This is a genomic window from Pelagicoccus enzymogenes (assembly GCF_014803405.1).
Classification (GTDB): domain Bacteria; phylum Verrucomicrobiota; class Verrucomicrobiia; order Opitutales; family Opitutaceae; genus Pelagicoccus; species Pelagicoccus enzymogenes.
Genome location: NZ_JACYFG010000051.1, coordinates 634,388 through 690,931, shown reverse-complemented (window position 1 = coordinate 690,931; position 56,544 = coordinate 634,388). Strand labels below are relative to the sequence as shown.

General features: G+C 57.2%; 55 protein-coding genes (2 of these 55 only partly in view). 32 read left to right on the top strand and 23 right to left on the bottom strand.

Features of this window, described 5'->3' with window-relative positions; all coding sequences use genetic code 11:
- The 8 genes from IEN85_RS21740 to IEN85_RS21700 form a co-directional block, all read left to right on the top strand.
- On the top strand, positions 1–1,514 hold the 3' portion of the coding sequence (locus IEN85_RS21740; RefSeq protein WP_191619204.1) for an ABC transporter ATP-binding protein. 232 nt of this gene lie to the left of the window's left edge; only the last 1,514 of its 1,746 coding nucleotides appear in the window; its start codon lies off the left edge, out of view; its stop codon occupies positions 1,512–1,514.
- 225 nt (positions 1,515–1,739) lie between these two features.
- Positions 1,740–2,630, top strand: coding sequence for a hypothetical protein (locus IEN85_RS21735; protein ID WP_191619203.1), 891 nt, complete (start codon positions 1,740–1,742; stop codon positions 2,628–2,630).
- A gap of 642 nt (positions 2,631–3,272) precedes the next feature.
- The gene (locus IEN85_RS21725; RefSeq protein WP_191619201.1) at positions 3,273–4,148 is read left to right on the top strand and encodes a sugar phosphate isomerase/epimerase family protein; all 876 of its coding nucleotides are present in this window, start codon (positions 3,273–3,275) and stop codon (positions 4,146–4,148) included.
- Positions 4,133–5,152 (top strand): c-type cytochrome, encoded by a 1,020-nt coding sequence (locus tag IEN85_RS21720; RefSeq protein ID WP_191619200.1) that lies wholly within the window; start codon positions 4,133–4,135, stop codon positions 5,150–5,152. Before IEN85_RS21725 ends, IEN85_RS21720 begins: the two co-directional genes overlap by 16 nt.
- Positions 5,149–6,633, top strand: a complete 1,485-nt coding sequence (locus tag IEN85_RS21715) for a DUF7133 domain-containing protein (RefSeq protein WP_191619199.1) — start codon at positions 5,149–5,151, stop codon at positions 6,631–6,633. The genes IEN85_RS21720 and IEN85_RS21715 overlap by 4 nt, the downstream gene beginning before the upstream one ends.
- A gap of 471 nt (positions 6,634–7,104) precedes the next feature.
- The gene (locus IEN85_RS21710; protein WP_191619198.1) at positions 7,105–8,439 is read left to right on the top strand and encodes an ammonium transporter; all 1,335 of its coding nucleotides are present in this window, start codon (positions 7,105–7,107) and stop codon (positions 8,437–8,439) included.
- A gap of 209 nt (positions 8,440–8,648) precedes the next feature.
- Complete coding sequence (locus IEN85_RS21705; RefSeq protein WP_191619197.1) at positions 8,649–9,536, top strand: DMT family transporter; 888 nt, start codon at positions 8,649–8,651, stop codon at positions 9,534–9,536.
- Between the two features lie 113 nt (positions 9,537–9,649).
- Positions 9,650–11,167 carry a hypothetical protein gene (locus tag IEN85_RS21700; RefSeq protein WP_191619196.1) on the top strand — a complete coding sequence of 506 codons (1,518 nt, stop codon included), beginning with the start codon at positions 9,650–9,652 and terminating at the stop codon, positions 11,165–11,167.
- Positions 11,168–11,181: 14 nt separating this feature from the next.
- Here the strand turns inward: IEN85_RS21700 and IEN85_RS21695 are convergent, their stop codons facing one another.
- From IEN85_RS21695 to IEN85_RS21670, 6 genes are all read right to left on the bottom strand, one after another.
- Positions 11,182–12,273: a M48 family metallopeptidase gene (locus IEN85_RS21695; protein ID WP_191619195.1), complete on the bottom strand. Its 1,092-nt coding sequence runs from the start codon at positions 12,271–12,273 to the stop codon at positions 11,182–11,184.
- Positions 12,274–12,330: 57 nt separating this feature from the next.
- Positions 12,331–12,693, bottom strand: a complete 363-nt coding sequence (locus tag IEN85_RS21690) for an Hpt domain-containing protein (RefSeq protein ID WP_191619194.1) — start codon at positions 12,691–12,693, stop codon at positions 12,331–12,333.
- A 159-nt stretch (positions 12,694–12,852) separates the two neighbouring features.
- Entirely contained in the window at positions 12,853–13,986 is a 1,134-nt protein-coding gene (locus IEN85_RS21685; protein ID WP_191619193.1) for a hybrid sensor histidine kinase/response regulator, read from the bottom strand.
- 51 nt (positions 13,987–14,037) lie between these two features.
- The gene (locus tag IEN85_RS21680) at positions 14,038–15,180 is read right to left on the bottom strand and encodes an ATP-binding response regulator (protein WP_191619192.1); all 1,143 of its coding nucleotides are present in this window, start codon (positions 15,178–15,180) and stop codon (positions 14,038–14,040) included.
- Positions 15,181–15,499: 319 nt separating this feature from the next.
- Complete coding sequence (locus IEN85_RS21675) at positions 15,500–15,865, bottom strand: Hpt domain-containing protein (RefSeq protein WP_191619191.1); 366 nt, start codon at positions 15,863–15,865, stop codon at positions 15,500–15,502.
- 101 nt (positions 15,866–15,966) lie between these two features.
- Positions 15,967–16,257, bottom strand: a complete 291-nt coding sequence (locus IEN85_RS21670) for a hypothetical protein (RefSeq protein WP_191619190.1) — start codon at positions 16,255–16,257, stop codon at positions 15,967–15,969.
- 119 nt (positions 16,258–16,376) lie between these two features.
- Between IEN85_RS21670 and nadC the strand changes: the two genes are divergently transcribed.
- From nadC to IEN85_RS24835, 6 genes are all read left to right on the top strand, one after another.
- Positions 16,377–17,288, top strand: coding sequence for a carboxylating nicotinate-nucleotide diphosphorylase (gene nadC / locus IEN85_RS21665; protein ID WP_191619189.1), 912 nt, complete (start codon positions 16,377–16,379; stop codon positions 17,286–17,288).
- A gap of 29 nt (positions 17,289–17,317) precedes the next feature.
- Positions 17,318–18,301, top strand: a complete 984-nt coding sequence (locus IEN85_RS21660; RefSeq protein ID WP_191619188.1) for a biotin--[acetyl-CoA-carboxylase] ligase — start codon at positions 17,318–17,320, stop codon at positions 18,299–18,301.
- 90 nt (positions 18,302–18,391) lie between these two features.
- A complete protein-coding gene (locus IEN85_RS21655; RefSeq protein ID WP_191619187.1) occupies positions 18,392–18,937 on the top strand; it encodes a pyridoxamine 5'-phosphate oxidase family protein in 546 nt (181 codons plus the stop codon).
- Between the two features lie 84 nt (positions 18,938–19,021).
- Positions 19,022–19,462 carry a DUF2721 domain-containing protein gene (locus IEN85_RS21650; RefSeq protein WP_191619186.1) on the top strand — a complete coding sequence of 147 codons (441 nt, stop codon included), beginning with the start codon at positions 19,022–19,024 and terminating at the stop codon, positions 19,460–19,462.
- Positions 19,455–19,898: a DUF2721 domain-containing protein gene (locus IEN85_RS21645; protein WP_191619185.1), complete on the top strand. Its 444-nt coding sequence runs from the start codon at positions 19,455–19,457 to the stop codon at positions 19,896–19,898. The genes IEN85_RS21650 and IEN85_RS21645 overlap by 8 nt, the downstream gene beginning before the upstream one ends.
- A 23-nt stretch (positions 19,899–19,921) precedes the next feature.
- A complete protein-coding gene (locus IEN85_RS24835) occupies positions 19,922–20,389 on the top strand; it encodes a tetratricopeptide repeat protein (RefSeq protein ID WP_318186792.1) in 468 nt (155 codons plus the stop codon).
- Between the two features lie 30 nt (positions 20,390–20,419).
- On the opposite strand, the gene IEN85_RS21635 is transcribed toward IEN85_RS24835, so the two are convergent.
- Positions 20,420–22,057, bottom strand: coding sequence for a hybrid sensor histidine kinase/response regulator (locus IEN85_RS21635; protein WP_191619183.1), 1,638 nt, complete (start codon positions 22,055–22,057; stop codon positions 20,420–20,422).
- A gap of 231 nt (positions 22,058–22,288) precedes the next feature.
- Between IEN85_RS21635 and larE the strand changes: the two genes are divergently transcribed.
- Genes larE through IEN85_RS21615 form a run of 4 tightly spaced genes read left to right on the top strand, consistent with a single transcriptional unit; the run spans position 22,289 to position 25,210 of the window.
- Positions 22,289–23,125, top strand: coding sequence for an ATP-dependent sacrificial sulfur transferase LarE (larE, locus tag IEN85_RS21630; protein WP_224772772.1), 837 nt, complete (start codon positions 22,289–22,291; stop codon positions 23,123–23,125).
- Complete coding sequence (gene larB, locus IEN85_RS21625; protein WP_191619182.1) at positions 23,122–23,778, top strand: nickel pincer cofactor biosynthesis protein LarB; 657 nt, start codon at positions 23,122–23,124, stop codon at positions 23,776–23,778. Before larE ends, larB begins: the two co-directional genes overlap by 4 nt.
- Before the next feature lie 6 nt (positions 23,779–23,784).
- Complete coding sequence (larC, locus tag IEN85_RS21620) at positions 23,785–24,993, top strand: nickel pincer cofactor biosynthesis protein LarC (protein ID WP_191619181.1); 1,209 nt, start codon at positions 23,785–23,787, stop codon at positions 24,991–24,993.
- 25 nt (positions 24,994–25,018) lie between these two features.
- The gene (locus tag IEN85_RS21615) at positions 25,019–25,210 is read left to right on the top strand and encodes a hypothetical protein (protein WP_191619180.1); all 192 of its coding nucleotides are present in this window, start codon (positions 25,019–25,021) and stop codon (positions 25,208–25,210) included.
- 114 nt (positions 25,211–25,324) lie between these two features.
- Here the strand turns inward: IEN85_RS21615 and IEN85_RS21610 are convergent, their stop codons facing one another.
- Positions 25,325–28,114: a hybrid sensor histidine kinase/response regulator gene (locus tag IEN85_RS21610; RefSeq protein ID WP_191619179.1), complete on the bottom strand. Its 2,790-nt coding sequence runs from the start codon at positions 28,112–28,114 to the stop codon at positions 25,325–25,327.
- A gap of 181 nt (positions 28,115–28,295) precedes the next feature.
- Here IEN85_RS21610 and IEN85_RS21605 point away from each other — a divergent pair, with 181 nt between their 5' ends.
- A complete protein-coding gene (locus IEN85_RS21605; protein ID WP_191619178.1) occupies positions 28,296–28,814 on the top strand; it encodes a hypothetical protein in 519 nt (172 codons plus the stop codon).
- On the opposite strand, the gene IEN85_RS21600 is transcribed toward IEN85_RS21605, so the two are convergent.
- The 5 genes from IEN85_RS21600 to IEN85_RS21580 all read right to left on the bottom strand — a co-directional run bounded on the left by IEN85_RS21600 (position 28,811) and on the right by IEN85_RS21580 (position 34,008).
- Positions 28,811–29,872 (bottom strand): PA0069 family radical SAM protein, encoded by a 1,062-nt coding sequence (locus tag IEN85_RS21600; RefSeq protein WP_191619177.1) that lies wholly within the window; start codon positions 29,870–29,872, stop codon positions 28,811–28,813. The genes IEN85_RS21605 and IEN85_RS21600 overlap by 4 nt on opposite strands.
- A gap of 100 nt (positions 29,873–29,972) precedes the next feature.
- A complete protein-coding gene (locus IEN85_RS21595) occupies positions 29,973–31,454 on the bottom strand; it encodes a M56 family metallopeptidase (protein WP_191619176.1) in 1,482 nt (493 codons plus the stop codon).
- Position 31,455: 1 nt separating this feature from the next.
- Entirely contained in the window at positions 31,456–31,827 is a 372-nt protein-coding gene (locus IEN85_RS21590) for a BlaI/MecI/CopY family transcriptional regulator (protein ID WP_191619175.1), read from the bottom strand.
- Between the two features lie 76 nt (positions 31,828–31,903).
- Complete coding sequence (locus IEN85_RS21585) at positions 31,904–33,094, bottom strand: MFS transporter (RefSeq protein WP_191619174.1); 1,191 nt, start codon at positions 33,092–33,094, stop codon at positions 31,904–31,906.
- A 290-nt stretch (positions 33,095–33,384) separates the two neighbouring features.
- Complete coding sequence (locus IEN85_RS21580) at positions 33,385–34,008, bottom strand: LysE family translocator (protein ID WP_191619173.1); 624 nt, start codon at positions 34,006–34,008, stop codon at positions 33,385–33,387.
- Between the two features lie 163 nt (positions 34,009–34,171).
- On the opposite strand from IEN85_RS21580, the gene IEN85_RS21575 reads away from it, so the two are divergent.
- Entirely contained in the window at positions 34,172–34,504 is a 333-nt protein-coding gene (locus tag IEN85_RS21575; protein ID WP_191619172.1) for a hypothetical protein, read from the top strand.
- A 64-nt stretch (positions 34,505–34,568) separates the two neighbouring features.
- Here IEN85_RS21575 and IEN85_RS21570 read toward each other — a convergent pair whose 3' ends face one another.
- Complete coding sequence (locus IEN85_RS21570; RefSeq protein WP_191619171.1) at positions 34,569–34,874, bottom strand: hypothetical protein; 306 nt, start codon at positions 34,872–34,874, stop codon at positions 34,569–34,571.
- Positions 34,875–35,227: 353 nt separating this feature from the next.
- On the opposite strand from IEN85_RS21570, the gene IEN85_RS21565 reads away from it, so the two are divergent.
- The 6 genes from IEN85_RS21565 (at position 35,228) to IEN85_RS25045 (ending at position 37,677) form a co-directional block, all read left to right on the top strand.
- Complete coding sequence (locus IEN85_RS21565; protein ID WP_191619170.1) at positions 35,228–35,368, top strand: hypothetical protein; 141 nt, start codon at positions 35,228–35,230, stop codon at positions 35,366–35,368.
- A 74-nt stretch (positions 35,369–35,442) separates the two neighbouring features.
- The gene (locus IEN85_RS21560) at positions 35,443–35,661 is read left to right on the top strand and encodes a hypothetical protein (protein WP_191619169.1); all 219 of its coding nucleotides are present in this window, start codon (positions 35,443–35,445) and stop codon (positions 35,659–35,661) included.
- Positions 35,662–35,664: 3 nt separating this feature from the next.
- Entirely contained in the window at positions 35,665–36,330 is a 666-nt protein-coding gene (locus IEN85_RS21555) for a sensor histidine kinase (protein ID WP_191619168.1), read from the top strand.
- Positions 36,327–37,142, top strand: a complete 816-nt coding sequence (locus IEN85_RS21550) for a 3-keto-disaccharide hydrolase (protein WP_191619167.1) — start codon at positions 36,327–36,329, stop codon at positions 37,140–37,142. Before IEN85_RS21555 ends, IEN85_RS21550 begins: the two co-directional genes overlap by 4 nt.
- A 132-nt stretch (positions 37,143–37,274) precedes the next feature.
- Positions 37,275–37,574, top strand: coding sequence for a LytR/AlgR family response regulator transcription factor (locus IEN85_RS25050; RefSeq protein WP_345785980.1), 300 nt, complete (start codon positions 37,275–37,277; stop codon positions 37,572–37,574).
- Positions 37,543–37,677, top strand: a complete 135-nt coding sequence (locus tag IEN85_RS25045) for a LytTR family DNA-binding domain-containing protein (protein WP_425503180.1) — start codon at positions 37,543–37,545, stop codon at positions 37,675–37,677. Before IEN85_RS25050 ends, IEN85_RS25045 begins: the two co-directional genes overlap by 32 nt.
- A 27-nt stretch (positions 37,678–37,704) precedes the next feature.
- Here the strand turns inward: IEN85_RS25045 and IEN85_RS21540 are convergent, their stop codons facing one another.
- The 6 genes from IEN85_RS21540 to IEN85_RS21515 all read right to left on the bottom strand — a co-directional run bounded on the left by IEN85_RS21540 (position 37,705) and on the right by IEN85_RS21515 (position 43,749).
- A complete protein-coding gene (locus tag IEN85_RS21540; RefSeq protein WP_191619166.1) occupies positions 37,705–39,342 on the bottom strand; it encodes a methyl-accepting chemotaxis protein in 1,638 nt (545 codons plus the stop codon).
- A gap of 317 nt (positions 39,343–39,659) precedes the next feature.
- Positions 39,660–40,517 carry an RluA family pseudouridine synthase gene (locus IEN85_RS21535; RefSeq protein WP_191619165.1) on the bottom strand — a complete coding sequence of 286 codons (858 nt, stop codon included), beginning with the start codon at positions 40,515–40,517 and terminating at the stop codon, positions 39,660–39,662.
- 110 nt (positions 40,518–40,627) lie between these two features.
- On the bottom strand, positions 40,628–41,377 hold the full coding sequence (locus IEN85_RS21530) for a DUF4097 family beta strand repeat-containing protein (RefSeq protein ID WP_224772770.1): 750 nt from the start codon (positions 41,375–41,377) through the stop codon (positions 40,628–40,630).
- Positions 41,378–41,404: 27 nt separating this feature from the next.
- Complete coding sequence (locus IEN85_RS21525) at positions 41,405–42,172, bottom strand: HEAT repeat domain-containing protein (protein WP_191619163.1); 768 nt, start codon at positions 42,170–42,172, stop codon at positions 41,405–41,407.
- Positions 42,169–42,741: an RNA polymerase sigma factor gene (locus IEN85_RS21520; protein WP_191619162.1), complete on the bottom strand. Its 573-nt coding sequence runs from the start codon at positions 42,739–42,741 to the stop codon at positions 42,169–42,171. Before IEN85_RS21520 ends, IEN85_RS21525 begins: the two co-directional genes overlap by 4 nt.
- A gap of 75 nt (positions 42,742–42,816) precedes the next feature.
- Positions 42,817–43,749 carry a LysR family transcriptional regulator gene (locus IEN85_RS21515; RefSeq protein WP_224772768.1) on the bottom strand — a complete coding sequence of 311 codons (933 nt, stop codon included), beginning with the start codon at positions 43,747–43,749 and terminating at the stop codon, positions 42,817–42,819.
- A 71-nt stretch (positions 43,750–43,820) separates the two neighbouring features.
- Here IEN85_RS21515 and IEN85_RS21510 point away from each other — a divergent pair, with 71 nt between their 5' ends.
- The 3 genes from IEN85_RS21510 to IEN85_RS21500 all read left to right on the top strand — a co-directional run bounded on the left by IEN85_RS21510 (position 43,821) and on the right by IEN85_RS21500 (position 47,615).
- Positions 43,821–44,516 (top strand): pirin family protein, encoded by a 696-nt coding sequence (locus IEN85_RS21510; RefSeq protein WP_191619160.1) that lies wholly within the window; start codon positions 43,821–43,823, stop codon positions 44,514–44,516.
- Positions 44,517–44,633: 117 nt separating this feature from the next.
- Positions 44,634–45,089, top strand: a complete 456-nt coding sequence (locus tag IEN85_RS21505) for a DoxX family protein (protein ID WP_191619159.1) — start codon at positions 44,634–44,636, stop codon at positions 45,087–45,089.
- Between the two features lie 213 nt (positions 45,090–45,302).
- The gene (locus IEN85_RS21500) at positions 45,303–47,615 is read left to right on the top strand and encodes a PAS domain S-box protein (RefSeq protein ID WP_191619158.1); all 2,313 of its coding nucleotides are present in this window, start codon (positions 45,303–45,305) and stop codon (positions 47,613–47,615) included.
- Here IEN85_RS21500 and IEN85_RS21495 read toward each other — a convergent pair.
- Positions 47,612–51,106: a hydantoinase B/oxoprolinase family protein gene (locus IEN85_RS21495; protein WP_224772766.1), complete on the bottom strand. Its 3,495-nt coding sequence runs from the start codon at positions 51,104–51,106 to the stop codon at positions 47,612–47,614. The two genes, IEN85_RS21500 and IEN85_RS21495, sit on opposite strands and share 4 nt — an antisense overlap.
- Positions 51,107–51,251: 145 nt before the next feature.
- Here IEN85_RS21495 and IEN85_RS24540 point away from each other — a divergent pair, with 145 nt between their 5' ends.
- Entirely contained in the window at positions 51,252–51,437 is a 186-nt protein-coding gene (locus tag IEN85_RS24540; protein WP_224772765.1) for a hypothetical protein, read from the top strand.
- Here the strand turns inward: IEN85_RS24540 and IEN85_RS21490 are convergent.
- Complete coding sequence (locus tag IEN85_RS21490) at positions 51,434–52,690, bottom strand: CFI-box-CTERM domain-containing protein (RefSeq protein ID WP_191619156.1); 1,257 nt, start codon at positions 52,688–52,690, stop codon at positions 51,434–51,436. The two genes, IEN85_RS24540 and IEN85_RS21490, sit on opposite strands and share 4 nt — an antisense overlap.
- Before the next feature lie 44 nt (positions 52,691–52,734).
- Between IEN85_RS21490 and IEN85_RS21485 the strand changes: the two genes are divergently transcribed.
- Positions 52,735–53,796: a lactonase family protein gene (locus IEN85_RS21485; protein WP_191619155.1), complete on the top strand. Its 1,062-nt coding sequence runs from the start codon at positions 52,735–52,737 to the stop codon at positions 53,794–53,796.
- Positions 53,797–53,925: 129 nt separating this feature from the next.
- Here the strand turns inward: IEN85_RS21485 and IEN85_RS21480 are convergent, their stop codons facing one another.
- On the bottom strand, positions 53,926–55,662 hold the full coding sequence (locus tag IEN85_RS21480) for an ABC transporter ATP-binding protein (protein WP_191619154.1): 1,737 nt from the start codon (positions 55,660–55,662) through the stop codon (positions 53,926–53,928).
- Positions 55,663–55,783: 121 nt separating this feature from the next.
- On the opposite strand from IEN85_RS21480, the gene IEN85_RS21475 reads away from it, so the two are divergent.
- Positions 55,784–56,544: the 5' portion of a small ribosomal subunit Rsm22 family protein gene (locus IEN85_RS21475; RefSeq protein WP_191619153.1), read on the top strand. Its footprint extends 253 nt past the window's final position; the window shows 761 of its 1,014 coding nt (coding positions 1–761); its start codon is at positions 55,784–55,786; the stop codon falls past the right edge of the window.

Genomic DNA, 56,544 nt, shown 5'->3' with positions numbered 1-56,544 from the left:
TCTTCGCCAGCGCCTACCTGCTCAATTACGCGGGACTGGCCGCCATTCGCGACCTGCGGGCCCAAGTCTTCGACCGCATCCAGCGCCTCCCGCTGGCCTACTTCCAAAGCTCCAAGACAGGCGACCTCATCTCCCGCATCACTGCCGACACCGCCGTGTTGCAAGTCACCCTTACCTTCATCGCCCGCAACGTCATCACCCAACCGGCCACTATCGTCGGCGCCATCGGGTACCTCTACTGGGTCGCGGCCAACAACGAGGGCGTCTACAAGATCTACCTCTGTCTCATCGCCCTGCCCATCGTGATCTTTCCCATCCGCAAGTTCACTCACAAGATCGAGCGCAAGGCGCGGCAGCAACAGGCCGAACTCGGATCCCTCACCAACAACCTCGCCCAAAACCTCACCGCAGCCCGCGAAATTCGAGCCTTCAATCTGCAAGATCGCGAAAACAGCCGCTTCGTTTCCCGCCTGGCCGACCTGTTCGTCTCCCAGATGAAGGTCGTCAAATACCAGTTCGGCCTCGGCCCCGTAGTGGAAGTCTGCTCCTCCATCGGACTCTCCATCGCTTTCATCATCGGCTACTACAACGGAGTACCCGCCGGCGTCTTCACCTCCATCTTCCTCGCCCTCTACCTCACTTACACCGCCGTCAAAAAGCTGGGCACCTTCGCCTCCGAACTTTCCAAAGGCGTCGCCTCCTATCAGCGTATCGCCGAAATCCTCGAATCCCCCGTCGACATCGACGACCCCGCCGACCCCATCGAGCTCGATTCGATTGCTGGCGACATCGAATTCAACGACGTTTCCTTCTCCTACGGCGACGCCCCCGCCCTTAAAGCGGCCAACGCCCGTATCCAAAAAGGCGATATCTGTGCCCTGGTCGGCCCTTCCGGCGCCGGAAAGTCCACCTTCGCCAACCTCGTTCCCCGCTTCTACGACGTGAGCGCCGGGGGCATCTTCCTCGACGGACACGACCTGCGCCGCTTTCGCCTCTCCGACCTGCGCGAGCAAATAGCCATCGTCTCCCAAGAGCCCGTTCTCTTCGACGATACCATACTGGAAAACATCCGCCTCGGCCGCCAAGACGCCACCGACGAGGAAGTCAAGGAAGCCGCCCGCCAAGCCTTTGCCCATGACTTTATCAGCGATCCACAAAACTGCCCCGACGGCTACGACACCCTTGTGGGTGAACGCGGAGCGCGCCTCTCCGGCGGCCAAAAGCAGCGCATCGCCATCGCACGCGCCTTCCTCCGCAATGCCCCGATTCTCATATTGGACGAAGCGACATCCGCCCTCGATTCCGAATCCGAAGCTCAAGTCCAGATCGCCCTCGACAAGCTTGTATCCGGAAAGTCAGTACTGATCATCGCCCACCGCTTCAGCACAATTAAAAACGCCAACAAGATCCTCGTCTTCAACGAGGGCGAAATCACCGCCAGCGGCAGCCACGAGGAGCTCTACCAGAGCAGCCCCCTCTACAAGGCCCTCTACGACCAGCAGCAAAGCAGCTAAAAGTGTAGCAGCGACCTTGGTCGCGATAAAAACAGGTGGAACAGCCCCTCCGCGGGCTTTGAAACCATGCCTCCCGCAGAGCGGCAGGCCTACCTACCCCAATCGCTCGCAGAGAGAACGAGCACAGCAACTCCTGCTCAAATGGTCTGTAGACCGTAAAAAGTGGCACGCTCTCGAGTTTACAAGGTTGATCGGAGAAGTGCTCCAGAACATTCTGCGCAACATATGATCCCGCTCAGAAATGGAGCCCTCGCACTCCTCGTTTTGACAGGCACCACCCTCCACGCCCAGCTCGCGCTCCAACCCTACGCCAAAATAGAGCCGCCCGCCATCAACGAATCCTCAGGACTCGTCAAGAGCCGCCAGTTCGAAAACGTATACTGGACCCACAACGACTCGGGCGACTCCGCCCGCATCTTCGCCATCACTCGGGACGGAAAGCCGATCCAGACTGAATGGGCCAAGCAAAACAGCCAGCCCTACGAAGGCATCCCCATCGCCGATGCCGTCAATATCGACTGGGAGGACATCTCCACCGATAGCCACGGAAACCTCATCATCGCCGCCTGCGGAAACAACGACAACGGCCGCCGAGACCTCGCCCTTTACATTGTGCCGGAGCCGGATCCGCGCACGGCTTGGAAAACCCGCACCCGCCAACGCATCGACTTCCACTACCCCGATCAAAAAGAGTTCCCTCATCCCGACCGACGAGACTTCGATTGCGAGTCACTCTTCTCCGCCAACGGAACGCACTATCTCGTATCCAAAAATCGGAGCACGCCGGAAACGAAACTCTATCGCCTCGACTCTCGAGCTCCCTTCAAGAGCAATCCCCTCACCCTCGTCAGCTCGTTCAACCTACGCGGACAAGCCACTGCTGCCGACGCTTCTCCCGACGGCACGAAGCTGGCGGTGCTTACATATACCAGCCTTTGGGTTTTCGAGAAGCCCACCGAGAGCGACGACTATTTCTCCGGTAAAGCCTCCTACAAAACCTTCTTCGCCAAACAATGCGAAGCGGTTTGTTGGGACGACGCAGAAACCCTCATCATCACCAACGAACAAAGGGACCTGTTCGAAGTGAAGCTCTCGGAACTTGTGCCTGACAGATAAAATCCCATGGAGGGACCGGTTCCACCCGGTCCGCGCTGCAGGAGCCAATATCCATCTTACGAAATTCGATTCCACCGCTCCGACCGTAAAAAAAAAGCGGCCGCCGCCGTTTCAATCAAAACAGCAGAAGCCGCGAATCGTTGTATGCATCCCCTTGTCGTGCAGCGGCCGCTAGAATAGCTTTCGCTTGGCTCGCTCCCTGAGTCCCTGCTGCATTTTGTGCAGCCGCTCGGAGCGTTTCCGGGCCCGTTCGGGACGAATCGGAGCTAGCTCATCTGGGTATTTGTGAAGCAGTTGCTCAATCCAATCTTCGAGCGGGTACCGGAGCCGAACGGGTTCGTCGCAACGATGTCTATCGTAGTTACGGTTCGTATCCATTTTCCCTCCTTATAAAAAGTATTACGAACGAGAGACATAAGTGGTTGTCTTACGTTCCGAACTCGGCGTAATTGACCAAGATTTTAAAAACCACCTAGTCTTTACCCCTAGAAAAGGTGCCTGCCAACCCCGCTCACACTCCCCCAGAGGTCCGACAACGGTTAAACGATTGAAACTGGATTAGCCTTCCCGGCATCGCCTTGGAAGTCTCCAGACAGAGATCGTCAAACAGGCCCACTCACCCCACACCAACCCCGTTTCCTTATGCCAAAACCATTGAGTCGCCGTTCTTTTAACCGGGCGATGCTCCTCATCGGAGGATCCTTTGCCCTTTCCTCAAAGCTCGCGGGACGAGAGCTGCGAATCCCTCGCATCGGTATCCAGTCATCGCTGAGCAACGCCCCGCAGATCCATGCTGCCGGCGGCCAGTTCGTGGGCCTCAGCGTCGCCGGGTTCCTCGACCCCTTCGGCCCGGAAGCCGAGTTCGCCGCAAAATTGGACGAGGCCGCAAAATCCCCAATCCCGATCTACACCTGCAACAGCTTCATCCGGGCGAAGCACCTGCACTGCACCGGCCCCGAAGCCAACCATGACGAAGTGGTCGCCTACTGCGAAATTGCCTTCGACCGAGCGAAACGGGCGAAGGTGTCCAACATTACTTTCGGCAGCTCCGGCTCGCGCAACATCCCCGAAGGATTCGACTACGACACCGCCATCGAACAATTCGTATCCCTCCTCAAACGACTCGGCCCCCTCGCCGCCGCTCGCGGCGTCACTGTAAGCGTAGAGCAACTACAGTCTCGCGAGTGCAACTTCATCAACCGCATCTCCGAAGTCGAAAGAGTCGTCCGGGCAGCCAACCATCCCAACATTCGGGGCGTAGCCGACTTCTACCACATGGCCGCCGAAGGCGACACCCCGGAGCAACTGGCTTCCGCCGCCGACATCATCCATCACGTGGAAATCGCAGAACTAGAAGGCCGCCGCGTTCCCGGCACCAGCGGACAAGACTTCCGCCCCTTCCTAGGCGTTTTGAAAAAAGCCGATTACCGGGGCGCCATCGGCATCGAAGGCCGCTGGGAAATTTCCGAAATCGAAGCAGCGTTCGCAGAGATCAAAAAACAATGGATAGAAGCTTAAGCAAATTCCTCTTAACCTGCGCCTGCCTCAGCATAACCGCCTTGTCTCCAGCAAATGGAGACAAAGTCTACGCCACCTACTGCGCCTCCTGCCACGGAGCCGAGGGAGCCGGCCTGCTCGGCCCTAACTTGACAGATGCGGAAATTCTTCACGGCAGTACCTTGCCGGAAATCAAAGCCGTTATCGAAAACGGAGTTCCCAGCAAAGCCATGCCTGCGTGGTCGGGCATCCTCTCTCCAGAAGATATCCAAGCAGTCGCCCAACACGTGCAATCCCTCATGGGCAGAAACCTGATCGGTCCCAACCAGGAAGGTAAGTCCACCGTCACCCCCTTTCCCCAAGGATCGCTTGGCCAACCCATTTTGCTGCGCACCTTCATGCCCACCCTTTCCTTGGCGGACGACATCTTTCCGAACCACGACCAAGGAGAAGCGACGCCCAAATACAGTCCTAGGGATGGCACTTTTGACCCGGTAGAAACCGACCCTGCCGTGCCGGGCATTCCCGGAGCCATCGCCGTAAGTTTCGGCGACTCCCTTTCCTACTGCTTCGATTCGACCGAGTGCCGCTTGCTTTACACCTGGAGCGGTCCCTTCCTCGATATGACCAACTATTGGGGAGCGGGAGAAGGCGGACGCCGCAAACGCTTCGCCTACCAAGCGGAGGTCATCGGCACCCTGGCCTTCGCCGCCAACGGTCCCGCACCATTCGAGGGAAAGCCTCGATTCCATGGCTACCAGAAAGTTTACGGCGTACCACAATTTGAATACAGCGTCGGAGAGCTGAAGGTTTCCTTGATCATCGAACCGGGAGCCACCGCCGGCGAAGCGAAATGCACCTACCGGACAAACGCCAAAGGAGCGCTAACCGTTCCGCTGCCTACAGGATCGGATTTCACGATCAGCAGCAACCTCGGCAAAACCAGCAAGGGCTCGCTCCATCTAGACGCTGACCAAGCGAAAGCCTTCACCTTGACCATCACTCCAAGCTCCGACAACCGATGAAGCCCTTTACTATCGCCCTAAGCCTGTTCGCGATCACGGCGTCACCGCTGTTCGCCGGTAGCTACCAGATCGAAGCCATCGAAGTTCCGCACTACGTCATGCCCGAAGTCGGCGGCCTCGGCTTCACGCCGGACGGCGAACTCGTCGTCGCCCTGCGGCGCCATGGCATCCTGATGGCCCAACCATCCGCTGACCCGACCGCCTTTCCGTGGAGATCCTTCTCTACCGACAGCCTGCACAACCCTTGCGGGATTCAAGTCATCTCAAAAAGCGAAGTCATCGTTTCCCAGATGCCGGAGCTCACCCGCATCACCGATACCGACGGCGACGGCATTGCCGACAACTACGAAAACATAGCCTCCCCGTGGGGCGTGAGCGGCAACTACCACGAAACCAACGCCCTTGTCCCCGACGGCCAAGGCGGATGGTATGTCGCAGTCGGCACCGCATCACACAACGGCCCGACATTCACCCATACCCGCGGAACCTTCGCTCCGAACGGTCGCACCGGACGCAACTACGCGGCCGTGCCCTGGAAAGGTTGGATCTTGCACGTCGATTCCACAGGAAACTCCACTCCCGTCGCCGGCGGTTTTCGCGCCCCAAACGGCATTGTCATCGATCCCCAAGGACACCTTCTCGCCACAGACAACCAAGGCGACTGGCGAGGCACCTCCCCGCTCTACCATATCGAAAAAGGCAATTTCTACGGGCATCCCTCTAGCCTCGTCTGGGACAAGGAATTCACCAAAAACGTATCACAAGACCCACTACAATACTACATCGACGACTTCGAGCAGTATCAAAAGGACCGCACTCGAGCCGTCATCGAGTTCCCCCAAGGCTTCATGTGCAATTCTCCCAGCGAGCCCCTCTTCGATACCACCGACGGCGCCTTCGGCCCCTTCACCGGACAAGCCTTTGTGGGCGACATCGCCGGCGACCGCATCCTCCGCTGCATGATCGAGGAAGTGGACGGTGTTCTGCAGGGAGCGGTGGTCAAGTTCATCGACGGCGGCATAGGCGGCGGCACCAATCGTCTCGTTTTCAGTCCCGACGGCAAAACCCTCTATGTCGGCCAAACCTACCGCGGCTGGGGCAACCTCGCCGAGGGCCTCAAACGCGTCACCTACACCGACGAGCTCCCCTTCGAAGTCCAGAACATCGAGCTCGAGAAGGACGGTTTCCGTCTGACGTTTACCAAGCCTATCGACTCGAAAAAGGCGTATAAGTTAAGTAACTACAACGTAAAGAGCTATTGGTACAAATCCCACCACGCCTACGGCAGCCCGCAAATGGATTTGCAGGAACTGGGCGTTTCCAAAGTCGAGGTAGACGGGAAGACGCTGTTCATGCAGATCCCGAACCTGCAAGCGGACCGCATCGCAGAAATCAACCTGCCAAGCGCCCTCGCCGCCACCGACGGCACCCCACTGGGCCAAGGGCAGATTTGCTACACGATCCGCAAGCTGAAAAAATAGGGCTTTCTTACGAAAGCCCGCAGCTCTCCTACAAGTCTCACGCGGCTCGGCCTCCCGCATTTCGACAGGATAAGCGCCTCGGCTTAACCGCTGGAACCATAACTTCCGGATTGCTCGCAACCTGGTTTTGCACCATCAGCAAGTATCTAACTCGCTATGGCATTAACCGCGTTCCCGACGTTTCGAATCTTGGCTTTGCTACTGTGCCTGTTGAGCCTCGCGGGACGAGCGCAGGCAAGGAAGAGTTGGATTCACATCCAGATCAAGGTCGCCCAAGCGACTGCCGATTAGCTGGTGCAACGATCGGGGCGCTCCCGTCAAGCGCCCCCTCACTTCAATGGAATTCTTAGGGAGTCGGGATCCCTAAACGCGCTCCTTCAACTAATCGGAAACAGAAGACATTCTTATGAATTCTGTTCATTAAAAACCCCTTGCTTCATTCATCCGTTGCGGAATGATTCCGCCCCACAGATGAAGCGAATAAAAACCCTCCTCCCTCTACTCGCTCTACTGTCCCTCCCTCAAATCTGCCTTGGCCAGGACGCCGCGGCAGACGGAACAGTAGATACCGGAACGACCGCGTGGATGCTCATATCCACCGCTCTTGTCCTCTTCATGGTCCCAGGCCTGGCCATGTTTTACGGCGGCTTGGTGCGGACCAAGAACGTCATCAGCACCATGATGCACAGCTTCGTGGCCATGGCAGTTATCGGCGTGCTCTGGGTCGTCTGCGGCTACGCCCTGACCTTCGGCGACAGCGTGCTCGGCGGTTTCATAGGCTGGAATCCCGACTACTTCATGCTCAAGGGTATCGACAACAGTATCGTGGACGGCATTCCGGAGTACATCGTCGCCATGTTCCAAGGCAAGTTTGCCATTATCACACCGGCCCTGATCAGCGGCGCCCTAGCAGAGCGCGTATTCTTTCGTGGATACGTTTGCTTCATCGCCCTCTGGTTCCTTTTCGTCTACTGCCCGCTTTGCCACTGGATCTGGTCAGCCGACGGCTGGCTGCTCAACGTGGGAGCAGCAGGCGTTATCGACCTCGCTGGCGGGCTCGTCATTCACGTCTCCGCCGGCACCAGCGCCTTGGTAGTCGCCCTCTTCCTAGGTAAGCGACAGGGAAACCCGCGCGATCTCATCAATCCCAACAACCTTGTCATGACCATGATGGGCGCTGGATTCCTCTGGGTAGGCTGGTTCGGGTTCAACGCCGGCTCCACCGTGCAGTCCGGCCTCGACACGGCTCGAGCCCTCACCATGACCCAGATTTCCGGAGCCTCCGGAGCCCTCGCTTGGACGCTAATCGAAGCCATCAAATTCAAGAAGGTCACCTCACTCGGCTTCGTTTCCGGCATCCTTTCTGGCCTCGTGGTCATCACTCCTGCAGCCGCCGTGGTACAACCCATGGGGGCAATCCTGCTGGGAGCTGCCTCCTCTTGCGTCTGCTTCCTAGCCCTCAAAGCCAAGGATAAACTCGGCTACGACGACACCCTCGACTGCTTCGGTATCCACGGCGTGGGGAGCGGACTCGGCGTGGTGCTGCTTGCTTTTCTCCTTCGCCCCAGCTGGCTTGCGGACGCCGCCGCCGGAACCGAGTCGGGCGTTTGGACGGCAATGGACCAATTTGGTATCCAAATGCTGGGTATGGGCGCCACTATCGGCCTGTCCGCAGTTGCGACCTACATCATTTGCGTGCTTGTGGCCAAGACGGTCGGCTTCCGGGTCGATAAGCAAAGCGAGATTGTTGGCCTCGACCAATCGCTGCACGGCGAACACGGCTACGGCCTCGCTAAGGGCGAATAGTTTGCCCAAAGGACAGCCCTCGACTCAAACTCCTTTTGGGAGCCCCGCTTCGCTTTTGCGAGCGGGGCTCTTTTTGCCTCTTTCGCAATTACGATGAATTCTCGAACGCAAAAAGCGATTGCCGGCACCTGCTCTCCGAAACGTCTACCCCCACCTAGCGAATTCTCTTCGTGACAGCAACCGCGCATCATGGGAGATACTAGCCCTCCATGCTGCGCTTCCTTCTCCTTCTTTCCGGCGTTTTCTTCTGCTCGACCTCGGTCATCCTGATCCGGTCCAGCAGCCTTCCGCCTGCCTTGGTAGGAAGCTACCGGCTCCTGTTCGCTTCCCTGCTGCTGCTTCCCATTTTCCTGAAAAGCTGGCACACCCATCGAGAAAGGGTGCAGCTTCGCATGTTTCGCCGCTGCCTGATACCCGCCGCCCTGCTTTCCGTCCACCTCATCTCCTGGGCCCTGGGCGCCCGCATGACCTACATCGCCAACGCGACTTTGATCATCAACCTCACGCCCGCCGTCATGCCGTTCCTCGCCTTCTTCCTAATCAAGGAAAAGGTCACCCGTCGCGAAATACTGGGTACGCTGGTCGCTCTCGCAGGAGTGGCCGTGCTTTCGGCGAATGCCTTCAGCATAAATCCCGACTACTTGCTGGGCAACTTCGTCTGCTTCGGCTCCATGATAACCTTCGCGGCCTACCTCGCCTTCGGCAGAATCAACAAAGACTTCCCTTCGATCTGGCTCTACATGGTACCCATCTATGTTGTGGCGACGGCTCTGAGCTTTCTCTTCTCCTTGCTCACGCTTGATTCCATCAGCCTCGGATCCTGGGAAGAGGCCGGGTGGATGCTGGCCATGGCTATACTCCCCACCATCCTCGGACACGTCACCCTGAACAACAGCTTACGCTACTTCACCGCCCAAACCTTTGCGGTAGTGAACCTACACCAATTCGTTTCCGCCGGCATCCTCGGTTGGCTCATCTTTAGCGACACTCCCCCCTTGACCTTCTACTTCGCAGCCACCCTCTGCGTCAGCGGCGCCGTCATCGTTATCCACGAGGCCGCAAAAATCCGCCGCGCCGCCCGCAAGGCGAAAGCATAAGGCGTCGCCGTTCCCTCCACACTCAGCCGAGGTGGAACGGCCGCTCCGCGCGCGTTACCGCCCCCCTTCCACTCTATGGATCGAGTGGTCCATAATCTGCTGGAGAGCAAGGCATGTTTACTCGATTCCTTCTGCTCTCGCTAGCCCTCGGATTCCTCTGCCCGAACCTTGCAGCCAAATCCAAATGGTGGAAAACTGAAATAGAGGGGATGCGCGTCTACAGCGAATCGAGCGAAAACAGAACTCGCAAGCTGCTGGCAGAACTATCGGACGCTCGCGGCACATTGGACCTTCTCTTTCCAGGACTTGTGCAGGAGGGAGCAATGCCCCTGAACGTCTACATATTCAAAAGCCGAAAATCCTTTTCGCAAGTAGCCCCTCTCTACGATGGAAAACCGAACAACAGCATCGTCGGACTGTATCTAAAACATAACTACGAAGGCCCTAGTCTAATCATAGTAGGTGAAGGAGAAACCGAGCAAATCCGGTCGACAGCGTTCCATGAATACGTCCATCACTTGCTGCACCAACCCGGATTGAAACTACCGCCGTGGCTGGACGAAGGATTCGCGGAACTCTTCTCAACCGTTGTCCGAAAAAAGGACAACAAGGTTGTCGTAGGAAGCACCATTCCAAGCAGCATCTACGCGCTACAAAGGCATGAACCGATACCGCTCAAACGGTTCTTCCGCATCCAGCACAGTTCTCACGAATACGGTTCGGGCTCTCAGGAAACGAGCGTCTTCTACGCCCAATCCTGGGCCCTCACCCACTTTCTCATGTACGGCGAAAACAAGCTGCCTGAGAACGCATTCCGCAAACTCTTCAACCGGGCAAAAAACGGGACTCCCATCTACGAAGAGGACTTGATGGAACTCCTAGGAGTCAACTACGCCCAGCTCGAGCAGATGCTCGCCAACTATTGCAAAAACGGAAAGTTCACCCAGCTGGTGTACGGCCTTCCCGCAAATCCATCCGTCGAGGACGCCGCGCTCGTCCCTCTGAGCCAAGGGGAAATCCAGCTGCTCTACGGATCCCTCCTCCTCGTGACCCGCGACGCTCAAGAAGCGTATCCTTACCTCGCCCGAGCTTCCGAAGCTCTCGAGCAATCAACCCTGGCTGCCTCCTTTCTCGGTTACCAATCCATGGCTCAAGGCCGCTGGAGCGACGCAACCGCCGACCTCAAGCGAGCCATCGACCTAGGAGGAGAGTCCCCGTATCTCTATCTCAACTACGCGACGAGCTTGCTTAGGGAGCACATTCCGAACTACGCCTTTTACTCGGAATCCATAAACGAAGCAGAAACCGGAGAGCTGCTACATGCTCTGAACCGTTCCCGAGAATTGGGAGGAGACTTCTCTCAAGAGCTCTTCAAGCGGTTCGGCGAGGTGATCCTCTCCTCCGCAAGCGAACCCCCACCGGAGCAAGTCAGCGTCCTGGTACAAGGACATCAAATTTATCCCTACGACGAATGGATCGCCCTGTATATCGCTCAATACCTCGTCGCGAGATCCCGCTGGGAAGAGGCGAGGAATTTCGTCGAGTACACGTCTCGACTTCCCCTAGACAGCAGCGCGAGGGAGCTGCATCGCACGCTCCTCAAAAGCTTGCCTCCGAAGAGCGAAGGCTGAGAGGGCAAGGGTCCCTATTCGATTTCGCTGACGTCTCCCTGCAAGTACTCCTCCGGAAAAATCGCTTCCTCGGCCTCGATCTTCTCTCGAATAGACGCGACGACCTTGCTCGCTGTTTCAATGCGTTCGCTTTCTTTAGCAGTAAGCTCGCCATTTCGATCGCGGCTGCGCAAAGCGCGGTCCCAAAAATCTGGATACTCGGAAAACTCATACCCAGCCGAAGCGAGCAAGTACAGAGCAATCAAATCTGCCTCCACCTCGAAGGCGTGCGAATAGGCGTTGCCCCCCATTCCCCCAAAGAGACCTCCTGTATTGACCCCACTGGCTGCAGCCGCCACGTCGAGGATCTGACCCAACATCGCATTCTTGCCCTTCTGCTTGGAGTGCCGCATCACGTTTTTCGCGAGGGCGTAGGCGCACAAATAGCTCAGGTCTTTTTCGCTTTTTAGATTCTCCACTAAAGCGAGGCCAATCCAAATGACGTCCCCATCGACCTGCAGATCCACTGCGTTGGAGGCCACTACGACCACCCCATAGTATGCGCCTTCCACAGGTTGCACCTCCAACTCGAGCACTTCGTCGCCGCGCTGCACAAGCAATTGGTTCGGTCCTCCGGGCTCCAGCTGACGCTTCACCTGCCGCGCCGCATAAAGGGCGGAACGCGACCCTTCCGGTACCTTCGAGCCGTTGATGGAGAGCAGACGATCGCCTGCCCGCAAGCCAGCGCTCTCCGCAGGCGAGTCTGGAAAAACGGTGAGCACCGAAACCCAAGGTCCAAAACCTTCCGCTCGAGCTTCCACTAACAAGGCTTCGCTGTAGAAGGCCTCCGTGACAAACGCGGCCCCAATGTAGCCGTGCGTTTCTTCTGCCCGATAGTTCGCCGCTTTCTCGATCAAGGGGTGCAAAACCTGCCAAACCTTTGACTCCGCTTCGTGGATACGCCCTAGGAACGCCGCCCGCATCCGAGCTTGCTCGGCTTCCTTGCGGGCTTGCTCCGCCCTGCGTTCGGCCGATGACGTTGAGTCGCAACCACTGAAGGCGAGCAAGCTTAGACTGACACCGAGGGCAAAGAGAAATCGAGGACGGAACATAGGCTGGATGAGCATAAGCTATCCGCTAAGACGCTCTAATCAACTCCTTAAACCCCGGAGCTGGAGCAGCTCCTAGTTGTTGAGGTAGCGCCGCACCTCGCCGATCGTTTGCCCCACCAGTTCCTCCAGCCGGTCCACGCTTTGGCGGGCAAACTCGGTGTCTCCCGCTCTGAGCGAAGACTCTATTTGCTGTGTCAACTCGGATACAGCAACCAAGTCCGCGTTTTGAGAGGCCCCTTTCATCGCGTGGATGCGAACCGTCGCGGTTTCGACTTCGCCGGATTGGATAGCCAAAGCGAAGTCTCTAAAGTTTGCGTTGATATCCGGGACGCAGGCTTCAAGCACTTGCGCGACAAGCTCTTCATCCCCCATCAGGCGGGATTTGAGGCTCTCCAAGTCAAAAAGATTGGTGGGATTAAAAGCAGGTTCGGCCATTTTCGTTCAGGAGCTGGATAGGGAGAGGATGGTATCTAACAATTGAACGGCGAGGCAATAGAGTATTGAAGCAAAGCCCCCAAGTCAGAGCGAAAAACCCTGCCCTGATGAGCTGCTCTGCGCAGGAAAAACGCGAGAGCTACCTAGGCCGCCTAGGGGCTAGCCTAATTGGCAGTGCACTCCCAGCGAAGGGCGTACGCTCGCTTCCGCCATGGGAAGCGTAAACCGGAACACAGAACCGCGCCCCTGCTCCGATTCGACCCAAATCCTACCCCGGTGGGCCTCAACCACTCGCTGGCAGATAGCCAAGCCCAGCCCGACACCTTCCGGATGCGTCGGCCCCGACAAACGCTTGAAGGGCTCGAAAATCCTCGAGAAATACTTCGCATCGATCCCACGCCCATTGTCCTGAACTGCGATTTCGACCTCGCTTCCCCGCACCATGGCCGCGACCTTGACGAGCGGCGGCTCTTCGCCGCGATACTTGATCGCGTTCGAGATCAAGTTTTGCAGCACATGAACCAAAAGCCCCTCGTCCGCTTGGACTAGCGGCAATTCCCCCACTTCTACCGTGGCGGACTCCTCCTCGACCAATGCGCTGAGGTTAGACACCGCTTGGCCAGCGATCGCTGACACTTCCACCGTACCCAACTCAACAGATTTTTCTCCGAGGACACTGAAATTTAGCAGGCTATCGACCAGCTTCTCGGCTTGCTCGGTGAAGGACTCGATATATTCGATAAACTCGATTTCTTCCTCGTCCGCATCCCGCGAAGCCGCTTTCTGCTTCAGCAAGCTTGCATAGAGGCCAATTGACTTCACCGGAGACTTCAGGTCGTGAGCCGCGACATGGGCAAAGCTTTTGAGATTTCTCTGGGCCTCTTCCAGTTCGCGGCGCTGACGCCAGCGCTCGAGCCCATACCGTACCGTCCGCGACAATTGGTCCGCCCCAAATTCCCCTTTGGTAAGGAAGTCAATCGCCCCCAGCCGCAAGGATTCCTCGCCAATTCCTTCATCGGAATTCGCCGTCAGCACGATGACAGGATTCGCTGGACCCATCGCTCGGAAGAAAGTCTTCAGCGTATCCAGTCCCTGGCTCTCAGGCAGGCCAAGATCTAGCACGATCAAATCGTAATGGCCCGACGACAATTCAGCGAAACCCTCGGATAGTGACTCCACCACCGTCACTTCATGCGTGTGCTTGAAGCCCTTGCCCAAGGCAGCCGTGAAGAAAACCGCATGGTCGCGGCTGTCCTCCACGAGCAGAACTTGAATGGGTCTTGGGAATTCCATGATGATTCGAGCGACAAATACGATTTTAGGCAGGCCTGTTCAAGGGGTCTTCTAGATTCCCATGGGGAATTTCAGCGGGAGCTTGAAGGTGAAGCGTACTCCCTTCTTGGGATCGTTGCGAATCTCCAAGGAACAACCCATCGAATCCAACATGTGGCTCGCCACCTGGATCGAACAAATAGACTGACGCTCGATCGGGCTGCACGACTCGCTGTCGGTTCCCTTGGAGTCGAAAAGCGACGCGTAGGAGCGGGCTTCGATGCCGCTTCCCTCGCTGTTGATCCCAAGCGAAAGGTGCCCATCCACCACTACCGATTCGATGCAGACCGTCTTGTCGTTGTCAGAATACGACAGCGCTGCAGAGAGTAGATTTCGAAGGACAGTCGAGAGCATTCGCTCGTCGCAATAGGCCTTGAAGTCGAAGACTCCGCGCTGGGCGATGTAGATCCCCCGTTCGTCGGCCAAGGAGGTGAGTAGGCGAACCGCTCGATGAATGCACCCCGATACATCTACCATGGCGAGATTCGGGCGCATCGCCCCACGCACGCTGCGCCCCCAATCCAGAAGCTCCTTGGTCGCGATCAAGGCTTCGCAGGAAGTTTGGTAAGCTGTATCCAAAAGCTCGATCAGCATCTCCTTGGGCATATTCTCGGCCTCCTTGTAGGTAGTGGAAAGCATCTGGTTCAAAGCGAACAAGGGAGTCGCGAGATCCGTTTCCAAAAGCGACATCAGCCAATCCTTCGAGGCGTTCGCCATCTTCAAGGAGCTCTCCGATCGTTTTCTCTCAACCGCATACTGGGCCATTCGGTCGAAAATCATTCCACATTCCTTGTTCTTCTGAACGAAGTTCACCGCTCCAGCGCGTATCCCGCGCTTGTAGACGTCCGGGTCTTGGTTCCCCGTAACCATGATGTAGGAGGACGCCGGGTAGTTGGCAGAAAGCTTCTGAATCACTTCCGAGCCTTCCTCTAAGCCGAGATTATAGTCTACCGCGACAATCTCGTAAGCGCCTACTTCGAGCTTGGACTCCGCTTCCTCCGAATTTCGCGCCCAATCGAACTCGTATCTATTGTCTGAATTCGCCCCGATCATGACTGAAAGGGAGCGGTAGTCGTGTATGCTGTCGTCTACAATCAAGACGTTCAAAGGAGCAGAGGCTGACTTGTCTGAGGTATGTTCTTTAGTGGCGTTCATGGTGCAATCAGTGGTTAAGTAATTCAGGCCAATCACATTGGCCCGTTCGCTGCGGCAAAGCTCGGACCAAAGTGTACTGGCAAGTAGCTCCACCACCCTAGAGAACGGCGCGAGAATCTTCCTACGAAGCAGGTAAGCGCCACAAACTTCACCCTCTCGCCCCATTAACGCTCCTTTTAAAATCGCATGCGGCAATGCCGCTTCTTCCCGTAAAGTAAGCGTAAAGCGGGGCGATTCGCTTACCTCGTTTTTACAAAGCTAGGTAATGCAACTCCAGCGACCGAGTTCCCAAACCTAGCGCGGCGAAACGATCCTCTATCTAGATCCCGGTAAGGTACCTCTCCACTTCACGGATAGAATCCCTCACGACAGTGGACAAATCCTCTAGACGCCTTTCGACTCCGACCCTATCCCCCGCTTTCAAACCCTCCTCTATCTCTAGGGCAATCGCTGCCAGAGCCCGCAGGTCTGCGTTCTTGGCCGACCCCTTCAATGTATGGGCCACCTTGCCCGCAGTCGACTCGTCCCCCGCTTCGACACTCGATTTGAGCAATTCAAAATTTCGGCTGAGGTCTTGCAGGCAAGCCTGCAAAACCTTCCTCATCAACTCCTCATCGTCCATCAGTCGAGAAAGGAGCGATTCGGCCGCAAAGAGCTTCAATTCATGGCGAGAGGAATCTTTCATGAATCGAAGACGACAGGCAAGCTTGCGCAAAACCCGAGCGGAATCAAACAAGGCCCCCGATATCTCGGAAAGATCGCACCTAGGTGCCTAGTTGAAACGCCTCACACTTCCAGGAGAGCGGAAACGATTTTACGCCATTCCTCTTGCAACGCCCCGTGGAAAACAGGCTGACGGGCCCGGCTGTACCAGTAGCCCGCGTTACCTTCGTCCCCTTCCTTGCGGTGGAGGTAGGCATGCACCCAATCGCCCTCGCGACTGGCAGCATCCTGGGCGATTTCGTGGGCCCGGCTCCAGTCCCCCTTCGCGTCCCACCACAAAGCCAAGAGAGCCCCATCCACTTCTTGAGGGGGATTTTCCTGCTCCAGCGACCTCACAAAATCCTGCAAATCCATCCTCCGATGCAAGCAAGCCGCTCCTCGCCTCTCAAGCGCCAAACGCTTCGCCAGTCCCCGCACTTTTCACTTTTTCGCCCTTCACTCTTTCACAATCGCCGCCACTATTCGCCGCACCAATGAAAAAACCCGAACGTTGCTGCCAGCGCCTCACCTGGGCCGACCTCGACCTCGCTCCTCTCCAAACGCTTATCCAGCTCGCGAAATCTGAGGACCTAGCCGGCGGCGGGCTCAGCCGCGGCACCGACACTCCGGGCGACCATTCCTCCGCCTTGCTCGACGCTGACCAAACGGTGAAAACCACCCTCCGCGCCCGCAGCCCCATCACCCTTTGCGGCGTCGAGCTGGCTCCGCATGTCCTCGCCGCCTACGATCCCAAGCTCGCCTTCGCAGCGGCAGCGGCGGACGGCGACACTCTCGCTCGAGGCGATGCCATCGGAACAGTGAGCGGTCCAGCGCGAAGCTTGCTCAGCGCCGAGCGTCCCTTGCTTAATTTCCTGCAAAAGCTCTCCGGCGTCGCCACCCTCACGCAACGCTACGTGGACGCCCTCGGAAACAGCTCCACCCGGCTGCTCGACACCCGCAAAACCACCCCCGGCTACCGAACGCTCGAAAAATACGCCGTCGCTTGCGGTGGCGGCTGGAACCATCGCATCGGCCTCTTCGACCGAGTCATGCTGAAGGACAACCATCTGGCTGCTTTCGGAGAAAACCCTCGCCAATCCGCAATCGACGCCGTCGCGGAATCCCGCAGGCGCCATCCCCAGATTCTCGTGGAGATGGAAGTGGACACCCTAGAGCAGATCGAGCACGCCCTCGCCGCCCGCGTCGATATAATCCTTCTAGACAACTTCTCGGTCGATCAACTCAAACAGGCGGTAACGCTCATCGGCGACCGGGCTGTCACCGAAGCGAGCGGCGGCATCACCATAGAATCCCTGCCCGAATTGGCGAAACTCGGGCTCGACTTCATCTCCACCGGAGCCACCGTGCACCAGTCCACCTGGATCGACATAGGACTCGACTCCTAGACCACAGCCTCCCCTCACCTTCCCTTTCCATGTCAGACAGCAACGTCCTCATCATTCGCGAATTTCTCGCCGCCGACGGCGACTTCGTATCAGGCAGCGAGCTGGCCGAACTCATCGGAGTTTCCCGCGTATCCGTTTGGTCATACATGGAAAAGCTGAAAGCGCAGGGCTTCGACTTCGAAGCGGTCCGCAGCAAGGGGTATCGGCTCACCAAAGTTCCCGAAGAGCTCAACCAACCACTTATCCAAGCCCGCCTTCAACACGCCGCCGACAAATTCAAAGCAATCGTGCTCGACGAGGTCGATAGCACCAACTCCGAAGCGGAACGCCTTATCGCCAATGGCGAGAACACGCCATTCGTAGTCATCTCACGACTACAAACAATTGGACGCGGACGTCTGGGACGCGCCTGGCACAGTCCCCAAAACGGAAACCTCTACGCAAGCTTCGGATTCCGACCTCAAATCTCGCCCACCCAAATGTCGCTCTTCACCCTCTGGATGGGCATCAACATTTGCGAATGCATCAACTCCATCTGCCGCGTAAACTGTCAAGTCAAGTGGCCCAACGACCTGCACATCGAGGGAAAGAAAGTCGCCGGTATCCTGACTGAAGCTCGCATGGAAGCAGATCAGGTCCTCAGCGCCGTGCTCGGTCTCGGACTCAACGTAAACAGCGACGGCTCGGATTGGCCGGAGGAGCTCAAGCAAATCGCAACCTCCCTGAGGCAAAGCTCCGGGCAAAGCTTCGATATCAACAAACTTGTATCCGCAATTACCGGACGCATCGCTATCGCATACAAGCAACTCGCTGACGGCAGCCATCGAGCGGCGCTAAAAGAACGCTGGCCTCGCTACGACACCCTTGCCGGAAAAAGCATCCGCCTCATTCAAGGTGATAGCCGAATCTCCGGAGTCGCCAGCGGCATCGACAACAGCGGCGCCCTCATTATCGAAAAAGAGGATGGGTCCCGCTTCCTGGCTCGAGCAGGCGAGGTCACCATCGAAAAATAGCGAGGAGCGAGCCGCATCGCGCAGTCGCTCCGCTCCCAAAATCGTGCGAAGATTCACACCCAGTCCTCCCCTCCACAACTCTGCCACGCCATGAAAGTTCACCCCGAGATGTCAGCCAAGCACATGGCTTGGATCGAAAAGCAAAAGATGTTCTTCGTCGGAACCGCTCCTCTCGCCAGCGACGGCCATGTAAACCTGTCACCAAAAGGTGGAGACAGCTTCCGCGTTCTCGGACCTCTCGAAGTCGCCTACTTGGACTACACCGGGAGTGGCGCCGAGACCATCGCCCATCTCCGAGAGAACGGGCGTATGGTGATCATGTTCTGCGCCTTCGAAGGAGCTCCGCAAATTTTTCGCCTGCACGGAACCGGAACCGCCCACCTCAAAGGAAGCGACGAATACGAGCGTCTCGCCACCCACTTTCCCCAAAACACCGGAGCCCGGGCCATCATACACCTCGACGTTAAGCGCGTCGCGGATTCCTGCGGTTACTCGGTACCACTCTACGAATACCAAGGCGACCGCGAGGTCTTAGACAAGTGGGCTTCGAAAAAGGGAGAAGACGGAATCATCGCCTATCAGCAGGAGAAGAACCTGCAAAGCATCGACGGCTTGCCGAGCATCGATCCTCGCTAGCGAGTGAAAAGTCGACAAACGCGACAATTTTTGCGTTAATCGCCCCTAACTGCCGCGTGGGCTACACCCCGCTCCGTCACCACCATGCAACTACAGGACGCGATCAACTTTATCAACGCTTCTCTGGCCCCAGCCGTCTTGGTCACGGGAGTCGGACTGCTGCTGGCAGGGCTGCAATCCAAGTACAGCACTTTAGTTACCGTCATCCGCCAGCTGAATAGCGAACGTCGAGGCCTGGAACCGCTCGACGCCAGCCTCAACCGCGTGAACAAGCAAATCGATTCGCTTATGCAACGAGCGCGGCTGGTGCGGAACGCCATCTTCTGTTTCTACACGACGGTCGTATTTCTCGTCTTCTCCTCAATCGCTCTCGGGATCGGCGTCCTCAGTGCCCTCGCCTCCTCTGTCTTAGTCTTTGTCCTCTTCGGACTCTCGCTCAGCTTCCTCTTCATCGGGCTTGGCTATGCGACGCGAGAGGCCATCCTTTCCTACCGAATCGTTCAGCTCGAAATTTCAGATGAGTGACCTGACCCAGCTCACCCTCGAGAACTACCAGGCGATCCTCGCTCCCTTTCTCATGATGACCTCCGCAGCCACGCTCGCATGGGCGCTGCAAACCCGGTTCAGTCGCATCGTGCAAGGGATCCGTTCGCTCCTGTCCGACGGCAGCAGGGACAATATCGACTACGCGAGCTCGCTCGAAAAGCAGATCAGCAACCTCACCCGTCGCTCCCTTTTGCTCCGCAATGCAGTGGCTACGCTGTACGGGTCTATGTGTCTCTCCCTCCTTTCCGCCATCCTCCTCGCATTCGCTACCGTGGCTAACCTGCCACTGGCAAGCGCGGTGGTCGCCACCTTCCTGCTCAGCTTGATCGCCCTTTCCGCAGGTTTGCTCTTTGCCCTGAAAGAAACCACTCAACACTTCGTCACCCTTAAAGAGGAAATCGGCAAACGTCCCTGAGCATGATCCCCACTTCTACACGTGTGTCCTACGCGAACGGATACATCGAGCTAGGCATGTTAAAGGAAGCAAGCGAGGAGCTCGACGCGATCGAACCATCCGAGCGATTGATGGACGACGTCCTGCTCGTTCGTTCCCGCCTGTACCTCGAAGCAAGGAATTGGGAACTCATGGAAGCCGTATCCAAGCAGCTGGCCGAGCAAACGCCCAGCTCCCGTCATGCATGGATCAATTGGGCTTACGCCCTGCGGGAGATGGAACGTAACGAAGAGGCCAAGAACATCGCCTTGAGAGCCCTCGTTCTTCACCCGCAAGAACCCGTGCTATGGTTCAACCTAGCCTGCTACTGCTCCCTGCTCGGACAATACCAAGACGCCTCGGACCACCTCGATTCCGCAATCAAGCTCGACCGAGACTTCGAACAGGAGAGCGTGGATGACCCCGACCTCGAGGGGCTTTGGAATTGGCTGAAGAGCCAGGAGCAGACTTGAGGACTGCCTAGAACAAGGTTCCTTGCCGCTTCAGAGCAAATCGTCGCGAGGCGGCTTTGGCCGGGAGCGAGCAGCTTGGCGCAAGGTCCCGCGGATCTCCTCGATTTCAATGGGCTTGAAGAGAAGTCGGTCAATCCCGCGGGCATCGCACTCCAGGCTGATCTCGTCATTTACGGTAGCGGAAATCGCTGCGACATAAGGAACGCAACCGTCCCGGTTTTTCTGCATTTCGAAGAGCATCGTGGCAGTCTCGAACCCGTCCAGGTCCGGCATGCGAATGTCCATGAATATCGCATCGTAATGGTTCTTCTCCGCAAGCTGCAGCGCCTCTTTGCCAGATTCCGCTTCATGCGGATCGTAGCCCAGCTTTCCTAAAGTCGCCATGAGAAAGCTGCGCACCAGCTGACTGTCTTCGACGACCAGCACCGCCAAGGGATATGCCTCCGCGAACCGGATCGACGCATCGCTCTCCAAGTCCCGCCTCTGGTCCTCCGCATCGTCGCGCTCCCTGCAAGTCACGGTGAAATGGAAATCCGATCCACGCCCCACCTCGCTCTCGACCCGAATGGTACCGCCCAACATCCGCACGAGGCGCTTGCAAATGGCCAGGCCAAGCCCAGCTCCCGCGTAGCGGCGGCTGTAGGAGGAATCGACCTGCGTGAAGGTGTCGAAAATCGAGTCGATATCCGACGATTCGATCCCAATCCCCGTGTCCGTCACGCGAAACTCGACGAGCTCCCCTTCCAGCTTGCGAGCATGGATCCTCACCTCGCCCTCAACCGTGAACTTCACCGCATTGCCGGCCAAGTTAATCAAGACCTGTCGCAAGCGACGCGCATCCGAAATCAACTCCCGCGGCATTCCCGAGTCGATATCCACCGCCAACTTGATCCCCTTCTCTCGAGCAGCATAGGACACGGCGCTCAGCACGCTAGAGATGAGATCGCGCGGGCTGAACGGCTCGTAGGACAACTCCAACCCGCCCGCCTCGATCTTGCTGATGTCCAAGACGTCGCCGATCAAAGTCAGTTGGCTCTCCGCGCACTCCCGCATCATGTTCAACAACTCCTGCGCCTGCTGCTTCTCGCAAAGCGTCGTCAGGAGATTTATCCCACCAATGATTCCGTTCATCGGGGTGCGAAACTCGTGGCTCATGACAGCCAGAAAATCGCTCTTAGCCTGGGAGGCAGCTTCCGCCTTTCGCTTGGCTTGCGACAGCTCCGCCATCAAACGATACCGCTCGATCGAGTGGTTGATGGTTCGCTCCAGGGCGATCGCGGTCAACTCGTTCTTGCTGAGGTAGTCCTGCACTCCCCTTTGCATCACCTGCACCGCAATCTCCTCGTTGTCCAAGGCGCTGAGGATTAGCAGGGGGCAATTGGTCCTCGCCTGCAAGGCGTCCAGCCAATCCATGTCCACCTCCGCCGAGAGGCCTAGGTCCAGCAAAAGCACCTCGTAACCCTTCCTCTCCAGAAGATCCAAGGCAACCTCGTGATCCGGCGCGAAGGTCAAGCTGAAGCGCTTCCGCAAACCGCGGGCGTCGAAGAGGCGTTCCAAAAAAACGCGATCAACCTCGCTTTCCTGAACAACAAGAATTCTCCGGAGCGAACCCTTCGGACCCAAAGTCCGAGCCTCGCTCCCCTCCCTTTCGTCTTCTGCTTCAACCATAACGAGAGCGGACATCTCCCAACTTCTCCAGCAAACCGCGGATCCAAACAGAACCCAAGTTTGTAATACTGAACACACACATTTTTTCACATTTCGCAAAACCCGCAGGGCGATAATTCAAGACTACCCCACCGCAAAAAAGACGCTTGCCTCGGGCCATCCCGCGCGAACGCCGCAAAGACTCTTCTCGCAATTGCTCTCCTCACGCAGTCAAATGCCCCCTTTCCGAGTATGAAGGATATGGCCCCCGAAATCGACACCGAGAAACTGCTCCGCGCAGCGCGCGACTGGTTTCTCAAAATCCCCGGCAGCGTAACCGCCTTCTCGGGCGGCGTCGACTCCGCCTTGGTGCTCTACCTCGCCCGCCAAAACCTCGGCAAGGAGAGGGCCATCGGCTGCATCTCAGACTCTCCAAGCCTCAAGCGGCGGGACCTGCAGGAGGCCAAGGACTTCTGTCGACGCTACGACATCCAGCTCGATATCATCCACACCCAAGAGATCGACGACGAAGCCTACTACTCCAATCCCTTCAACCGCTGCTACGCCTGCAAGAGCCATCTGTACCACGACCTCTCCGCCCTCCTGCAAAAATACCCGGGCTTCGTCGCCACCAACGGAACCAACTGCGACGATCTCGGCGACTATCGCCCCGGGCTGCAGGCCGCCTCCCAAGCCGCGGTACGATCCCCCCTCGCCGACTGCGGAATGGACAAGGCCGCCGTTCGGGCCCTCGCGAAAAGCTTGCAGCTCCCCAACTGGAACAAGCCGGCTAGCCCCTGCCTGAGCTCCCGCATCCCCTACGGCCAATCCGTAACCCGCGAGAAGCTCAACCGAATCGAGCTCGCCGAAAGCGTGCTCGCTCGCTACGGCTTCGAAGAAGCCCGCGTGCGCCACTACCAGAACGAGGCCCGCATCGAAGTCCCAAGCGAAAGCATTGCCCCCCTCAAGGCGCACATGCCTAAAATCGTGGAAACCTTCGCCGCTATCGGCTTCCCCCAAACGACTCTCGACCAGGAAGGCCTGGTCTCCGGAAAATTGAATCGCGCCCTTCCCAACGACACGAAATGAGCGAATCTTTCGAACTCGACTTCAACCGCTCCGAACGACTCGGCTTCCCCGAGGTCATCTACGGAGCCAGCAAATCGCTACCCGTTCTCATCGAGATCCTACAGAGCTACCAAAGCAAAGGCCTCAACGCATTGGCCACCAAGGTCCAGCCCGACAAGGGCGTAGCACTCAAATCTCAATTCGAGGGCAGCCTCTACGACGATATCTCCGGGGTCTTCGCCCTGCGGGAACCGAATGCCCCGGACTCCCCGAGCAACGAGGTCGCCCTGCTCTCCGCCGGAACCTCCGACGCCTTCGTAGTCAACGAGGCCTTCTACACCCTGCAGTTTCTCGGCTGCCACGCCGCCCGTTACAACGACATCGGCATCGCCGGGATCCATCGGCTCCTTTCCAAGGTCGACGAACTCAAGAAATACAAGGTCCTCATCGTGGTGGCCGGCTTCGAAGGAGCCCTGCCTACCGCGGTGGGCGGACTGCTTCCCCAACCCATTATCGCCGTGCCCGCCTCCGTCGGCTACGGCGTTTCCGAGAACGGAGCCGTCGCCCTCAACACCATGCTTTCCAGCTGCGCCAACGGTATCACCGTAGTCAATATCGACAATGGCTACGGGGCCGCCATGGCCGCCTACCGCATCCTGCAACGTACGGCATAAGCTCCCATGGCAAATACCCTCTACATCGAACCTTTTTCCGGCGTAGCCGGAGACATGCTGCTCAGCGCCCTATGCAGCCTTGCCGACGCCTTCGAGGAAATCCAAGCGCTTCCCTCCAAACTGCATTTGCCCGACGCCAAGGTAGAGGTCCAGTCCCTCAACAAAAACGGCATCGTCTGCAAGCATATCAACATTGTGGATACAGGAGCTGCCCCCACCGAAAGCCACTCTCACCACCACGGGGACGAGCATCACCACCACCATCACGGTCCTCACCGCCATCTAAGCGACATCGTTCAACTTATCGAAGCGGCTCACATTCCGCAGCGAGCCAAAGACATCGCCAAAGACATTTTTCAGATCATCGGCGAATCAGAATCCCGGATACACGACATCCCCATCGAGAAAATCCACTTCCACGAGGTCAGCGGAGTCGACTCCATCCTGGACATCGTAGGCTGCGCCCTGCTGCTGGACCGACTCGACATCAGCCAGTGCTACAGCGACCCCATCTGCCTCGGCTTCGGTTCCGTACACACCCAACATGGCTTGCTGCCCGTTCCCGCTCCCGCGACCGCCGATATTCTGAGAGGCCTGCCGAGCTACAAGGGCGAGGAGCAAGGCGAGCGCTGCACGCCTACCGGAGCCGCCATCCTCAAGTACCTCCAGCCACGATTCGAAACGCCGCCAACACCTGCCCGCCAAATCGCGTACGGCCCCGGCAAGAAGAACTTCAAGGCTGCTAACGTCGTGAGGGTTTCGCTGCTCGAGCAAGCGGCTCAAGAGGCGACGCGCACCTGGGTCATCGAAACCAATCTCGACGACTTCTCGGGAGAGTACCTCGGCGCCGACTTCCAGGACGGCCTGCTGCAAGCCGGCGCTCTAGACTTTCACCTTTGCTCCGTGCAGATGAAAAAGGGGCGGCCTGGCCTCCTGCTCAGCGCCTTGGCGCCTAGCGAAAGCAGAGACGCCGTGGCCGATTACATCTTGGAGAATACCAGCAGCATCGGCCTTCGCTACCATCTGACCGAGAGACGAGTCCTTAAACGAAGAAAGATTGCTATCGAAACCGACTACGGTACGCTTCTAGCTAAAGAATCTGAAACGCCTTCCGGAAAAAAAAAGACGAAGCTCGAATACGAGTCGCTCAAAGAACTCTCCCAAAAACACAAGCTTTCCATCCAAGAGCTGAAACGAACGATTGCCCGCTCCTGAGATTATCCTAAGACTCCTGACTCAAATGAAAAAGACGACCACGACCCTCGCCTCTCTCGCCATCGCAGCCTCCGCAGCTGCCCACAGCACTGCCATACCTCACACCCACTCAGGCTGGGAAATAAACTGGCAAACCGTGTTCACGGGCGTCGCCGCCCTCCTGGTTTCGGGCGTTGCGCTCGCAGCCTACCGCAACGCGAAGCGCCGCCAGAAGTAAGCGTTTCCAGAGAAGCAGCGGGGGATGCAAGTTCCTCCCAGTTTCCGCCACCCAAGTGCCCGTCGCTCGCCAAAGCTGCGGGCCTTTTCGTGCCCGCCTTTCTCCTTGGCACGTTCAGCTCTCCAAGCCGAGCACCTCGCGTTTCAGGCGCTGCGCCTCCGTCTTCGTTTCCTTTATCGTGAGGGGGATCTTGCGCCACGCCAACTCAACTTGGCTCCAAACCCCGCTCACGCACGCCATCTCCACGTCATCGGCCACGTCGCCCAAGCGATTTGCCCCAAAACTGCGGGAGCTCCCCTTCATGCTATGCGAATGCAAGCGCGCCTTATCGATGTCCGCCGTTTCCTCGATAGCCATGCGCAAGGCCTGGAAAGTATCGTCCAAGCCACTCAAATATTCGTCGACCAAGCTTCCGATCAAAACCCTGTCATCGCCAAACATACCCAAAAGCTCCTCCAGGTCGAAGAGTTCGGACTCGGCACTTGGCAATGAGACATCAGGCGTTTCAAGCCCGGGCCCGGCATGTTCTAGAGCCTCGGAGTTCTTTTCTTCCCTTGAAAATTCAATCGGATCGGCCTCGACCGCCCGCTGCTCCCCGTCTCCGAAAACCTGCTGTAGCTTTTCCGTCAGCACCTTTGGTCGAATAGGCTTGGCCAAGTAATCGTCCATGCCTGCCTTCAAACACTTATCGCGGTCGCCCGACATCGCATTCGCGGTCAACGCCACGATCTGGGAATCCCGGCAGAGCGTGCCATTCCTGCCGCTGCGGATGATCCCCGTCGTTTCGAATCCATCGAGCTCCGGCATCATGCAGTCCATGAAGATGATGTCGAACTTCGTCCGGCACGTCTCCTCCAGCGCTTCCCAGCCGCTGGACGCCAGGTGCGGATGGATGCCATGCCGCTTGAAGAGCTCCTCAGCGACCAAGCGATTCGCATCGTTGTCGTCGACCACCAAAATCTTCGCCTCGGGAAACTGCGGAAGGGCGTCCCCTTCGCGACGACGCTTTCGCTGCACGTTCTCCTCGTTCAGGATGGAATGAATGATACGGCGAGCCGAAGCAGGAGATGGCAGTAGGTGCACTCCAGCCACCGGCACGTCCAAGCTGGTTCGGCGAAGCGAGGGATCCGCCAACATGAGACTTCTGATCTTGATCTGCCCCAAACACGCCTTCCACGGCCCCAAACCCAGCGCCTCGTCAAACACCACGTCCGTAAACGAACGACCATCGAACTTTGCCTCCTCCAACAAGAGCTTGCTGTCCTCGAAATCCGCCGCCACGTCCGCTTCGATCGACGCTTCCCGCAACGCATACTGCAGGGAGTAAGCAAGGTCCGGCCGATCCGATACGATCAGGATACGCCGCTGCTCCAACTTCTCGCGCTGCGCCTTTCCCAACTGAAACCGAGGCCCTTCCGAACGAGCGAAGGGCATCCGTATCCAAAATTTGGATCCTACTCCAACTTCGCTCGAAAGGCCGATCGCGCCGTTCATCAATTCCACCAGGCGTTGACTGATCACCAATCCTAGTCCGGTCCCGCCGAACTTCCGCGAGGTCGACTCGTCCGCCTGCGAAAACGCCTTGAAGAGCTTTCGCTGAACATCTTCAGGTATCCCGATCCCCGTATCCCGAACCCAAAGATTCGCCACGAGCTCGTCCGCAGCCATTTCCAGCTCGACCCCGATTTCTATGGAACCTTGATCCGTAAACTTGATGGCATTGTTCACGAGGTTGGATAGAACTTGCTTCAGGCGATGGGAATCCCCCCTCACCGGAACGCTCAGTTTTCCATTGGCCAACACCACGATATCCAATCCCTTCTGGCTCGCATTCAAGGCAAACAATGTGGCCACCTCCTCCATCACTTCGATCAGGTCAAACGGGCTGTAGTCAATTTCTAGCTTGCCCGCCTCGATTTTGGAAAAATCCAAAATGTCGTTGATCAAGACCATCAAGGTTTCCGAGCAATTGGAAAGTGTATCCAAATAACGCCGTTGCACGTCGTCCAACTCCGTTTCCCTTAAAACAGTATTCATTCCGAGGATACCATTCATCGGAGTTCGAATCTCGTGGCTCATGTTGGCCAAGAACTTCGACTTCGCCTCTTCCGCCTCCTTGGCTTGCCGAGCAAACGCCTCGGCCCGCTCGATCTGCCGCTCGAGCGCGAGATTGGACTCCGTCAGCTCCTTGGTCCGCTCGCCTACCAGCTCGTGCATGCGATTGGAAAACTGCTGCAAGCTCTGCCCAAGGCTCTGCAACTCCGTTACTTCCGTGTTTCGGAACCGGATGCTCTTCGCCCCGCGAACCGCCCGATCCGCAGCCCGCGACAGAAGTATTATCGGCGTTGAAAGCCGACGAATCGTTTCTCGAATCGTACGCAAATAGAAGAGCACCAGCACCGCGAGGGTGAACAAGGAACCTGTTGCCGCCACCCACTTCATGCTGCGAATCGAAGCCTCCTGCTCATGCAGCACCGTCCTCGCTCTGCTCTCCAATCGTCGCAATGTATCCTCAAAGGCATTCGAAGCATCGTGAAAAACCCACTGCTTTCCGTCGTTCCCCGGAGCGCCGAGCGCCGCCTCCGCCGCCCTGACGTAGTCTCGAAAGGAGCTTTCAACCTCGCTCCAGTTGTAATCGCGAAGCGCTCGTCCGCTCTTCCCCATCTGCCCAATCACCTCCTCGCACTTCTCGAGGCGGCTTTCGACGAGGAAACCTAAATAGTCTGCGTCGCCGGAACTGTGGACGTCATGCAACAAACGTAGCTCCCGCGCATGATAAACGAACTCCGCAATCAACTGGCGATGCACCGACCCTTCTCCCGAAGTTTTTTGCTTCACGACCACCCCCCACGCCAAAGCCGAGATCGCGCTCATGGTGAGAATCACCACGACCAAGATCTTCAAAGACAATAGAGTTAGTAGCTTCGAGAGCGTCACAGGAGGGAGGGAAGATTTCGAAAAGCGTCCTACAGAGGCTCATAGACTAACTTCGTCCATATCTTCCGCAAATTCACAGGAGGATTAATGTATTTTTGACCGAGAACAGAGCTTGCAGCGCCCGCCTCGCCTCAAACACAGTCTATCCATGCTTCGAAAACTCCCGCAAATCCTCTGCTTCGCCACCCTTCCCTTCGCCTCCCTAAACCTCCGGGCCGACGACAAAATCGACCAGGTGCTCAGCGAGCTTCAAGCCCTGCGCCAACAGGTCGCCACCTTGGAAGCGCGAGTTGCTACGCTCGAGGCTACAAAGGCGATACCTGCCGGAGCCTTGGACGCCAGCGCTCCGGAAGCGCAACCTCGGGAACGCAAGAACCTCTTCGATCACATGCGGATCGAACTTCAGAAAGCCGAAGCCAGAGCCAGCGGACCATGGACCACCCCCGCTAACTGGAACGGCATCCAAAATGGCCTCACCGAGGACGAAGTGATAGAAATATTGGGAGAACCTACCGACCGGAAATTCTCGGTCCGTCGCGATACCGACGAGATCTTCTATTACCGCGGCGACTTGGAAGGCACCGGCGAACCCATCGAGGGCGAAATTCGCATCTACAAGGGCAAAGTCCGTCGCTTCACCCTGCCCGATTTCCCCACCGAATCCTAAAAGGACCACTCCAGCTGCGGCGAGGCGGGACGACGAAAATCCCGCACGTTCACGGCGGGTGGCTCGCTGTTCATTCCTTCCCGCTTCCGGCTGATGGAGAACAATTGCCGAATTTGCTCCGCGAAGATCCCTTGCCCAGAGAACCGCTCGCCAAATTCAGCGCGGTTCAGCTTGCCGCCCCGCAGTTCCCGCAGCCGACTTTCCACCTTGTTTCTCCGAGCCGGGAACTCCTGGTCCATCCAGTCGAAAAACACTTCCTTCACCCCGTGCGGCAATCGTAGCAAGACATAGCTCGCGTGACTCGCACCCGCTTCCTTCGCCGCCTTGAGAATAGAGGGGATCTCGTGATCGTTCAGCCCGGGGATCACTGGAGCCAACAAGATCCCCACCGGAACCCCTGCCTCGGCAAGCTGAGCAATTGCCTGCAAACGCCCCTGCGGAGAACTCGTGCGCGGCTCCATCACTCGAGCCAATTCCGCGTCTAAAGTGGTAAGGGAAATCGAAACGTGGCAGAGCTGGCGACGAGCCATATCTCCCAGCAAATCCAAGTCGCGCGTAAGCAAACGGTTCTTGGTAACGATCCCTACCGGATTGCGAAAATCCAACAGGACCTGCAAACAGCGCCGCGTGAGGGCAAGCCGACGCTCCACCGGCTGGTAAGGATCCGTAACCCCGCTCATGCCCACCAATTGCGGTTTCCACTTGGGCGCCGCAAGCGCCTGCTTCAGAAGCTCCGGGGCCTTCCGCTTGACTAGAATCTTGCTTTCGAAGTCGAGGCCCGCCGAAAAACCAAGGTATTCGTGGGTGGGACGCGCATAACAGTAGGCGCAACCGTGCTCACACCCTCGATATGGATTCAAGCTCGCGTCAAAGGGGATGTCCGGGCTGGAATTGTAGGTGATGATCGTTTCCGACAAATCGTCGTAAAATCGAGTTTTCTGCGCCGCCCCGCGCTCACGCTCCATGCCCTCCTCAGGAACGAACTCCAGCCCTTCGAAACGGTTCCTGGGATTCGACTTGGCTCCACGACCGGTCTGCCTCGATTTATCAGATCCCATAGTCCCAGCATGGCGTCCAACCGAAAGACCTCAACCTGAATCAAGCAAAAAGAAAACCGTACCCAATCTACGGATACGGTTTATTGTTCGATAAAAAGTTCTACGGTCTCTCTCTGCCGCTGGGCTCCAACAACTCGAATGACCTGAGCCATACGCCCGAAGAGCCGCTCGCCCTCAAGCCGTAGTCGATCTCCCGAGCGCTACTAGCCAGCCCTAACCTCAACTCCATGAAGCGAAGGTCCGAGCCCGCGTCCCTGACAATCGCGGTAGAGGTCCGATTTATGATGCGACCGTCCTCGTTCTTGACCGAAACCCAAAAATCCTGACCGGAGCTCCCAGCATCCACCTCGTAGGTCACGCGGGCAACCACTTCCCGCCCGGCAAAGCTGGACACATCAACTTCCTGCAGCCAGCTGCGAGGCTTGTTCAGCAGGGCCGAATCCAAAAGACGACCAATCTCGATGTCGTCAGCCCGGTCCTGCTCCTGTCCTGCGAGACGGAAGAAAGCCGAACCCGAAAAGCGGGTCAGCCCCAGCAAGCGCTCTGCCTCGTTCTCGACCTCTGCTTCTTCCGTGATCGAATAAACGAAGGAAGCGCCAAAGAGCCCGAGCCCGAGAATTGCGAAAATGGGAGCCGAACGGCGCGGGCTCGCGATCAAATGGATGCGATCGCGCAAGGCGCTGGCCTTGCGGTTGCCGAGCAGGCAAAGCGCTCCCGCAGGAGAAACCAGAGAGCCGCGGCACCGCTGCATCACCCGCAAGAGCGTCATGCCATAGTCGCGCACGGTGGTGATGCTGACCGTGTTGACCACATCCGCATCGCAGGCCTGCTCCATGGAAATCTTGAACTGACGGAAAACCAGCCAAACCAAAGGATTATACCAATGGATGAAGCAAACCAGCATCAGAAGGTGATGCAGGAACAAGTCTCCGCGCTTGTAATGGGTCAGCTCGTGCAGAAGAACGCAGCGGATCTCCTCGTCGCTCAACTCGTCAGCCAACACTTTGGGGATGACCACCCGCGGATTGAAGATACCAGCGATCCCCGGCGTCTTCACATCCCGCGAAACCAGCAGCGGCACGTTGGCGTGGATTCCGAAGCGACGTCGCGTATCCTTGAAAACTTCGTACAAACGCCCGGAGTTGATCCGCTCCGCGCGGTTGAAAAAGCGATGCAAGCGGATGGCGTTCGTCACCAGGCGTCCGATCAAGACCAAGATACCGATCGCCCAGAGCGATACCAAAGCGTTTTCCCAGGAGAAGCCCACCAAGGTGCTCTTGACCAATTCGTCCTGGGTGCGGAAGTCAGGGAGAAAGGTTTCGCCCCAGCCCGCCTCGACCACGCCACTGCGCAACACGCTCGTCCAAGTGGACGGCTGCAAATTCTCGCTCAGGTTGAAAATGCTGTGGCTGAACGGCAATGCGATGGGCAGGGAAAGCCGGATCACCAACAGAGCCCAAGCCCAACACAGCAATTTGGGTGAAAGCCAGCGCCTCAAGGCCGGTATGGCCAAAAGCATGAAAAAGCTCAGCAAGGCGAAGCGTACGGATGCGTCCCAGTAGGACCAAAAAAGATCTGCCATGTTATTTTGCCTTCCGGTCGAGAATAGCCCTTAGCTCATCCAGTTCATCGTCCGACAACTCTTCGTTCTCGATGAAATGGAGCATCATCGGGGCAACCTTGCCCCGGAACACTTTGCTAAGGAAATGACTTCCCTCGGTGCGGCGGCACTCCCCTTCGCTCAGAAGGCAGGAGTAAACGTTGGCGCGTCCTTCGCGCTGGGACTCGATAACGCCCTTCTGCTCCAATCGAGCCAAGAAAGTGTTAACGGTCTTTTGCTTCCACTGGTCATGGGGCAGCAGATCAAGCACTTCGGTAGCGGTCATCGGGGCGTGATCCCAGACTACCTTCATTACTTCCCATTCTGCGTCGGATATTTTGGGGCCTTTTTCCATAGCATTAAAAACGAGACCCCGAGAATAGACTACATTCGTAGTAAATAGTCAAGGTCCAGATAATATTTTGACGCCCTCACTTACGACCGATAACGCAAGCCCCTGCAATGCCAAAAACGCCGGCAAGCAGCCACCAGCTCGCCCCCATTTCCCCGTAGAGCCAAACGCCGCCGCTGGCGAGCAAGTTGCTCAGGGCCCAGGTCATGCCTCGCAAGCCGAAGTAACGTCCTCTGTAAGCCTCCGGAGCCAAGCCGCTGCTGTAGGCCATGCCGATGGGCAAGGCGATAATCTCCCCTACCGTAAAGACCACCATCGCCGCCACGAACCCAAACAGGGTTTCGGCCAGGGAAAATAGGCCGCAACCGATACCGATCAAGGCGTAGCCGCACATCAAGACCCGTTTAGGGCCCAGACGCTTGAGCCATTGCACGGCGGGAATTTCGATCAGCATGATAATGGCCCCGTTCAAGCCCATCAGCAACCCGTAGCTGGCGGGCGCTAAGCCGCGGTCGGCAGCGAAAATGGCGAGCAAGGTGAAGATCTGGGAAAAAGAAATTCCCATGAGCAGGACCGCCATCAAAAAACGGCGAAAAGCGAGGTTGCGGCTCGCATCAGCCACAGCCGTCACCCAGTTGGCGAGCACGCTACTCCACGAAGCGTTGCCTTCGATGGTCCGCAACCCGTGCGGCAAATAGAAAAACGCCAAGCCTGCGAAGGCAAAGGTCGTCAAGGCATCGCCCAGGAATATCAGGATCGGCGCCTTCAAGTACAGAAAGCCCGCCAATGCTGGACCCGCCGCGAAACCGGCATTGATCGCCAAGCGAAACAAGGCGAAAGCCATTACCCGCTTCTCCTCCGGAACCAGGTCCGTCAACAAGGCGCTCGCTGGGGCGCCAAACACGAACACTGTAAAGCCGTAGAACGCTCCTAGCGCCAGCAACAAGATGTAGTTGTCGATGAAATACAGCCCAAGCAGCGAGCTTCCGCTCGAGAGCAGGGAGAGGACGATGGTATTGCGGCGCCCAATCGCGTCCGCCAAGTAGCCACCGGCAACCGGCCCCAAGAAGTGCCCTGCCCCAAGCGCTGCCATGACGCCCGCAATCTCGGACATCTCGAACGACTTGTCCTTCAGGAACAAGCCGAAGAATGGAAACACGAAAGCACCGAGACGATTCAGGAATTGTCCCAGCACCAACACGAATACGGGCCGAGGCAAGGAACGGATCTCGATCGTCAGTTCCTTCAGAGAATGGATGGCAGAGTTCATTTTAGGTCATGGTAGCGAGCGATTTGCACAAACAAAAAGCCCCTGCTGGCTTCGAGAGCAGCAGGGGCTTTTAGACAATGGTCAGATAACGATTCCGTATCTACATTTTGAATAAACCTTCCCTGCCGCAGCGCGTCGCATGACGATTCCAGTCCAGACCGGAGGTGGAAACGGAGAGCGCAAGCAAAGACGAACGGAGCATAGCGCATGCTTCGGTCTTCTTCGCTTGAGCTGTCGGCAGTTTAGACATTCGAGCAAGCAGCCAATCTACAGCCTCGCAAAGGGCAAGCCTAGAACGCAAATGCGGTCAGCAAGCCCAAGGCAATGAAGACGAAGGCAGATGCGACCGAAACGCTGCGAGACGGCACAGCCTTCATCAAACGCTTCGCCAAAGATCCTGAAACCAAGGCCCAAGAGCTATCCCCCAACCAACCGATAAGCACAAAGCTAACGCCCAATATCAATAGCTGCAAACTCAACTCGCCGCGTTCCGGATCCACAAATTGCGGCAAGAAAGCCAAGAGAAAAAGTATCACCTTGGGATTGAGCAGAGCGACTAGGATCCCCTTGCGAAAGTCCGATCCCCGGGAGACTCGCGGATCCAAGGCCCCATCCTTTTCGCCTTTCGCTCTCGTCAGCAACGCGCGCGCTCCCAAGGAGACAAGGTAAGCGGCCCCCGCGTAACGAATTCCAGCCAAGGCCCAATCGCTCGCCACGATCAAAGCCGAAACGCCAAAGGCCGCCGCCACTGCGTGGATCAAATTTCCCAGGCCAATGCCAGCCGCCGTAACCAGGCCTGTCTTGCGGCCGGAAGCCAAGGTCCTTGCCACGATAAACGCCACCGCCGGGCCCGGAATCGCCACCAAGGCCAAGGAGGCTGCGATGAATACATACCATTGAGATGCATCGAACACCCTTTGCTCTTCTGCTCAAAGGCTCGAAACAAGCCAGCCCAATCGTCCCCGACAGTGCAACGACTACCGCTCGCCCCCCCTTTGCGACCGTTCGCCCAAAACGGCCTGCTCGACGCACTGTACAGTCGAGAGTACGAAAACCCAAGCTGCTGCCCAACGCGAAATGATGAGGCAAGGCTCCCAAAACGATGCCCAGCTCCGCCAAATGCTGAGCATGATGGTCACCTCTCCCGACAATATCGAGTGCGCCCTAGCCATGTCCGCTTCCAGCCATGCGCCCACCGTAGCCCAAGCCATGTACGAACTCAACACCGTCAACCTGAGGGAATCCGTATCCAAAATCTCTACACCAACCACCGTAATCGGAGCATGGTATGGGTATTCCCAATTCGGAGCCACCCAAGAGAGCGTCGACGCGACCTTCCACCAACAATACCAGAAGCACCCGAACTACCGACTCGTCATGAGCGAGAAGGGAAAGCACTTCATCATGTAGGACGATCCCGAGTTCTTTTACCAAGAACTGGATACGCTGCTGGACCAAAAGCCCTTGCGGACCCTCAATATTTCCACCAGTCCACCGCCACCGTGCGTACCACTTCCACAACTACGTTGGCCACCAGCTTGATCGGATACGTAATTATTTTAGCCATGGTCGGCGGGCTAGTCGTGTCCTCGACGGCTTCCACAAATACGCCTTCAACCGTTCGAGCCTGAGCTTTCGCGGTCGCTTGCTGAATCGAATGATACCCCTTGTACAGGCTGTAGGCAGCCCTAACGGAGCGCGTGGAGATCTTTTCCTTGGGAGCAAAGGCGCCCCGCTTCGCGCCCGGACGGGTAGGCGCGAAACGCTGGCTTCGCGGCACGGTTCCAGACGAAGAGGCTTGAACCTGCTGCCGAGGGACTTGCGAATAGGAGCGAACCGTTGGCTGGGGGCGGACAGCAGGAGCATATTGGTACGCCTGCGGCGCGGGCTGCGGCCTCGCGTACTGCTGCTGCTGAGAGGAGCTGCCCTGCTGCTGGTACCTTTGGTAGGAAGGCGGCTCTCCGGGGCGGCGCGGAAGGTATCGCCCATCAGGCAAACCGTCCGCTCGGCCTTCAAACGAGAAACAGGCTATCGCCAGACACATCCAAAACACTCGCAGCAACATAGCCCTCCACGCTGCAAGCAACTCAGGTTGCTGCAAGTCGATTCCCTAAACCTTGGATCCGCAACAACATGAAACACCTGCCGATTCTAGTCCTTTGCCTTCTTCTTCCGATCGCTTTCTTGATGGAAAAACCTTTCGGTGGCTTCATCGCTCCCATCATCGTTTGCATCCTTCTCTTTAACCGCCCATCCCAGAACTGCCACGACTGAGGCAAGTCCCGCCCATGCCCCCTCTTCCTAAGCCGAAACTGAGCTACTGACTCCTCCAGACTTTTGCCTGGGGCGTGTATGGAACGATCGGATACATCTCGAACCGCGGTTTCATTCCAGATATTCCAGCTAGCAGCACCGCGGGCGTCGCCTACTCCGGAGCGGCTATCCTATTCCTGTTAACCCACCTGCTTCGCAACCACTCGCTCAAGGCTGGGTGGGCGCGGCTCTCCTTCGGCAAGCTGATCCTCCGGCTCGCCGCCGCGACCTTGCTCATTTCGACGCTCAGCTAGCTGATGGTGTCGCTGATCATGTTCTGGCCCTTCGACCTCTTTTCGGAAGAACGGCCGTACAGCCCATTCTTCCTGCTGATCTACATCTTTCAGACCCAGATCATCCTCATGCTCTGGTCCATGGCCTACTTCAGCTATCAAGCTATCCGCAACTACAAGTCCGAAGAAATCGAAAAATGGCGCCTGCAGGCTGCCGTGAAAGACGCGGAGACGATTTCCATCGCTCAGGAACCCGAAACCGTACGCGACTACCTTGACCTCGAGAGCATCCACATGGAGAGCCGGCTCGCCTACTCCATCGATTCGACCCCCGAGCTAGACGACTGCCAAATCCCTCCCATGGCCATCCAGCTCCTGGCAGAGAACGCCATCAAGCACAGCCTTTCCAAACGCCCGCAGGGAGGGAGCGTCGACATCGCCATCTACGAGCGCCACGGCTTGCTCCACATAGACGTGCGCAACCCTAGCGCCCGCGCCCCCTCAGATCCCTCCTCTACCGGGGTCGGACTGAAGAACATCCGCGATCGCCTGCAACTTCTCTGCGGACCTCAAGCGGAGCTCACTCTCGAGCAAAACAAAACCCACGTCATCTCCCGCATTCGCATCCCTAGGGCAGATCGCTCAAATGGCTTGAAAAGCACGGTCAATGCTGCAACTCCACTTTTATGATTAAAAGCCCCCTTCCCCAAATCGCCACACTCGCTCTCGCGCTCGCCGCTTCCTGTTCCGCTCAAGACGAGGGACTCACGCGCTACGAACAATCGCAAAAGTCCGAGCAATGGGAGCCTAAGCCAGAGATCGTCGACACCCATTCCGGTATTCCGTCGGACGCCATCGTGCTATTCGACGGTTCCAACCTCGACGCGTGGGAGCTGGACAATCCGGAGGCCAAGCCTTGGAAGATCGAAGACGGCGCCTTCACAGTCATACCTCAAAAACCCGCATCCGGCATCCATACGAAACAAGCCTTTGGCGACGTCCAACTGCACTTGGAGTTCCGCTCCCCCACCGACATCGAAGGACACGACGGCCAAGACCGCGGCAACTCTGGCATCTTCTTCATGGGACGTTACGAGATTCAGGTCCTCGACTCCTACCAGAACGAGACCTACGTCAACGGACAGCTCGGTTCAATCTACAAGCAATACCCACCACTCGCCAATCCCGCTCGCAAGCCGGGCGAGTGGCAAACGTACGACGTGATATTCATCGCGCCTCGCTTCCACGAGGACGGCTCCCTCAAGTCCCCAGCCCGCATGACAGCCATCCTCAACGGGGTGCTCGTGCAATACGACGCCGTACTCTACGGCCCCACCCAATGGATCGGCTTCCCTGAGTACACAGCCCACGCCGAGAAGCTTCCCCTCTCCCTGCAAGATCATCAACACTTCGTTTCGTATCGCAATATTTGGATACGCGAGCTTGACGGTGACGAGATTCAAAACCGCACAGTCCATCCCGGCTTGAAGAAAAGCTGGTAAGCGAGGCATGCTTTCCATGCGAGCTCTCATCATCGAAGATTCCCGTCTCGCCAGAAGAGAGCTCGCCCATCTCCTCGAAGCATTCCCCAACATCGAGCCTCTCGGAGAAGCTGAAACCGCAGAGCAAGCGCAATCGGCAAGCTCGCGTCCACTTGGCCTGCCGACACCAGCGACTCAAAGAACAAATCGACCCAACCCCTTGCTTCCGATTCCCAAGTATTCGTAAAGGACGGCGATCGTTGCTGGTTCGTAAAGCTCATCGACATAAGACTCTTCGAGGTCGAAGGAAGCTACACCCGTATCCACTTTTCGGATCAAAAGCCCATGATCCCAAAATCGCTCAACCAACTGGAATCAAGGCTCGACCCCAGCATATTCTTCCGGGGCAAACCGCCAACAAATCGTCAATCTCAACGCCATCCGAGACATTGAGCCATGGTTCTCCGGTGGCCTGAAACTTACGCTCACCGACAGCCAAGAGATCGAAGTCTCCCGCCGCCAAGCCACCCGGTTCAAAGAGCTTACCAGCCTCTAGGTCGCACGTCGCCTTGGACTATTTCGACTAATTCCAGAGCGAAGCCTCCGGGCTCCTTTCCTTCAGACGAGACGCATCCGGCGTCGAATCCTGACGCTTTGCGGCCTGTCTTTGCACCTTGGATCCAATGCCGCCAGCCGACTCCGCTTGCTCTCCGTTCACGACGCTTCGCAGCGACTCGATCGCTCGCTGCAAGGTCGTAACCTGTCCCGACATTTCGACCGCCGCCGAGGCGAGCTCCTCGCTGCTCGAAGCGGAGCTTTGCGTCACGCGATCGATATCCGTCACCGCTGTGCTCACTTGTTCAATGCCCATGGACTGACGGGCCGAGCTTTTTTGCAAGGATTCCAGCAAGTCGTCGATGCTGTGCACCTGCTTGGTTATCGATTCCAAATCCGAGTTTACCGCCGTGGAAATTTTATCGCCTCTCGAGCTCGCTTCCACCGAACGCTGGATACGCAACGCAGAGTCCTGGGCAGCTGAAGAAGCTCTCATCGCCAATTGACGCACCTCGTCCGCAACCACCGAAAATCCAGCGCCGGCTTCGCCAGCCCGCGCCGCTTCCACCGCTGCGTTCAGAGCCAGGATGTTGGTCTGGAAGGCGATCTCCTCGATCGTTTTAATGATGTTAGAAATCTCCGCTCCCGATTCCGCGATGCTTCCCATCGCGCCACGCAACTCTTGCATCCGCTCGAAAACCTTGTCCGCTCCCTTGCGCGTTTCCTGAGCAACTTCGACCGCTTGGTTCGTATTGGAAAGGTTGTCCTGAATCGCAGTCGATATCTCCACCAGAGAAGCATTGGTTTCTTCAAGAGCAGACGCTTGACGCGAAGCCCCATCCGCAAGGCTCACGCTCGAATCCGTGACTTCCTTGGACGCGCCGACAGCTGCGTGGGTAGAGTTGGCAATTTCAGAGATCGCCGACTCGATGGGAGCGACAACTTTGGTGCGCAGAAGGCGAAATGCGATGTATCCAAAAATCAGACACATCGGAAGCACCCACATCAATACGTTGCCAAAACTGGCCAGAACCGCATCGTAAATCGGCTCCGTGCTGGATTTCAGGATAAATGCTCCGTGCACCTCCCCTTCCTTCCATCCCTCCATGGCAAAGCCAAGGACATCCTTGCCGTCGCCGGTCGGACTCGTGCTCGGGTCACCGTGACAATAGAGGCAACTCTTCTCCAGCACCACCGGCCTCGCATAAACCATCAGCCCGTTGTCCGTGTCGTTCTCGAAATATTCCGAAGCGCCCGAGCTCTCTAGGTAGCTAAGAATCTTTGCCTCATCCTCGCTTGGCTCATTGCGAGGGTTACGGGCATCGAACTTCGGCGTACGCAAACTCACGCCCTCCTCCGCCGCAATGCTTTCGATGGTCTGCCACGAAGCGACAACTGGAATGGTACGATAAAAAGTCGTATTTCGATAGTCGCTCTCTTGCCGCAATTCGCCTACCAGCTTCTCGCGGTCAAACGCCTTCATCCGCACCAAGTCCGACATGTGGTCCTTCACCGCTTCCGCCTGATGCAGGATCGACTTCATGCGATCCCTCCCCATGTCGAGTCCCTGGCTCTCGATTGACCGATACATGACTGCGAGCGAGGTACCGACAACAAGTCCGACTAGAACGGTGCCGCCTAGGAGAATTTTCGAAGTGAGTTTCATTGGGTGACTGAGATGAGTGGGTGAAGTACGGTGGCCAGCGATGGGAACACGTAGATAAGCGAGGAAGGCTCCAGCCGCCCAGGTAAGGCAATAGGCTGGATTAATTCACCTACTCATCGTCTAAGGCTTTGATGGAAATGAGAGTTCGACTGCGTTCATACAATCTTTTGACAGAACTACTCAAGAGGACCGGGGTAAACTCCTCAAAGCTCACTAGAACAAACATCCTAAGTCCCAATTACCTTCCCTAGTTGAAGCGGATATTGGAACGCCCCCGGCAACAAAAACCGTCCGCTATTTCACCGACACAGTTTTGCTTAAGTCCGCTCTTCCATGCCCCGTGGCAAGGGTGCCCGAAATTCCATCATGGTTCCGGACTTGGGATGCGGTATCCACAATCTCGATGCATGCAAAGCCAGTCGCCCAATGGGATTGCTCTGGGCCCCATACTTGGCGTCTCCCGCTACCGGATGCCCGATCGCGGCCAATTGAGCCCTAATCTGGTTTTTCTTACCGGTCTTGAGCTGGACGCTCAGCAGACTATGCGACCCTCGTTCATCCAGCACGCGATAACTCAAACTCGCTCTCACGCTGGACTTAACCTGGGAAGAATGAGCATGCATGACCAGGCGCTCGTCTTCCCTCAAGTAATGGGTCAAAGTACCACTCTTGCGTTCCGGCACCCCTTCGACCAAGGCATGGTACTGCTTTTTGGCATCCGCCCAATGTTTCGTCACCTTCGCCTGGTAAGTCTCGCTCTTCACCAAGACCAGCACGCCGGAGGTGTACAAGTCTAGACGGTGAACGATGTAAGCGCGCTCCCGCGTCTCTTTCAAAGCGGCGTTCACCAGGCTCAGTACGTTGCGCGTCTTCTCGTGCTTGCTGGGTACCGTAAGCAGCCCGTTTGGCTTCACGATCACGAGCAACGCCCCGTCTTCATAGAGAACCTGAAAAGGCAAAACACGCCGCGGCGCCACCCTCTCCGCTCGAACCTCGATCCGATCCCCCGGCCCAACCTGCACGTCATGCCGCGTAACCGATTGCCCATTCACATGAACATGGCCACTATACAGCAACTCCTTCACGCGGGTACGCTTGGAGTCCTGCAACACGATGAACAGATGAGCCAGCAAACCAGTCGATTCGCTGGGGCTGGGCAAAACGCGATTTGCCATACAGTCTTTTAAGCGAATCCATTGCTCCTTCCGAAACCACTTGTCGACAGCAAAAATCAAGGGAACTTCCATCCCTTCTACCCGCGTAAGGGAAGGCTCAAGGAAAGGTTCTAATCCCGAGCCTTGATCCGCACGTCACCGTCGATCGTCTTCAAAGAAATCGGTGGACCGCCATCGCCAATCGTCCCCGTCACATTCACTCCCACGAACTTGCGCCAACCGCCGCTCGATCCTTGCGAGCGATACTCGAGGTCGCAGTCGAACTTGCCATCGATTGTAGACACCGAAAAGTTTGCGTCCAAGTCTCGCTCCACGACAAGCAAGACATCCCCATCCACCGTCGCCAGCGACAATGGATTGACGAGCGGCCGGTCAGTTAACTCCACCCTCACGTGCCCGTCGACCGAGTTGGCTACGATGCCGCCACTCACCTCTCGCAGCAGCACGTCTCCGTCTACCGCGTTAACTTCGATCTCCCCAGAAATGTCGTCCACGCGCACGTCGCCATCCACCGCCCGCAGCCTCAAGAAAGAGCCAGTGGGCACTACCGCTACGATGTTCGACTTCTCCAGCTGATCGAAGAGCTTCAGCTTGACCAAGCCTTGGTCGAGATCGACATCCAGGCGCGCCTTGTTGCGTCGCGAGTCCTCAGGATCGAAACGATCGATGGTCAGCTCGATGCTCTCTCGCTCCTCTCCTCGCACCGTGATATTGCCGTCAGTCAAGCTGGCGATGAAAAGCACTTCGCAATCGGGCTTCAAATCGACAACCGTTACCGGTTCCGCAATCCACAACGGCTCCGCTTCGAGGCCGAGCCAACCTACGACCAACGCAACCATAGCCGCTACGCGCAGCCTCATGCTTGATGTGTTTCTTGCATCCATATATCAAATACTCTGATTGTTTTCCTCCCAAAAGGCGCGCACCCGTGGTTCCATATTCATTTTTCCGATACGCTCGACGAGAACGGAGTCGGAGCCGTCCCCCACCAGATTGAGCACCTGCCGTAGGATCTCGATCTGCACGATAGGCGACCCCTCGCTTTCCATGCGCTCCAAAAGGACCGCAAGCGCTTCCTCACGCGGAAGCGCTCGCAAAGCCGTCACCGCAGCGAGGCGAACGTTCAAATTCGAGTCGCTATCGAAAGTCCGCACCACCGACTCGCGTAAACGGGAGCTGGGTTGGTCGATCTTCGATACTGTTGCAAGGCCAGCCAATCGCTTGGGAGCCGAGGACTGCTCCAGCAAGGAAAGGGCAAGCGTCTCCTGCGTTTGCCTCAGCTCCGCCTGCAGCTGATCCGTTCGTGCCATGAAAGACTGAGCGACGAACCCGGCGAAGACCATAGCTGCCGCCACACCTGCTACCAAACCGTAACGGAAGAAGGCGCTCCAAGACGATGCAGCTCCTCTTCTCTCGAGAGGCTCCGAACTGCCATTACGCAGGGCGGCGTCCCACCCGGAACGATAGGCGTCAATCTTGTCTTGAAAATCGGATACAAGTTCCCGGTTTTGCTCCGGCGTCTCCCCTAGGTCCGCAAGCTCGTCCCAGAGCACGGCCATTTGCAGCTTCTCTTCGTCCATGCCCTCGGGCGAACGTGCTTCCCTCGAGCCGCTCTGCAAACGGTCGATAAACGCTTCCATCTCCTCTTCCTTCATAACGCCGGTTCCCCTCCTAATTCCACAAAAACATCTTTCAAGTCCTTCAGGGCGCGAAACAAGCGCACCTTCAATGCTCCCACGCTGCAGCCCAACATCCGGGCGATCTCAGCTTGCGGCAGTTCTTCGAATCGGCAGAGCACGATCACTTCCCGCTTTTCCAGCGGTAGCTGCGACAAAGCCGTTCTAAGCAATTCCGCCCGGTCCGAGCGTTCGACCTCGCCGCTCACGTCGCTGGCCGAGCGAGCTCGCAACTCAGCCTCCTCGCTGGAACGATCGTCAAAGATCCTTCCCGCTCGCGTCGTCTTCCTTCCATGGTCGTTCATCACGTTTCTCGCTATCTGGTACATCCACGCCCTGAACGAGCGCCGCGGATCGTAGCTTTTTCGGTAGCGCAGAATCCTCCAAAACGTCTCCTGAGCCAGGTCCTCGCTCAATTGGGCCTGCCCGCTCAACCTTCGAAAAAAGCCGAGCAAGGGCTGATGGTACTTCTCGAACAGAACCGCAATTCCATCGAGATCCCCCAGCTTTGCCGCCGTCATCAGCCTGTCGTCTTCCGCTACGTCCACATTGCTCGTTTCGAAGGGGTTACTGGCTCGATGCCCGGAGGTTACAGACCTCAGCCACTTTTCCAAAAAAGAGCCCTAAGCCAGGTCGCAGGCTGCTTTCGCCTTTTCGCAGAAGGCAAGCTCCTTGGCCGAAAGCGCCCTCTCCTTCCAAGCGATCCCCACCACCAAGCACTCCGCTTCCTCCGCAAGCTCCAGCAGGGTCACCCGCCCTCCCGCCACGCAGGACAAAGATTCCGTCACGATCGCAACCCCCATGCCGGCCTCCACCGCTGCAACAAGACTGCTCACGCTCTCATGCTCCTCCGCCAAGCGAAGCTTTTTGCCTCCCGAGCGGAAAATACGCCCAAGGAGATTCCCGTATTCCGGATACTCCTGCAGGTTGAAGCCTACCAAGGTTTCCTTCTTCAGCTGCGACAAGGCGACTTTACCCGCGCCCGCCAACTCGTGCTCGTTGCCCACCGCAAGCCTCAAGCCTTCCTCCTTCAGAGCTACGAAACGAAAGCCAACCGAGCTCCGCACCTCGCTGTCCAGCATGAAAGCGAAATCCAGCTCACCGTTACGCAAACCAGCCACCATCTCCTCGGATGACAAATCGTGCAGCTTCACCCTCACCTTCGGGAAGGACGCTTGAAACGCCCGGATCGTCGGAGGCAAAATCTTCACCGTGAGCGACGGGGCGTAGCCCACGTGCAGTTCCCCTCCCTCACCCTCAGCCGCCTCTCGCGCCACCGCGATTCCCTTTTCCAGCCGCTTCAAGACCTCGCTCGCCTCGTCCAAGAAAACACGCCCTGCCTCCGTCAGCGATATCGACTTGGCGCTGCGCTCCAGCAAGGAAAAGCCCAGCTCCTCCTCCAAATCCCTCACCTGGCGGCTCAAGGCCGGCTGCGACACGTGCAGCTTCTCCGCCGCCCGCGTTACGTTCTCCTCCAACGCCACCTCAATAAAATAACGCAAATGCCTCAGCTCCATAACCTGAATTCCAACTTCCGATAAAGACCACCCAAGCATGCGCAGAAGTTATGCTCAGGCAAGAATCATAGTCTTTCACAAAACCGGCCTCCACGTGGCATACTGCATCCATGACACAGATACGCAGATCAAACGAACGCGGCCACGCCAATCACGGCTGGCTGGAATCCTACCACACTTTCAGCTTCGCCAACTACTACGATCCCGAGTGGATGGGCTACCGCAGCCTTCGCGTCATCAACGACGACATCGTCATGCCGGGCAAAGGCTTCGGCACCCATCCTCACCAGGATATGGAAATCATTACCTACGTTCTCAGCGGACAGCTCGAACACAAGGACTCCATGGGCAACGGCCGCGTCATCCAACCGGGCGACTTCCAATACATGGCAGCCGGCACCGGTATCATGCACAGCGAGTTCAACCCCTCCAGCGACGAGGCCGTACACCTGCTGCAAATTTGGATACAGCCCAACAAAAACGGAGTCACGCCACGCTATGCCGAACGACAGATGGCCGATGCCGCAGCAGGCCAATGGCACCTTGCCGCCAGCAAGTCAGGACGCGACGATTCCATGGCGATCCACCAAGACGCCGACCTCTCGCTCGCCCGACTCGATCCGTCGCAGGAAATCGAATACCAACTCGCCGCAGATCGACACGCCTGGCTGCACTTGGCCGAAGGCAAGATCGAACTGAACGGCCAAAGCCTCGAAGCAGGCGACGCCGCCTACCTGAGCGGCCCCGAAACGCTGCAGCTCAAGGCCAACAACAGCAGCCAAGTCCTCCTCTTCGATCTCAAGTAGGAGCGACCTTGGTCGCCAAAAACATCCTCGGCTGCGCCCGCTGCCCCAGCGGGCTCCCGGGAAAACGTACCCTACTCCCACGCTCCAACCACCAAACTTTTTAAACAAAAAAACCAAATGAAATACGTACAATCCATCCTCGCGACCTCCAACAGCGTCGCTCCTCTCATAGCTCGCCTTACCTTGGCCATCGTCATCTTTCCGCATGGAGCCCAAAAGCTCCTTGGCTGGTTCGGTGGCTACGGTTTCTCCGGGACCATGGGCTACTTCACTGATTCCCTGGGTATCCCAGCCATACTTGCGTTCCTCGTCATCATCGCCGAGTCGCTGGGCGCCGTAGCTCTCTTCGCCGGAGCCCTGACCCGCATTTCCGCCTTCGGTATCGGAATTACCATGACAGTTGCCATGTTCATGGGCCACACCGCAAACGGCTTTTTCATGAACTGGTACGGAAACCAGGCAGGCGAAGGCTTTGAGTACCATCTGCTCACGATCGGCCTCGCCCTAATCGGCGTAGTATCCGGAGGAGGCGCCCTCTCAGTCGACAAAGCGATCTCCAAGTCAGCGGACTGATTCCATAAACTCACGTTCGACGCCAAAACGAAATCCCATTCCAGCCCGCTTCCGATTTTTCAAAAAAATCCGGAGCGGGCTTCTTTACGTAGAGAAAAGCGCAGCAAAGAGTGCCTCTTGATGTTTGCCATAGCGCGCTATTCAATGTAGGTTCCATCGTACCCAACAGAGCAGAACACCTCCCCCACCCCCTCCTCAACACAAGACGAGCCCATGCCTCGACCAAATTCCGATCCTAACCCTTCCTCGATCACAGAGAAACTAGGTTACGAGGCCGCCTTCTACAGTCTTCCCGATCCCGTTTTCGTCTACGATCACAGCAACCGTCGCATCGTGCTTTCAAACGAAGCAGCAGTCGCCCGCTATGGATACAGCGAAAACGAATTCCAGAAAATGGGCCCCTGGGACATCGAAGCCCCTTACATAAAAGCCGAACTCATTCCTCGCATCGACCGCTTACGCGAGCAGGGCTCCGCCGTCTATCGCACGGAGCACCGCAACAAGCGAGGCGAGACCTTTCCCGTCGAGATGCACACGATCTATCGGGAACTCGACCAGAGAGAGATCTTCATCGCCGTCTGCCGCGGGCTCACGGAGCGCCTGGACACCGAACGCCGCCTCGACAAAGCGGAAACTCACTACCGCGCCATCTTCGAGAATACCATCAGCCTCATCTGCGTCGCCGACCTCCAGACGGGCTACTACCTCGACGTCAACCCCGCCTTCGAGACCACCCTCGGCTACGACAAAGAGGAACTCCTTTCAACCCCTCTCGTGGAATTTATCCATCCCGAGGACAGAGAACGTTCGGAACGACTCGTCGAAACCTTGCTGGAAGAAAAGCAAATCCAGTACTCCTTTCAAAACCGGGTCATGCACAAAGACGGGCACTACGTTTGGCTCGATTGGAGCTCCCGCCCCCTACCGGAAAAGGGCCTCGTCTATGCCCTCGCCCAAGACATTTCCGAACGCAAGTGGTTCGAAGAGGAACTCCGAGCCCAAAACCAGAGAATGCGGCTGCACGTCGAACAAACGCCACTCGGAGTCATCGAGTGGGGACTCGACTTCCGCATTACCGAATGGAACCAAGCAGCGACTCAGATTTTCGGATACACCCGAGAGGAGGCAGTCGGACAGCCCGGTAGCATCATCATCGACCCAGAAACCCAAGAAAAGACGAAGGAGGTCTGGGCTCGGCTCGTTTCCAATAGAGGCGGCAAACGGTCCATAAACCAGAACCTGCACAAGGACGGCTCCAAACGCATTTGCGAATGGCACAACACAAGCCTCGTCGACCAACACGGCAAGATCATCGGAGTCGCCAGCCTCGTCCACGACGTCACGGAATCCCAAAGACAAAAAGAGGAACTGCAGCGAGCCAAAGTCGCCGCAGAGAAAGCCAATCAGGCGAAATCCGAATTTCTCGCCATGATGAGCCACGAGCTGAGAACCCCTCTCAACTCCATCGTGGGCCCCTGCGAATTGCTTAAACTACAAACCGATGACGATGCCAAGGCTCCCCTTGTCGATATCATGCTTGCTTCGTCCACCCACTTGCTGGAGCTGATCAACAGCATACTCGACCTCGCTAAGATCGAGAGCGGCAGCCTCGAGCCAAAGCGCGAAACTCTGGATATCGACAGTTTCTTCAGCGGGCGCCTACTCCCCCTGGCATCCAGCGCGAAGAAAAAAGGCCTGGAATATACGCTGGACAACCGCGCTCCGCGAAACAGCGCCCTAAACACCGATGGGCAACTCTTGCTGCAAGTGCTGTTCAACATAATCGGAAACGCCATAAAGTTCACCGAGTCGGGATCGATAAAGGTTAGCCTCGACTCCATCGGTAGCTCCTTGCGTATTTCAATTTCCGATACTGGCTCAGGTATCCCGAAACCAGAGCAAAAGTCTTTGTTCGAGCCATTTCGCCAAGGCCGCGATTCCTTGAGCAAGTCCCAAAGGGGGTCGGGTCTCGGGCTCGCGATCTCAAAACGCATCATCGAGCTACTCGATGGGAAGATCGAATTTGAGAGCGATACCGCTAACGGAACACGCTTCTACATCACCCTTCCTGGATTGGAGAAACCACACCCGTCCCCGGTAGAAAAGACCAAGGTTCAAGACGTTGCCCCAGCGACCCAGCCAGCGCCCTCGAAAATCCTCCTCGTCGAAGACGAACCCAACAACAAGCTCGTCACCAGCGCCATCTTGAAACACCTCCAGTGCCCGCACGACATTGCGGAAAGCGGGGAAGAAGCGATCGAGCTTTGGCAAGCCAAGCGGTATCCCATCGTCTTGATGGACGTAAAGCTACCGAAGATGGACGGAATCGAGGCCACCCGTCGAATCAAACAGCTCGCAAACGACTCTCCCGTTTGGATCGTCGCCCAAAGCGCCTACGCCCTGACTGAACAAAAGGATCGCTTTCTGGCTCAAGGCATGGACGACTATATTTCAAAGCCCATTTCAATTCCCTCCCTCAGGGCGGTACTCGAACGTGCGGACCGGCAAATCAGCAGCAAACGCTAAGGTTGTGAACCGCGCCCCCAAGCGCCGCCTCCGGGAGTACGAATCTCCAACACGCTGCCCGCGCTCAAGTTCCAACTACCGTTGCCCGGCAAGATCGTTCGAGCGCCCGTTGGATCGATCAAGATTTGCTCTCCGCAAGAACCCGGCTCGCCTTCTGCCATGCCAAAGGGAGCTTGCCTTCTTCGTTGCGTCAGCAGCGAAAGCGTTACCGCATCCAAAAAACGTATACGTTTGGTGACTCCATCGCCACCGCGATGAATCCCCTTTCCGCCGGATCCGCTACGCAAAGCGAATGATTCCACTCGCACAGGATAACGGATTTCCATGATTTCCGAATCGGTCATTGCCGTATTCGTCATATGGGTATGCACGCCACTCGCTCCTGCTCTGGTAGGAGAAGCCCCCTCACCTCCGGCTATCGTCTCATAGTAGCCGAACGAATCTGTTCCGAAAATCAAGTTGTTCATGGTAGACTGGCTACAAGCGGCTAAGCCAAAAGCCTTCAACAATACAGAAACGACCAGTTGGCTCACCTCAACGTTGCCCGCCACCACCGCAGGGCAATTTCTAGGATCCTCATCAAAAGACGGGTTCAGCATTCCTTCGAGTATCTTGATATCCACTACATCTAGGAACCCTTCGTTCAATGGAACATCCACAGCCGCAAGCAAACGCAGCACGTAGATCACAGCACTGGTAGCTATCGCCGGCGTCGCGTTGTAGTTGTCCGGCTGAACACCCGCTGTGCCGCTGAAATTGATTAACCACTTTCCTGACCCTTGCGTCGTAACTTCCACCACGACCGCCTCTCCATTGTCCAAGCTTTCTCGATACCGCCCCTTGCCAACGCAATCGGTCGCGGACAAAGCCTGCCTCAACGCTGTCGCAGCGCGTTCCTTCAATAGCGACATGTATTTCCCTACACGGCTGCAACCCTCCTTTTCCGCCAATTGCATCAAGGCAGATTGCCCTCTACGGATGGAGGCCAACTGAGCGGAAAGATCCGCCACGTTTTCATCTAGAGAACGACTCGGATAAGGCCCTTCCTTCAGGAGACGCAATAGCGGCTTCCAATCGACAGAACCTTTTGAAGCGAGCTTTAAAGGAGCAATGACAACCCCCTCCTCGGCTAGGTTCTGGGCATTGGGAGGCATGCTCCCGGGGGAGATTCCACCCAACTCCGCATGATGCGCCCGATTTGCAACGTAACCTAACAGCTTGTCTCCGGATTCTGTATACACCGGAGCCAACAAAGTCACATCTGGCAAATGCGATCCCCCGTAGGCCGGGTGATTCGTCACTACCACATCTCCAGGCTCTAGCTCCATCCGCTGCAAAACCGTGCGCAGACAGACTCCTAGGGCCCCCAAGTGAACCGGAATATGGGGCGCGTTCGCTAATAGATAACCGTCCGGATCCAGCAAGGCGCAAGAAAAGTCCTTACGATCCTTCACGTTGGTCGAAAACGCAGCCCGTTCCAACAAGGCTCCCATCTCGTCGACGATCGATAGAAAACGATTCGTAAAGAGCTCCAAGTCAACCACCTCACCCTGCGACTGACCCTTTTCCATGGTCTCGACCCTACGCAACTTCAAGGTCCCCTGATTCCCGACAGTCGCAGTCCATCCCGTATCCACGTAAACAGTACTGAAAGGATCCTGAATCACGAACGGGCCTGAAAGCGTCTGTCCCGCCTCTAGATCGCTACGAACCATATACGCTTCTGTGGGAGCCTGCTTCTCACGCGATTCTTCGAAGCATTCCTCGCCCAACCCGCTATCGCCGCTCACCGCCGCCACTCGCACCGCCACCAACTCGATCTCCAAGCCATCCGGCAAGAAACCGAATTGCTCGCGATACGCAGCTTCAAAACGCGCCCTGAGCTCACTCAATTCACCGCCCTCCAGAGTCAATATCGATTCCTGACCACGATACCGTAACTCGAAACGCGGTTCTCTCGAATCGATCTCCGCAGCATCAATGCCGTCTTCGGCTAAACAACGTTCAGCTTTCACTCGCAGCTCGCCAATCCAAGCTTCCAAGTCCTTTTCGCATTCGCCCAAATTCCGCAAAACCTGGCGACCTTCAAAGTGTTCGACTTGCGCGTGACGCAAGCCTTTGGCGCTCAGCAATCCGGCATCCGAAGGGAAAACGATCGTATCCATATCGAGAATACTCGCAACAGCGCAGGCATGCAATCCCCCTGCGCCACCGAAAGCGACTAAAACATAGTCTGCCGGATCGTAGCCTTCGCCAGTCGAAATTTTGCGAATCGCTTCCGCCATCGTTTCGTTCGCGATCGCAAGCAAGCCCTCCAGTATGGCCTCTCGGCTCATTGCTTCACCCGTCGATTCAAGGATAGACCGTTGCAATTCAAGAAGTCTCTCCTCCGCTCTCTCCAGAAATACCGGAATCCCAAACTTCGAAGCATCCAAACGCCCCAACAGTAAATTGACATCTGTAATCGCGAGGGGACCGCCCGCTCCGTAGCACGCTGGCCCGGGGTTGGCGCCCGCGCTCTGCGGCCCCACCCGCAAGGCAGATCCGTCAAACCAACAGACTGATCCCCCTCCCGCCGCCACCGTTTCGATCCTCAAGCTCGGGGCAAAGACGCGGGCTGCGCCGATCTTTTGCTCAAAGCGATAATCCAATTGACCATCGAAACGAGACACGTCCGTGCTCGTCCCTCCCATATCGAAAGCGATGCTCCGCCCCTCGCCCGCTTGTAGCCCAGAGAGCGACGATCCCACCACGCCTCCCGCTGGACCGCTCAACAGACTATCCTTTGGACGATAATTGCTGCGACTCACCAAGCCCCCCGCGCTCGTCATCACCCGCAATGCCGGAGCCCCTGTGAGCGTGCTTGTCACGCGATTCTCCACCGCATCCAAATAGCTGTCCATGATCGGCGCCAAGTAGGCGTCTACCAACGCCGTCTCCGCCCGCGGAAGCAACTTCACAAAAGGAGAAAGTTCGCTCGAAACCGACACGTATTTCGCGCCCTCCTGCCGCAAAATCTCCGCCACCCGCTTTTCGTGTTCCCCGTTGCGATAGCTGTGCAGCAAAGCAACTGAGAAACTCTCCACTCCCTCCGCCAGCGCAGACTGAGCAAATCCTCGCACCGCCCCTTCGTCTAGGCGTGCGATCTCAGAGCCGTCTGACGCTAAACGACCGCTAACCTCGAAAACGCAATTGTGCAACGGCTCCACTTTCTGGATACCGATTTCAAAAAGATCCGGCCGCTGCTGGTTGCCGATCCGCAACAAGTCACCAAATCCCTCCGTCACCAAGAACGCAGTCTTCGCGCCCTTGAGTTCCAACAAGGCATTCGTCCCGCGCGTCGTCGCCAAGCGCATTTCGAGTTCCGGCAAAGCTTGGTCCAGCCGTTTTTCCGTCAAAATCCGAACAGCGAGGACAGGAGGCTCTTCGGGCGATTGCAATTCGCACAGCTGCCCAACCTCGACTCCCAGCAGATCCGTATCCAAAGTCATCTCACAATTTCGAGGATCCCAAGCAATTACATTGGCGCGTTTGCCGGCACCGAGCGAAGCGACACTAGAGGAACACGGTGACGAAACACTCGTAACTCTAAACCCGTACCCCACATAAAAATCCTTACAAACCGGATACGCCAGTTTGACCCGTAAACGATTACCATCGATTACCTCCACTACGCTACCCCGCAAAGCCGAAGACGACAAAGTCTTCACTCGCAACTCTTCGCCTTCTGGCGACAAGGCGATGCAATCCGTAAAGGTCCCCCCCGTATCGATCCAAAATTTCCAAGACATCCCCTTCTTCTCCTTTAGCAATACGACCTAGATCAAGCTCCGGCAGGAGCTTCCCTTTCTCCCTAAACGCATCAAACAAGCAGTCATGCTGCGATACCAAAACACTGCTGCCCGATCCAGCCTGGCCTCCGCAAGGAGGCACGTAGGCAAGATCCCCAGCCAATACGAAGCAACCCAAAGCAAGCGAGAGTCCTTTCGCGCCGAAATTTCGGATACGATTCGCGGAGCGACTTCATAGTATTCCCTCACCAAGGCCTCGCCGCTTTCTTTGCCCATCAGTACCTCGTCGCGAAAACGCCGCAAGCGCTGCAATTCCCAGCTGTCGTCCGCCAATCCCATCGAGAGCACCGTCGCAGTGGTCAAGTAGCAGTCCAGCTCCTCTCCAGAGTTGCACACTCCGACCTTAGCATCTGAATACAACTCGACAGCCAACTCAGAAGCCTCCTCCACCCGCTCGTTAAATGAAAACAGGGAAAAGCGACAGCACGAGAGCTCGTTGCCAAACTCATCCATCCATACCAACTCAAACTCGCCATATTCTGCGAGCTCCTTGAGCAACTCGCAACTTTCCTGCCCTTCTACATGCAAGACGCCATACCCGATTCGCGGCGAAGCGTCCCCTTCGAAACGGAATCCTTGCAACACGGTGGGGAACGCTTTCACCCCTTGATTGTTCACCCGCACCACCATGCGAGTCTGGACAAGGTTCACCTCGGGTGCCACGTAGCGAGCCGCCACACTCAGCGACACCGCCTGCGGCCGCAAGAAGCAAGTCGAGGCGTTCCCCAAGACACTCCCGATCGTGACGCATTCGCTTTCCTCGACTCCCTCGAACTTGAAGATCATCCCTCCGATAACCACTTCCTTCTCAAACCAAGCCTCATAGTCCGCAGCATCCTCCACCTCTTCAGGGATTTCCGCTCCCGTCTGCTCCGACCATTGCTTCCAAGTCAAGGCCCCCTCGATGGGCTCTCCCTTGATCGCATGGTACATCATCTCTCCGCTCAACTTCGCGCCGTTCCCATCCTTAACGATGCTCAAGCTGCCATTGAAAAAGCTATCGCTCGCCACTCGTTCCATCGTTCGAGAGCAGGTGAAAGCCGCGTCGGACTCCTGTTGCCCCGGCAACAAGCGCGTAGCCCCCAAGGCAGCCAAAGTAGACAAAAAGTGACGGCGAGAGAAAAAGCTGCTCATGCGCACCAACTCGCAAATCTCCCCCACCCCTGCAATCCCTTTTCCCAGACCGCTCACGCCAAACAGTATCCAATAGCGGTGCCCGCTCATTTTTGAGTGGCCCTCCTTCCAGAGACCCGTTGGTCTCCCCCGCCATGAAGACTTTCGTTTATTTTGGCACCAAACCCGTCGCTCACAGCAAAGGCCTCTACTGCTATAGCCTCGACCTCGAGAGCGGCGAAATGGAACTCGTCGGCACCACGGCTGCCGAAAACTGCGCCTTCCTCAGCGTGCACCCCTCCAAACGAATCCTCTACACCCTCGCCAACGTCAAGGAAGCCGAAAAGGGCCAAAACGGCGGCCTCGCCGCCTACCGTATCAATCTCGAAACCGGCGCCCTCTCCCACATCAATACCGTGAGCTGCCCCACCGTCTCCCCCAGCCACGTGCAGGTCGACCGCATCGGAGCCAACGTATTCGGGGCCAACTACAACTCCAGCTACGCCATCACCTATCCAGTACGCGAGGACGGAGGACTGGGAGAATACAGCGACATCCAAAAATACGAAGGCAGCGGCCCCAACGAGAAACGCCAGGAATGCTCGCACCCGCACTCCGTATTCACTTCTCCTGACAACCGCTTCGCCCTCGTGAGCGACCTGGGCACCGACACCGTGCACGTCTACGAAAATGATACCCTCAATCACAAGCTCGTCCCCAGCGCCTTCGGCCACATCAAGACCGCCCCCGGAGCCGGACCGCGCCACCTCGCCTTCCACCCGAGCGGCCGCTTCGTCTACGTTTTGAACGAAATGGCTTCCACTCTCGGCGTCTACGACTACGACTCCTCCACCGGCGCCCTCCGCGAAACCCAAGTCATCGACACCCTGCCCGCCGACTACGACGAAATTCGCTGGGCCGCCGAAGTTCTGGTCTCCCCCGACGGACGTTTCGTCTACTCGTCGAATCGCGGACACGAAAGCATCGCCATCTTCTCCGTCGATCCTGCCACTGGCAAGCTCACCGCCATCGACCACGAGCCCACCCGCGGCGTGCAGCCCCGCAACTTCAACATTGACCCCACAGGCCGCTGGCTGATCGCCGCCAACATGGACAGCGACAATTGCGAACTCTTCCGCATCGACCCCGTATCAGGAAAGCTCACACACACCCGCAGCCTAGAGATCCCTGCCTGCGCCCGCGTGGCCTTCCTCTAGAAAACCGCGACCTGGTGGCGCGGCTTCTCCGAAGCCGCCCAAACGCGTCCCCAAAAACGAAAAAGGCCGAAGGCAGTTTCATCTACTCTGCCACTCTTCGTGAAGCTTAGTGCCCTTCGTGGGCAAATTCTACTCGGCGATCAAGTCCGTTTGCACCTTCCACAGGTTGGCATAATGCCCGTCGATATGGATCAGCTCGTCGTGCGTACCCGTTTCGATGATACGTCCCTGGTCCAAGACCACGATCTTGTCCGCTTTCAACACCGTCGAGAGGCGGTGAGCGATCACCAAGGTCGTGCGTTCCTTGACCAGGTTGTCCACCGCCGCCTGAATTTTCGCCTCCGTCAGAGTATCCACCGCCGACGTCGCTTCGTCCAAAATGACAAGCGGCGGATTGCGCAAGATCACACGAGCAATGGTGAGACGCTGCTTCTCCCCCATGCTCAGACGAATGCCACGTTCCCCGATCAAGGTATCCATACCGTCCGGAAGCTTGGATACGAATTCCCAGGCGCAAGCGCCTTCTAGAGCCTGAATCAAGTCAGCCTCAGAGGCATCCTCCCGAGCCAACAAAAGATTATCCCGCACCGATCCATCGAAGAGGAACGGATCCTGAGCCACCATGCCGATGTTCGAGCGTAGCGACTTCAACGAAAGATCCCGCACATCCACTCCCCCAATCGACACCGAACCCTCGCTCACGTCATAGTAGCGCTGCAGCAGGTTTGCCACCGTCGACTTGCCCGCCCCCGTGTGACCGACCAAAGCCGTCACCTTGCCTTCCGGCATGATCAGCGAAAAGTCGCTCAACAAGTTCGCCCGCTCCGAGTAGGTGAAGTCCACCGCATCGAACTGAACCTTGAGCGGAGCTGCGGGGAACGGCTTAGGCGTATCCGGATCCTGGATATCGATATCGAAGTCGAGCAAATCGAAGACACGCTCCGCCGAAGCTTTCCCCGTCGCCAGCATGTTGTTGAGCGAGGAAATCAACGTAAGTGGCTGATACAGCATGTAACAATACAGCAAAAAAGTCACCAAGTCACCGTATCCAAAATTCTCGGGTTCCGCGAAAGTGAGGTAGCCTCCGTAGCCGACCACAGCGACAGTGCCGAGGCTGACAATGAAACCATTGACCGGGCCGTGCAGCGACCAGCGAAACATGCCCTTGAGCGTGTAACGACGCAACTCCTCGCACTTCTCGTCGAAACGCGCCCGCTCGCGGTCCTTCAATGCGAAGGAATTGATCAAGCGATTTCCTTGGATGTCTTCTATAAGCAGAGAATTCAATTCTCCCGAAGCCTCTCTCACCTTGCGCCAGTTCACGCTCTGCGACTTGAAGTGAAACCGCGACAAGATGATCATCACTGGAATCGGGGCTATCATCAAAAGCGCCAGACGCGGCTCCGTGACGAACATCAAAGTCGTCACTCCCAGCAAAGTCAGCACAGCGGTGCTGCCTTGCTCCGTACCGTCAAGGATCACTCGCTCCACGTTCTGCACGTCGTCAATCACACGCGACGCAATGTCTCCGCTCTTCCGCGTATCGAAATAGCGCACCGGCAAGTTCAGCAGCTTGGAATGCAAGTCCCGTCGAATATCCACCAAGACCTTCTGCTCCAAAATGTTGTTCAAACGGATACGCAAGGAGTTAAGCACCTCCCGCATCGCGAAACAGCCCACGAGGCCCAACACCAGCATCCAATAGCCGTCCAGAGATTCGCGCGTCTCCAAGCGTTCCACAATCGTTCCCGCCACCGAGGGAAAAACCAAGTAGAAGCCCATGCTCCCGATCGCCAAGGCAATCGTACCCCAAAACATCGCCTTGTAACGGAACAAGTAGCTCGAAACTCTCCAAATCGTCTTCATAAAACCTGAACGATTGAGAGGCCCCGACGCTTCAACACAAGCCCCGAACCGTGAATTTAAACAGGAGCGTGCTTGTCACGCGATTCCTCGTCACCACTCTTCCCCCTCGAATTCGCACCACATGCAAGAGACCGACATCAACTGGGAAACCCTCGACCGCCTCCGCTCCCGCTTCCTCCAAAGCGGAGCCAACTCCGGCGTCTATTGGCAAAGCGAAGACGACCTCGCCCACTACCACGCCACCTTCGCCGCCCGCATCGGCTGGAAATGGGACAACGCCCTCGCCCTCGCTGCCCAAGCCGGTTTCCAGCTCCGCTCCCGCAGCCTCTTCGACTGGGGCTGCGGCTCCGGCATCGCCGCCCTCCGCGTCCTCGACTTCTTCGGCCCCGACGCCTTCGACAAGGTCCAGCTCTGGGACCACTCCGCCCTCGCCTGCCGCTTCGCCCAAAAAACCATCCAAGACGCCTATCCCAGCCTCGAAGTCGAAATCGCCCCCGCCCCCGCCCCCACTTCGCAATTCCCCATTCACAATTCACTAATCCTCGTCTCTCACGCCCTCAACGAGCTCGGTTACGAAGCCCAACAACAGCTCTCCGAGCAGCTGCAGAGCGCCGCCCAAATCATCTTCGTCGAGCCTGGCGACCATGCCTCCAGCCGCAAAGTCATTGCCCAACGCGAAGCCCTCCGGAACGAATTCCAAATCGAAGCCCCCTGCACCCACTGCGACGCCTGCCCTATGCTGAAGGAGGAAAACCAGCGCCACTGGTGCCACTTCTTTGGCAAGCCCCCTGTCGAAGCCTTCACCGAAGGATTCTGGTCCCGCTTCGCCCAAACCATGGAAATCGACCTCCGTAGCCTCCCCTACAGCTTCCTCGCCCTCTC

Excerpts from the sequence above, each read along its gene's own strand:
- IEN85_RS21735 (WP_191619203.1), top strand. The coding sequence starts at position 1,740 with ATGATCCCGCTCAGAAATGGAGCCCTCGCACTCCTCGTTTTGACAGGC.
- IEN85_RS21725 (WP_191619201.1), top strand. The coding sequence starts at position 3,273 with ATGCCAAAACCATTGAGTCGCCGTTCTTTTAACCGGGCGATGCTCCTC.
- IEN85_RS21720 (WP_191619200.1), top strand. The coding sequence starts at position 4,133 with ATGGATAGAAGCTTAAGCAAATTCCTCTTAACCTGCGCCTGCCTCAGC.
- IEN85_RS21715 (WP_191619199.1), top strand. The coding sequence starts at position 5,149 with ATGAAGCCCTTTACTATCGCCCTAAGCCTGTTCGCGATCACGGCGTCA.
- IEN85_RS21710 (WP_191619198.1), top strand. The coding sequence starts at position 7,105 with ATGAAGCGAATAAAAACCCTCCTCCCTCTACTCGCTCTACTGTCCCTC.
- IEN85_RS21705 (WP_191619197.1), top strand. The coding sequence starts at position 8,649 with ATGCTGCGCTTCCTTCTCCTTCTTTCCGGCGTTTTCTTCTGCTCGACC.
- IEN85_RS21700 (WP_191619196.1), top strand. The coding sequence starts at position 9,650 with ATGTTTACTCGATTCCTTCTGCTCTCGCTAGCCCTCGGATTCCTCTGC.
- IEN85_RS21695 (WP_191619195.1), bottom strand. The coding sequence starts at position 12,273 with ATGCTCATCCAGCCTATGTTCCGTCCTCGATTTCTCTTTGCCCTCGGT.
- IEN85_RS21690 (WP_191619194.1), bottom strand. The coding sequence starts at position 12,693 with ATGGCCGAACCTGCTTTTAATCCCACCAATCTTTTTGACTTGGAGAGC.
- IEN85_RS21685 (WP_191619193.1), bottom strand. The coding sequence starts at position 13,986 with ATGGAATTCCCAAGACCCATTCAAGTTCTGCTCGTGGAGGACAGCCGC.
- IEN85_RS21680 (WP_191619192.1), bottom strand. The coding sequence starts at position 15,180 with ATGAACGCCACTAAAGAACATACCTCAGACAAGTCAGCCTCTGCTCCT.
- IEN85_RS21675 (WP_191619191.1), bottom strand. The coding sequence starts at position 15,865 with ATGAAAGATTCCTCTCGCCATGAATTGAAGCTCTTTGCGGCCGAATCG.
- IEN85_RS21670 (WP_191619190.1), bottom strand. The coding sequence starts at position 16,257 with ATGGATTTGCAGGATTTTGTGAGGTCGCTGGAGCAGGAAAATCCCCCT.
- nadC (WP_191619189.1), top strand. The coding sequence starts at position 16,377 with ATGAAAAAACCCGAACGTTGCTGCCAGCGCCTCACCTGGGCCGACCTC.
- IEN85_RS21660 (WP_191619188.1), top strand. The coding sequence starts at position 17,318 with ATGTCAGACAGCAACGTCCTCATCATTCGCGAATTTCTCGCCGCCGAC.
- IEN85_RS21655 (WP_191619187.1), top strand. The coding sequence starts at position 18,392 with ATGAAAGTTCACCCCGAGATGTCAGCCAAGCACATGGCTTGGATCGAA.
- IEN85_RS21650 (WP_191619186.1), top strand. The coding sequence starts at position 19,022 with ATGCAACTACAGGACGCGATCAACTTTATCAACGCTTCTCTGGCCCCA.
- IEN85_RS21645 (WP_191619185.1), top strand. The coding sequence starts at position 19,455 with ATGAGTGACCTGACCCAGCTCACCCTCGAGAACTACCAGGCGATCCTC.
- IEN85_RS21635 (WP_191619183.1), bottom strand. The coding sequence starts at position 22,057 with ATGGTTGAAGCAGAAGACGAAAGGGAGGGGAGCGAGGCTCGGACTTTG.
- larE (WP_224772772.1), top strand. The coding sequence starts at position 22,289 with ATGAAGGATATGGCCCCCGAAATCGACACCGAGAAACTGCTCCGCGCA.
- larB (WP_191619182.1), top strand. The coding sequence starts at position 23,122 with ATGAGCGAATCTTTCGAACTCGACTTCAACCGCTCCGAACGACTCGGC.
- larC (WP_191619181.1), top strand. The coding sequence starts at position 23,785 with ATGGCAAATACCCTCTACATCGAACCTTTTTCCGGCGTAGCCGGAGAC.
- IEN85_RS21615 (WP_191619180.1), top strand. The coding sequence starts at position 25,019 with ATGAAAAAGACGACCACGACCCTCGCCTCTCTCGCCATCGCAGCCTCC.
- IEN85_RS21605 (WP_191619178.1), top strand. The coding sequence starts at position 28,296 with ATGCTTCGAAAACTCCCGCAAATCCTCTGCTTCGCCACCCTTCCCTTC.
- IEN85_RS21600 (WP_191619177.1), bottom strand. The coding sequence starts at position 29,872 with ATGGGATCTGATAAATCGAGGCAGACCGGTCGTGGAGCCAAGTCGAAT.
- IEN85_RS21595 (WP_191619176.1), bottom strand. The coding sequence starts at position 31,454 with ATGGCAGATCTTTTTTGGTCCTACTGGGACGCATCCGTACGCTTCGCC.
- IEN85_RS21590 (WP_191619175.1), bottom strand. The coding sequence starts at position 31,827 with ATGGAAAAAGGCCCCAAAATATCCGACGCAGAATGGGAAGTAATGAAG.
- IEN85_RS21585 (WP_191619174.1), bottom strand. The coding sequence starts at position 33,094 with ATGAACTCTGCCATCCATTCTCTGAAGGAACTGACGATCGAGATCCGT.
- IEN85_RS21575 (WP_191619172.1), top strand. The coding sequence starts at position 34,172 with ATGATGAGGCAAGGCTCCCAAAACGATGCCCAGCTCCGCCAAATGCTG.
- IEN85_RS21565 (WP_191619170.1), top strand. The coding sequence starts at position 35,228 with ATGAAACACCTGCCGATTCTAGTCCTTTGCCTTCTTCTTCCGATCGCT.
- IEN85_RS21555 (WP_191619168.1), top strand. The coding sequence starts at position 35,665 with ATGGTGTCGCTGATCATGTTCTGGCCCTTCGACCTCTTTTCGGAAGAA.
- IEN85_RS21550 (WP_191619167.1), top strand. The coding sequence starts at position 36,327 with ATGATTAAAAGCCCCCTTCCCCAAATCGCCACACTCGCTCTCGCGCTC.
- IEN85_RS21540 (WP_191619166.1), bottom strand. The coding sequence starts at position 39,342 with ATGAAACTCACTTCGAAAATTCTCCTAGGCGGCACCGTTCTAGTCGGA.
- IEN85_RS21535 (WP_191619165.1), bottom strand. The coding sequence starts at position 40,517 with ATGGCAAATCGCGTTTTGCCCAGCCCCAGCGAATCGACTGGTTTGCTG.
- IEN85_RS21530 (WP_224772770.1), bottom strand. The coding sequence starts at position 41,377 with ATGAGGCTGCGCGTAGCGGCTATGGTTGCGTTGGTCGTAGGTTGGCTC.
- IEN85_RS21525 (WP_191619163.1), bottom strand. The coding sequence starts at position 42,172 with ATGAAGGAAGAGGAGATGGAAGCGTTTATCGACCGTTTGCAGAGCGGC.
- IEN85_RS21515 (WP_224772768.1), bottom strand. The coding sequence starts at position 43,749 with ATGCTTGGGTGGTCTTTATCGGAAGTTGGAATTCAGGTTATGGAGCTG.
- IEN85_RS21510 (WP_191619160.1), top strand. The coding sequence starts at position 43,821 with ATGACACAGATACGCAGATCAAACGAACGCGGCCACGCCAATCACGGC.
- IEN85_RS21505 (WP_191619159.1), top strand. The coding sequence starts at position 44,634 with ATGAAATACGTACAATCCATCCTCGCGACCTCCAACAGCGTCGCTCCT.
- IEN85_RS21500 (WP_191619158.1), top strand. The coding sequence starts at position 45,303 with ATGCCTCGACCAAATTCCGATCCTAACCCTTCCTCGATCACAGAGAAA.
- IEN85_RS21495 (WP_224772766.1), bottom strand. The coding sequence starts at position 51,106 with ATGACTTTGGATACGGATCTGCTGGGAGTCGAGGTTGGGCAGCTGTGC.
- IEN85_RS21490 (WP_191619156.1), bottom strand. The coding sequence starts at position 52,690 with ATGAGCGGGCACCGCTATTGGATACTGTTTGGCGTGAGCGGTCTGGGA.
- IEN85_RS21485 (WP_191619155.1), top strand. The coding sequence starts at position 52,735 with ATGAAGACTTTCGTTTATTTTGGCACCAAACCCGTCGCTCACAGCAAA.
- IEN85_RS21480 (WP_191619154.1), bottom strand. The coding sequence starts at position 55,662 with ATGAAGACGATTTGGAGAGTTTCGAGCTACTTGTTCCGTTACAAGGCG.